Below are 57,671 nucleotides of genomic sequence, written 5' to 3' on the forward strand. Positions count from 1 at the left end.
ATCCGATAAGTGAATCTGTGCATGAGCTTACAGGAGAGGCTGTGTTACGCTTAAAATATACTCCTGATAGTGTGAATTAAAACGCTATATTAATAATCAATATTGGTCGAGTAACCATTTGCAGGAGTCCGGTAAAACTATAATGCTAGAGCCGAATTTAGTTACTCGACTCTCTGTCTCTAAAAAATCACCAATAAATATTAAATTTATCTCGCTTTTCCTTGCCGTGTAAATAAACATAGCTGTGATTAAGGTGCTACATTATAAAAAATAATCTGTTTGAATGGTGAAGGTATGAATTTAGATAAAGCAAAAAAGCGTATTGCAAAACAAACTAAGAAGGGATTTAAAGGCTACCCGACTATATCTATCGAATACTTTGGTAAAGAGGCTGGCTGTGCGACAGAAGTGGTTGTTACTTTCACCTTGGAAGAGGGCGCCGATGCTCAAGAAGAACGTTTTACCAGTAAAACAAACGCTCGGGAAAGTGAGGTAATTCAATCGGCTTTAGTTAAAATTATAGAGCGAACTCAAGCGGTTTCTGTCGATGAAGTGGCAGGCGTTAGCGTTAAATAACGACGTGTGAATTGACAAGTTGGGTGGGTCTCCCAACTTGCTATCTGTTTATTCTATTTTATTCTTTAGACTATCCACTGATTCGCTTGTTTTAGTACCTTCTTTAAACTGATTTTTATGTCCTCAAAATCCGTTGGGAGATGACCTCTATGAGTAATTAAATAAATAGGGTAGCTGAATTCAGGTGCATCAGTCACCCGAATTAAACGGCCTTCTTGTAAATACTTGTCCACAACCCGTGTTCTAAAATACCCATTGCCCCCATTCCTTAACATGACTTTTAATGCCATTGGGCCTAATGAAAAGGTCATTGCTGTGTGTCTGTTAAACGGTAAGCAACGGTCGAATTGCTGTACAAATTCTTCACCCCAGTCAATATACAAATTAGGTGAGGCATTATGAGCACAAGCGACATGAATCAGTTTTTCTTCTGCAATTTGTTCTATCACTAAATCTGGATAATAGCGGGCACTGTGTACAATGGCCGCATCTAATGTATTTCTACGAATGTTATTGTAAATCTCATCCGTTGTAGTGACTCGACTGGTTAACTGTAAATGTTCTAAGCGGGAAAGTTCAATAACCCAATCAACCATAATGGGGTTCCATAAACTGTTTTCAGCACCCAGAGACAAAGGCTGCTTGTTATCGGTTTTCGGTTCAAGACAAGCGTCTTTGGCGGCTTGCCAGATAAAGAGCATTTCTTGAGCGTATTTGGAAAACCTTTCTCCTGCTGGCGTTAAGCGAGCGCCCCCACGATTACGAATAAAGAGCTTTGTGCCCATATCTGCTTCAAGGGAGTGAATTCTTGCGGTTACCGTTGTTTGTGTGATGTGCAATCGTTCCGCCGCTTTTGCAAACGTACCTGATTGCATGATTTCGATAAAGGTTTTAGCTAACTCAATGTCCATAAAAAACTCATTTAAATGCAATAATATTGAATTAATACTTATTTAATATTCATTATACTGTGAGTTAGCAATTACGTACTATAACTCAGCTTTTTAAGTGGGCTAAATTCACTTTCTTTCTATATCACTCTCCCGGATGTTGCTATGTCATTTATGAAAACCTGCTTTCAATTCATTGGTGTGGAAACCAACCAAACGTCTCATCTTGAACGTCTTATTTCAGGTTTAGCAACGTGCTTTGCGATAAGTGTTGTTGCTTTAGTTACTAAGTGGAGTCTTTCTTCTCCCGTACACGTTTTGTTTTTTGCCTCGGCTGCAGCCAGTGCTTTTCTTGTGTTTGCGTTACCTCATGGCGCTCTATCTCAACCTTGGCCCACATTGGCTGGGCAGGCGATTGCGGCATTGGTGGGTGTTGGTTTTGCTGAGTATCTTGATAGCACTATCCTTACGGCTGCGTTAGCGGTGGGCTGTACTGTATTTTTAATGCATTATTTAGGGTGTTTGCATCCTCCGGGAGGCGCGACCGCATTTTATTTTGTTACAGAGTATCCACAAATCAATGCGTATGAATCGGTTACTGTGTTTTTAATTAATATCTGTGTGATTATCTTGCTTGCGATGGTAGTGAACAATCTTTTTTATTGGCGTCGCTATCCTCTATATTGGCTTAAAAAAACGGCGGTCAATCCTTCGTTACCTCATCATTTTGAAGTAGAGGATTTGCATCATGTGCTGCAGCAGCAAGATGTGTTTGTTGATGTGAGTTTAAGTGAATTACAGAGTATTTATGAAGCGGCAAGCCAAGTAGCCAGTGACAAACGTCGGCGTTAGTAGCACGATCATTAAGCCTGAATACATGACTTATGTGATACTGAGAAAATCCGCCAACTGATTATTAGAACATTGGCGGATCATTATTTAGACTTTGAATTTATCCATGTTTTTGCTTAATTCAGTAGAGATATTGAAAATATTTTCTGAGGCTTTTTGTGAGTTTAGTATTACTTCCAGGTTTTCTGAAGATAAGGTGTTTAATGAGCTAATGTTTTGATTTATTTCATTCACGGCACCGCTTTGTTGGTCGGTAGCCGTGGCGATTTGATAAATTATATCATTTGTCTGGTTAATCGTTGCCTCAACAGTATTTAAAGATTCTTTTACTCTTTGAGACATGTTAACGACTTCTTCTACTTGCCCTGAACCACTATTAATTGCATCTACGGCTTCACTCACTCCACTTTCTAAGTCGGCAATCATGGTTTGTATATTTTCAGTTGATTGTTGTGTTCTGCTGGCTAATGTCCTTACCTCATCGGCAACAACAGCAAACCCTCTGCCCTGTTCCCCTGCTCGAGCGGCTTCAATCGCCGCATTAAGTGCTAATAAGTTTGTTTGCTCGGCGATACCCTGAATAACACCGAGTACTTGTGCTATGTTTTCAGACTCTTTAGCGAGCTTGATGATCACTGTACTCGCGTGAGATACGGATTTTGATAGATTATTTATATTGGTTACCGATTGATCTACAATGGCGACAGTTTGATGAGAGGCTTCTTTCGCTTTATGTGTTTCTGCTTGTGCTGTTTGAGCATTGGTCGCCACTTCATTGATTGAATAATTTAGCTCATTAATGGCGGTTGCAATCTGTTCTAATCTAGAATTTTGCTCTGTTGAAATGGATTTGCTATGAGTCGATAAGCTGTTTAGTTCAGTGGTCGCTTCAAATAACGAATGAGCGTCCGACTTAATCATTTTAATTAAGCTTTGTAATTTTTCAATCAACTTATTAAATGTCTTAGCTAAGATAGACAATTCATCTTTACCATTGCTATCTAAGCGCCCCGTTAAGTTTCCATCCCCTTCACTTATTTCAGAAATCATTGATTCTAGATTATTTATTCTAGACGTAATTAGTTTAGGTAAAAGTAAAAAGCAAATGAAACTGATGATTAAAATTAAAGAGACAAAAAGTATGAATAGCGAGTTTTGGGTGTCTGAGGCATTAATAGATCGAGTGACGGTTTTATCGGATAAATTATTTATCTTCTCCCCAACAACATCGTAATAACTCCGAAGAGAGTCAAAATACTTTGCCGTATCTCCCGCATTTAGCTTCGACGCTTCATCTATTTTCCCAGAGTCTGCAAGTTTAAATACGTTTTTCGCACTTGTAAGCCAAAGTTTATAGGAAGAATCGAAGCTCGTTAAAGTACTTGCTAGCTCAGGAAAGTCTTTAATTAATATTTTTACTTGATTCATACGATCAAGAGCTTGCTGAGCATTTTCATTGAAACTGTCTAAATCTTCTTTGGTATTTGGCAAGTTTAATTGTTTTTTTATTAAGTAGCTTTGACTTGCTGAAAGAGCTTGGTATAAATCCCGGTCGGCATTGAGTGTGGTACTAATTCCATTTAAGAATACGTTTGATAGAAGGGATACATTACTTGAGGACATCTTATTATTCTGGATGCCTAAAAAACTTAAAATTAATACTAAAAGCCCAATAAAGATGAGAGGTATCGATATTTTCTTTCTCATAGATATCGAATTAAAATTGATCATATGGGGTTACTCCTTTAAAGAATCCTAAGTATAGATCAGAAAATAATTTCCGCATAAAAAAGCAGTAATAAGTCATGATACCTTTTTGATTGTAAACTAATTAATGTAGTGGCTAACAGTTAACAAGGTTTAAAAATTGTGAAAAGTGCAACACTTTAGATAAGCCTTTTTTATCGGGATGAATGTCTAACCAATAGCCATATTCGCCTTCGTACTCAAGACTGTGGAACTTCATGAGTGAACCGTCAGACAGCTCGTTGAAAATCATATTTTTATCGATAATTGCGAAACCTGCGCCATTTTTAGTGGCGGTAATGACCTGATCTAAAGTGTTAAACTCCATGCCTTGGTTCGAGTCTTCTTCAATGTTGAGGTTCAGTTCGGCTGCGTTTAACCAGTTTTTCCAAGTTGGTAATCGGCGTCCTTTATGAGTGATGTGTAATAAACTGTCGATTTCATTCTCTAGGCTTTGGGCTCTAATCAGTAAATCGGGTGCGCAGACGGCAATATGATTTTCTAATTGCAAAAGCTCACTGGAATACCTTGGTTTTGGTCCATTCCCAAAACGAATTTCAGCATCATAAAGAAATTCACTCTCCTGATGGTTGTGAATACAGAGTGTTAGCTGAGAAAATTGATTTTTAAATACGGGAAGTTTTGGCACTAACCAACGGGTGGAAAAGGTAGGAGCACTTAAAATATACAGTTTTTGTCTTTGATTTGGCGCTTTTAGCTCGGCAACAGCATCTGAAATCAGATTAAAGCCAGTGTCCAACTTTGTTAGTAATCTCTCTCCTGAACTGGTGAGTTTTAATTGTTGATGTTGACGTACAAAGAGAGCCACACCTAGAAAATCTTCGAGGTGTTTTATTTGTCGACTGACAGCCCCTTGGGTAACATTTAATTCTTTTGCTGCTAATGTAAAACTTAAAAAATTACCTGCATACTGAAACGCACGCAATGCATTTAAAGAGGGGAGAGATTTCATAATAAGGACTCTTTTAAAGCGATATAATACAAGTAAACAGAATGGGTTAAAAAGCACAGGGAGTATTGTTAGTGCTTTTTAACCATCATAATATTCTATTATAGCTACTTTATTGCTCAGGCCGTATGTGATGCAAGTACAGGTGATGCATTATTACTTTTAGGCTTATCTGCTTGAGGCTTTAACTCAACAATTTGTCCATTGATTTGTACCTGCTGAGCTAGGCGGATAAAGGCGAAAGCAGAACCGACAACAATCAACATACCTGGTACACCGGATAAATTGAATAACATCTTGACGGCATCAACACCAATAAAACTGGCGCTAATCCAGGCTACAAAAGCAATGGCGCTGCCCCAAATAGCTTTTACCCATAATGGTGATTTAAGTTGCTCTGAATTGACTCCTTTTGTACAGAGTCCACCAATAGCATCCGTATTCGAGTCCGCGGCCGTAACAAAGGTAATAAAACAAGCAAAAATAAATAAGATACTAATCAATGTACTGCCTGGAAGCTGATTGAAAAGCACGTAGATAACAGAGGCAAAGCCTTCAGCTTTATAGGCATCATACATGATACCGTTTTGGTTTATATCGAAGAAAAGTGATGACCCACTAAAAATACTAAACCATAAAAATCCAAATACGGATGGCAATAAAGTATTCACAATAATGAACTGACGAACAGTATAACCACGAGCAATCTTGCCTAAAAATAAGCAAGTTAGGGGAGCCCATGCAAACCAGCTCGCAAAGAAAGCGACAGTCCACCAACCTGGCCATTGACTGTTTCCAGATGCGCCAGTGACCAAATTACGAGCAAAAAATTCTGATAAGTAAACTCCTAAGGACTCAACTCCTAAGGATAAAATGAAAGCCGTTGGCCCAACCATAAAGATAAATAAAGCACCGGCAAAATAAAGCCACGTATTAATTCGGGCAAGAGTTTGAATGCCCCGGTGAAGACCGGATGCGGCAGAAATGATGGCTGAACCAATAATCGCGACGGCAATGATGGCGTAGACAGTGGCATTTTTTTCAACCCCTAATACAGACTGCATCCCATCGCCAATAACTAATAAGCCTGAAGTGAGCGTCGCTGACATACCTAATATGACAGAAAATAACGCTAGCCCATCGATAACTTGCCCTCCAATGCCATCAACCCATTTGCCCAATAATGGACGTAACATGGAACCAATTGAAAAACTTAACTTTAGGTTGTGAAAAGCAAGAGCGAAAGCCAACCCAGCTACTGTGTAAATACAGTAAGGAGTAATGGTCCAATGCACAAAGACAGTAGACATTGAGAAGCGCATTGCGTCTGCACTTTCAGGAATGATACCAAGATATGCCGGTGGTTGATGATAATGAAGTATGGGTTCAGCCACAGACCAAAATAATATTCCCATTGCAATGACTGTAGTTAGTGATACTGCAAACCATCGAAATGGCGTTAGTAATGGTTCTGCTCCTTCGCCACCAATTTTCACTCTACCGATTGGGGCAAAGAAGGCATAGGCCACGACGAACACAAGAAAAACAGCACTTAGATTAAACAGCCAAGAGAGATTGTCAATGATCATACTGTTTGCAGCTGAGGTAGCCGAAATGAAGTTTTTCTCATCAATGAGGGTATACATGACAGTGAGAACTAGGCAGACAAAAGCTGGCCAAAAGGTGATTGGTCGAATGTTTTTCATATATTTTCCTGTAATTATTTTTATCAGCGTAACGCCATTTTTTACGACCGGGTAAAATTGCCTGAGCTGATACAAAAAGAAAAGCTATTAAAACGCTTACGCGTATTACTTAAAGTAATGCGTATCATGAGTTCTATGTATTCTTTTAAGAATGGGAAAAGGTGAAGTGGTGTATTTAGGTACGTAGATGACCTAGAGTGACCTTTTATTAAAGGACTTTTGCTTTTCGCACTCTAGTAATAAAAACCATGCCTCGATAAGCGTGAGGCATGGTTTTTTTAACAACTAACAACTAACAACTAACAACTAACAACTAACAACTAACAACTAACAATCAAACAAGTAATTAATCAAGTTGCATCGGTGTTGTGCTTAATGTAGCCGAATTTTCATGTGTTTTCGGTTTGGTAAAGGTGCCGTTTATCACACAATAAATAAGAGAGATATTACAAGCTAATACAATAAATAGAGCGGGTAATCCGCCGAGATTAGACATCATTTTAATGCCATCAATACCGGCAAAACTGGTCATTACCCAAGCGATAAAACCTATAGTGACGCCCCAAACAACCTTAATCATGAGATTGTTATTGCCTTCTTCGTTCTCATTACCTGCAAGTACGGCTTCACTGTTATCAGCACAAAGGTTGGCAATGGCCTCTGTATTTGAGTCCGCTGCGGTGACATAGGAAAGAAAAGAGACAAATATAAATACAATCGCAGTAATACCGGCCATCGGTAAGTTATCGAACATGGTATAAATAACAGACTCAGCACCTGTTGCTTGTAATGCTTTATTTAGCATGCCGTCTCCTGTCATATCCATGTGAAGGGCCGTCCCACTAAAAATAGACATCCAAACGCAAGCAAAGGAAGCTGGTAGCACTAGGTTAAAAATCAAGAATTGACGGACAGTATAACCACGCGAAATTTTACCTAAGAAGAGGGCGGTAATTGGAGCCCAAGCTAACCAGTTAGCCCAGTAGAAAATGGTCCACCATTGAGGCCATTTATCTCCTGATGCGGCACCTGTGAACAAGCTTTTTTGGAAAAAATTACCTAAGTAGCTACCGATACCTTCCACGCCCATAGAAAGAATCCATGACGTTGGTCCAAAGATAAATACAAAGCCCGCGATTAAGAAAAATACCTTGGTATTTAAGCTTGATAAACGAGCAATACCCTTATGAAGCCCGCTTGCTGCAGAGATAATAAAGCAAGCTACTATGGCCAGAGTCACCGCACCTAAAACGATCGGCCCCGTACCTACAGAGAGCATGTTATCTAACCCCCCAGCCAGAGTGAGTACGCCTGTTCCTAAGGAGGCCGCCATGCCCGCAACTAGGGCATACAGAGCAATGGCATCAATAATCTGACCGACCTTACCTTGTACTCGCTTGCCGAAAATCGGATAAAGAGCCGACCCGAGAGAGAAAGGCATTTTTAAGTTGTAATAGGCTAATGCAAACATTAACGCTGGAATGGAATAAATAGCATAAGGAGTGAAGGACCAGTGCAAAAACATAGTCGACATCGCAAACTTGGCTGCAGCGGGTGAGTTTGCTTCTAGGCCCATCGAAGTTGGAGGCGAATGCAGATGGTACATAGGTTCTGCTGTGCCCCAAAATAGAATGCCTATGGCAACCGTCGTACATAGGGCAATAGAAAACCAACGCCATTTTGATAGCAAAGGAGTAGCCTGCTCGCCACCAATCTTAACATTACCAATCGGTGAGCAATATACCCATGCACAGGTGCCTAATAAGAATAGGGTGCCTATACTGAATAACCATGAAAATTCACTGAGTATCCAGCTGTTTATTGCCGAGGTGATGCCTAAGAAACCATCGAGGTTAACAAAGCTTAAAATGACAGCCGTCATTAAAAGCAAAAAAGGTGGCCAAAAGACCAAGGGTCTAATTTTATTTATTTTTTTCATTATTAAATCCTGAGTTATTCTATATTTTCAATCGTATGTTTAGGTTAGTTATATTCCTGTAAAACCATCTCTGCTCCTTTCTCTGCAACCATCATTACCGGTGCGTTAATATTTCCAGACGTGATATTTGGAAAAATAGACGCATCGATAACTCGTAAATTTTTGATTCCATGAACTTTTAACTGGTGATTTACCACATGTATTTGAGGATCTGGCCCCATTGCACAGGTCCCACATAAATGGTAAATAGAGCCACCGTTTTCACGGTAATATTGCAACATACTCTGATCATCTGTGGCTCTATCACCGGGTAACACTTCTTCTACGGTGACCTGTTTTAAGGATGCTGTTTTAATAAACTGTCGGATGAGTCGACTGCCTTGAATGGCTTCATTTTGATCTTTTTTTGTCGATAAATAATTTGCTTGTATCAAAGGCGCGTCGCTTGGCTCCGCTGAAGCGATTTTCACAACCCCTTTGCTTGTAGGGCGACATGAGTTGAATGCCATGAGGAAGCCTGAGTAGGGTTCAGGTTCCAATTTTGCATTTGGGTTATTGGGGATCTGATAGGACATGGGGTTGAAATAGAGCTGAATATTTGGCTTCGACTCCTGTTCCGCTCCTTTAAAAAATCCCCCCGCTTGGTTCACGCTTAAGGAGAGAGGCCCTTTACGATTTAAAGCATATTGGAGACCCGCTTTAAATTGTCCGAATATAGAACGGAATTCATCATTGAGTGTTTTGATATTAGATTTATAGTAATAGCTGACACAATGATGGTCTTGCAGGTTCTCCCCAACCGCTGGTAAATCGTGTACTAGTTTAATACCGTGTTGCTGTAATAGGTCTGGGTTCCCAATTCCGGATAATTGCAATAATTTTGGCGTGCCGACCGCTCCCCCACACAGCAAGACTTCGTTAGTGGCCTGAAATTGGCCGTGTTTGCCATGAATATCGACTTCTACAGCAATCGCTTTCTGGTTTTTGTCTATGATGACTTTATTGACTTGAGCGACGGTTTTAATGGTTAGATTATGTCTATTTCTAGCGGGTTTTAAATAGGCCGCATTGCTAGAATCCCTTACTCCATTGCGAATATTTGCATCATAGATGCCGGCGCCAGCAAATTGCTCACCATTAAAGTCTTCATTGATGGGAAAGCGTAATTCTTTGGCGGCGTCTAAGAAGTAATCGCAAATAGGATGAGCGCCATGCTTCATTTGAGTAATACCGATTGGACCCTTACTTGAATGGTGTTGAGTGTCGCCGAGTGGATGGGATTCTAATTTCTTAAAGTAGGGCAGAAGGTCGCGATAGCCCCAGCCAGGGTTGCCCACGGACTCCCAGTCATTAAAGTCATCTGGATTACCTCGAACGTAAATCATGGCATTAATGGAACCTGACCCACCTATCACCTTCCCTCTTGGTGCATACAAAGAACGGCCATTCATTTCGGCTTCTGGCTGGGTGTAATACATATAATTGTAGGTTGGGTTGTAGTAGGTTTTGGCAAAGCCGACAGGAACCTTTATCCAAGGGGATTTATCTTCCGGACCGGCTTCTAATAACAGTACGGAAAATTGCCCTGACTCGGAAAGTCTATTCGCTAAAATGCATCCAGCAGAACCGGCTCCCACAATAATAAAGTCATATGTTGTCGTCATGTTATTGCACACTCGAGTGGATGGAGTTATATGTTGTTAAGAGAGATAACTTATCAAATATCTTGTTCTGCATTAGGAGAGCCTTTTCTCGCTCCAGATGTCTGAGCTTGAGTATCATAAGGTTCAGGATCCATTAACAAATGCAAACGTTTACCGCGATAAGGCGAGTTTGCCTTGACCACTTTCATATTGAGTTCAATGCCTAAGCCCGGCTTCGATGATGGAATAATGTAGCCATCACGCCATTCTATTTTTTCTTCTAATACTTCTGCGTGGAACCCATCCCAAGTACCGATACTTTCTTGGATTAAGAAGTTTGGCGTTGCCGTTGCTAATTGGATACTTGCAGCCGCGCCAACAGGGCCGTTATAAAGATGGGGTGCAATTTGAACGTAATGGGCTTCGGCCATACCGGCAATTTTTTTCGCCTCTAAAATGCCACCCACTCTCCCTAAGTTCATTTGCAGAATGGACGCGCCATCATTCATCAATAGATCATGGAATTCGTATTTGCTAGTCAGTCGTTCTCCGGTCGCGATAGGGATACTGGTTTGGCGGGCTACTTTCCCCATGGCTTGATTGTTACCAGGAGGAATAGGCTCTTCAAACCATAAAGGATCAAAGGGCTCCAGTTGTTTAGCGAGGCGAATTGCACCAGCTGGTGTCATTTGTCCATGAGTACCGAACAAAAGGTCGCAGTTAGTCCCAACGGCTTGACGAATTTCACGACAAAAAGCGACACTTTTTTCTATATCGGTAAGTGATAACTGATGACCTGAATAGGCGGTATAAGGCCCTGCAGGATCAAATTTTAGGGCCGTAAATCCCATCTCCATATTTTTGATAGCACATTTTACGGCGAGCTCTAAGTTATCGTAATCGTAGTGGCCGTTTTCATCTTCAGGGTAGAGGTAGGTATAAGTACGAAGTTTTTCGTTAACTTTGCCGCCTATTAATTCATAGACAGGTTTGCCTGCCGCTTTACCAATGATGTCCCAGCAAGCCATTTCTAAACCGCTGATAATTCCCATCATGGTAAGGTCTGGACGCTGTGTAAAACCACTGGAATAAGCCTGACGGAAGAAGCGCTCAATGTGGTGAGGGTCATGACCGTTCAAATAAGTATTAAAAACATCTTCAATCGCCGACACCATCACATTTGGATGAAATGTTGCGGCATAAATTTCTCCAACCCCTTCGATTCCACACTGGGTACGAACTTGCACAAAAATCCAATACATTCCCCCTACATGAGGAGGAGGTGTTGCTACAACGTGAGTTTCACAGGATACAATCTTCATTTTTTTTACTCTCTGAAAAGTGATTCATCAGGAAAAAATCACACTCTCTCCTATAGCGGAATGAACCGTAGAATACAGAGAAAGGTGTTTTTAAAGCGTATTAGTAATTCAGCACCACTAGTCGAGTTTGAGTGAATTCCAACATGCCATGTTTACCATCATCACCACCCAATCCAGAGCGTTTCCATCCAGCGTGATAACCTTGATAAGGGTCGGCTGGAGTGCGATTAATGTATATTTCACCCGCTTCGATGTTGTTCGCTACTTTCATCGCCGTGCGATAGTTTTCTGTGTAGATGACAGACGCTAATCCAAATTGATGATCATTGGCGAGTTCAAGGGCTTCATCGCTGGTTTTATAAGGTAAAACAGGTAGTACTGGGCCAAAGATTTCTTCTTGGACAATCTCCATATCTTGGCGACAGTGAGTTAGCAAGGTAGGTGGATAAAAATGCCCCGTTCCATCTGGAATATAGCCACCAATTTCAAGTTTTGCACCATCATCAATGGCCCGTGCAACCATTTGGTGAATGTTGATACGGGCACTTTCATTAATTAAAGGCCCCATCATATGAGGGTTCTGAGCCCGATTACCGAACTCCTTGGCTTTAAATTCAGCTTTTAATAATGAGATAAACTCGTCATAGACGGATTCTTGAACATAAACCCGTTCTACCGCGGTACAAAGCTGTCCACAATGGGTGGTTTTGGAGGCAACAATTTCTTTTGCGGCTTTGACCAAATCGGCATCGGCTTCAACGATAGCAGGCGTTTTTCCTCCTAACTCAAGGGACGATTTAGCGATATTGACTTGAGAATACTCTAAGACTTTACGACCCGCTCCAACACTTCCTGTTAGGGTAATCATACCAACATTTGGATGGGTACAAACCATCTCAGCGGTAGCGTGAGACATGGTCAAAATATTAACTACGCCTTCTGGGAATCCCGCTAGTTGTACTGCTTTCGCAATTTCAAATGCTGAAGAAGGGGTATTATTACTCGGTCGTACGATGACACTGTTTCCAGTAATTAAGGCCGGTGCTATTTTGCGTAGTAATGTATAAACAGGAAAGTTAAAAGGGATTAAGCAGGCTACGACTCCAATGGGCTCTCTTTGCAATAACAAATTTTCAGATGGAGTATCGCTTGGGATGATTTCGCCTTCGATACGTCGAGCCCACTCAGCATGGTAACGGGTAATATCACCCGCATATATCGCTTCGTTGGTTGCATCTTCAAGGCTTTTTCCGGACTCATCCGCCAGCGCTTTACCTATCTCTGGGCTCAGAGAAGTTAATGCATCGGCTAATTTATGTAGATATTGTGCCCGCTCTACACTGGTTAATTTACGCCATTTTTTTTGCGCTGTGGTAGCGCTATTAATTGCTCGCAATACATCATCTTCTGTTGCTGCCTGGGCACTGGCTATATGTTCTTCTGTTGCTGGGTTGTAAACAGCAATTAATTCGGCTTTCTCAGAATGGAAGAACTGGTTGTTTATAAAATTAGTATCACTGCGCATGGTGTTCTCCAAGTGTATTTTTTATTGATAATAAGGATTAGGTACCAAGGGTGTCAATTTTTATTTCATATACAAAATTAATATTCTATATATGGAATTATTTTTTAAGTGTATGATTTAAAATGAATTAATTTATATTTTTCCTTTAATGGATGAAGAGATCTTAAAGGTAAGTTCTGGTTATATAGGGATTTCATTGAAATAAAAAATTTGAATTAATTTTGATTAAAAATTTACCATTAAAGTTAAAGTAGATTTACAAGAATTCTTTTGGATAATTTTTTATATATGGAATTTTTATTGCGAATTGACACGTCTGCAGACAGTAAGTGTGAGTTTTTCTAGTTAGGGTATGTAAAAAGATCGTTTGTATAAGTTTACGATTTTGCTTTCTATGCTTTATTCCATTCCCCCTTCTAAAAAGAGCTCGACATGCGGATAGAAAAAGATCTACTAGGTGAAGTACAGATCCCTTTAACGTCACCGTTTGGTGCGCAAACACAAAGAGCCATAGACTTGTACCCCATCGTAAGCGGCAAAGCCTTGAGTGCTTATCCTGATTTGGTCTTGAGTTTACTGAAAGTAAAGAAAGCGGCGCTGCTAACGAATATGGAGATAGGTGAGATAGAGAAGGAACATGGTCAGGCGATGTTGTCTACAATAGATAACTTGATCATGACGTTGCCTGACGTAATCAAAACGTATTTTCCCATCCATGCCTATCATGGCGGTGGTGGAATCTCGACGAATATGAACATGAATGAGGTTATTGCGAATCTAGCGAATCGAGATAGTTATCGTCAAAGTTTTGGTCGCTACGCACCTATCCACCCGAATAATCATGTGAACTTAAACCATTCTACCAGTGATGCGCTCAATACGGCTTGTAATCTAGCGATCCAAAAAGCTTGGGGTCGATTACAAGGGCGTATACAACAGTTGGAATTAGGATTTGAGGAACAGGCGAACCAATGGCGGCACATCAAAAAAATATCACGTACCTGTTTGCAAGATGCGGTGGCAATTAGCTTTGGTGATCTATTTGATGGTTATAACACCAGTATAAAGCGCAGTCATACTCTTCTTAGCCAGGATGTGGAAAGCTTTCATCTTGTTAATATGGGAGGCAATATTATTGGTCGACAGGGAGATTGCAGTCGTCGATTTTTTGATTCGATTATCTTTCATTTACGTCAAGTGACAGGAAATAAAGCCATCAATCGAACCGATGATTTGATTGACAGTTCGCAAAATCATGATGATATGGTGCGTTTTGCCAGTAATTTAGACCAGTTTGCCCTTGGTTTAATCAAAATAGCGAAGGATTTAAGGTTAATGGCATCAGGGCCTCAAACGGGCCTTGGGGAAATTAGCTTACCCGCGGTGCAGCAAGGTTCTTCTGCTATGCCAGGGAAAATCAATCCAACGATTCCTGAATACTTAATTCAATCCTGTATGCAGGTATCTGGTCATTGCCATACGGTGCGTATGACTCATGCGCATGGGGAGCTCGATTATACGCCATGGCAATCCGTGGTGATTACGAATGTATTGGATGCAATGGAAACCTTAGGGACGGCTATACAGGTGTTTACTCAGTATTGTGTTGTCGGAATTCAACCGAACGAAGCGCGGAATGCTCAGAACCTAGAGACGATTATTCCTACCATGGTGTCTATTATGCAATCAAAAGGTTACACCTATGCCTCCTCACTTTATAAGGAATGTCAGGGAGACCTAGATCGAATTCGCCAACATATTCAAGGGGACAATGTCTTATAGAACCTAGCTCATTGTTTAGTAAGACTCGATTGCTTTCCTTTAACACATGTCATGAGTTTTTGGTCATGACGTGTGCTTTTATCTCGATTGTCAAATGACCGCCGCATTCCTAATATCCCCATCGAACCGGTTGTACGTATCACAGTACGGCTACTATTTACCTAAGAATAAGAGAGTTTACGATGACGGAATCGATTGCTGCTCCATTAGAGTGGGCTAGAAAATGGCTTGCTACTCCTAAAAAACAATACATGAATGGCCAATGGATCGACGGTAATTCGAAAGAGCAATGGAGTGTAAAAGACCCATCTAATGGTGATCTTTTATGTCATTTTAACATGGCTGATTCAGATCAAGTTGAGCAAATGGCGCAGCAGGCCCACCAAACTCATGATGAGCAAGTATGGGCAAAATCCAACCGTGATAGTCGGGCTAAATTACTGCGTGATATCGCGACATTAATACGGTCGAATGTTGAAAAGTTAGCGGTATTGGAAAGTCTAGCAAATGGCAAGTTGTATAGTGAATCCTTGGAAGGTGACATCCCAACCTGTGCTGATATTTTTGATTATTACGCTGGTTGGGTCGATAAATTTTATGGTGAAACCTGCCCAGTTGAAGAGGGTTATTTAAATTACACCACCAAAGAGCCTGTTGGTGTGTGTGGCTTGATTGCTCCTTGGAATTTTCCTCTTTATCAAGCCAGTTTGAAAATTGCTCCGGCTTTAGCGATGGGCAATACCGTTATTATTAAACCGTCAGAATATACCCCACTTACGGCGATTTATTTGATGGAATTGATTGACCAAGAGTTATCGGTACCAAAAGGGGTAATCAACTTATTGTTGACTGGTGGTCAAGCGGCCAATCAACTGACCCTAAGCCACCATGTACATAAAATTTCTTTTACAGGCAGTACTGGGGTAGGTCAAAAAATCGTTCAAAACTCAGGTATATCAAATCTGAAATCAGCCACGTTGGAATTAGGCGGAAAATCACCTTGTATCTTTTTTGAAGATACCCCGAATTTAGACAGTGCCATTGATCGTGCCTTTGATGTGATGTTTTCCCATAAAGGTGAAAAATGCTCCGAGCCAACACGCTTTTTAATTCACGAAAGTATTTATGACTACGTATTGAATGCTTTGATTGAAAAAGCCAATGGCGTGAAGTGCGGTAATCCTTTTGCGGCCGATGCACAACAGGGTCCGCAATGTAATGAAATGCAATTTAATAAGATCATGAGCTATATCGAAATTGGCAAACAAGAAGCCGAGTTGGTGGCTGGTGGCTATGCGGATACAGAAGGTGATAACGCGAAAGGGTTTTATATTCGACCAACCATTTTTTCAAATGTGTCTCCATCTTGTCGTATTGCTCAAGAAGAGATTTTTGGTCCAATTCTTTGCTGTACCCCATTTGCTACGACAGAAGAAGCCGTGACTATGGCAAACGATACGGCTTTTGGTTTAGCGGCCGGTATCTATACCAGTAATGTGTCGCGCGCGCATAAAGTGGCGGAGCAAATTGATGCGGGGATGTTGTTTATTAATCGCTACGGTTGTTACGGGTTAAGCAGTCCATTTGGCGGTTTTAAACAAAGTGGCTGGGGTAAAGAAATGGCGATTCATTCTTTGTCTTCCTACACAAAAAGTAAGTCTGTTTGGGTTTACTACGGCGATCAATGATCGGTGTCTTTAGCTGTTACCTCTGTTAAAGCGGGTCAACACAACAATAAAAAGTGAGCGTTATCATGCAATATGTTCAATTAGGTCAATCTGGATTAAAAGTATCACGTTTGTGTCTCGGCACCATGAATATGGGCTCAAAGGAATGGAAGCCTTGGATTTTTGATGAAAAAGAGAGCGAACCCATTATTTGCCATGCATTAGACAATGGCGTTAATTTTATCGATCTTGCTGATTTTTATTCGCAAGGCGCAGGCGAACAAGTAGTGTGTAATGTACTTAATCGCGTGGCGCGTCGTGATGATTTGGTCATTACAACGAAAGTGGGCTATTCGATGGGAACTGATATTAATGCTTCTGGTCATTCTCGTAAGCATATATTTAATTCCATTGATGCGTCTTTGAAACGTATGGGTACCGATTATGTTGATATTTATATGTTGCATTATTTCGATACCCAAACGCCTATTGAAGAGACCATGATGGCCCTGAATGACATAGTGCGCTCAGGTAAAGCTCGTTATATTGGTGTATCAACCATGAACACCTGGCAATTAGCGAAAATTTTACAAGTGTGTGAACGTCATGGCTTGGTTAAACCAATCAATATGCAGTTACAATTGAATTGTGCATATCGTGAAGAAGAGCGAGAAATGATCCCTTACTGTGTTGATCAAGGTATAGGTGTATCTGTTTTTAGTCCTCTGGCTCGTGGTGTATTGACGAATGACCTCAATTCAACACGTAATAAGACGGATTTCTTTACGGCTGAAATGTATAACGATCAAGCTTCTATTGATATTGCTCATTCTGTTGCAAAAGTGGCGCAGTTTAGAGGATGTGCTCCAGCTCAAGTGGCACAAGCATGGGTTCTTAATAAACCCCAAGTGTCTTCTATGCTAGTGGGGGCAGACACAAAAGAGCAGTTTGATAGTGCTCTTAATGCATTAAATATGACCTTAAGTGACAGTGAAATTTATGAAATAGAACGCAATTACACGCCTTGTGATTTAATCAATGATTATACGGCAGGTAAACGCATCCCACGTAATGCAAGACCTGAACAAGAGTTTGGTAGGCTGGAAAGCGTAGGTTAACCTCTGTCTTGTTACTTTAGGCTTGATAAAAAATCCTTGCATGTTGCGAGGATTTTTTTGCCAGTCACTTCAAAGGGATTTGTTTTTATTACTTTAAAGGCATAATATTGGGAAATAATTCCTTATATGAAAAAAATATTTCACATAAGGAATTTGTTTTCAAAGAGAAACTCTGGTGTCTGAAATGTATTTCAATATACCAGCTGTAAAATGATTTTATACCCTTGAAAAAGTATTGAAATGAGCATTGAAAAAAATAAAACTCAAGCCCCTGCCGTAGATCATGCTATTGCGATTATCGATTTAATTGCGGCTTCCTCCTTTCCTTTAACCTTGTCTGAAATTTGCAAACAAACTCATATCCCTGCTGCAAGCGCCCATCGGGTCATTAATTCGTTACTGATGCATCAGATGATTTCAACAGACCCTCGTAGAAAGCGATCTTACAGTGTTGGCTCTCGTATTTTTGAGGTGGCTTCTACTGTTTTTAGTAAGCAAAGTTTGATTCCCTTTTTTTATCCTATTGCTGAAATTTTAAAAAATGAAATACACCAACCTATCTTTTTAAGTGTTCCTATTGGTAATCAAATGGTGGTGGTATCTAAAGTGGAACCTTCAGTCAGTAATGCTTTTGAAATCTATATTGGTCAAACGATCGGCATGCATTTTTCTGCATCGGGTAAATCACTTTTATCTATGCATTCAGAAGAGTTTAGGAAAAATTATTTTGCTCTGGATACGGTGGCTGATACCTTAAGTAATGATGGGAAAAAAGAGGTGTTAGAAGAAATAGATAGAGCGGCACGACTTGGGTATTCTGTCAGCAATGGCGATTTTGATGGCCGCATTAGTACATTGGCTGCGCCAGTTATGAATTTGCGTAATGAGCCTGTGGCGACGATCAGTATTGCCATTAAAAGTGCAGAATTTGATCCTCCAGAAGCGCGCCAATATTCGAAGAATTTAGTTCAGGCCGCGCGCCAGCTGTCCGCTCGTATTATCTAATTGATGTAGAGCCTGAACGATCGCGCCAACTTTTGTCTAATGAAGGCGCTACGAGTAATCGATAGCCTGTTCGTGCCTTATTGACATTGAGTGTAGCAACTTGGTGTTCTAGGGCAGACCGCTCCTCGAGAGCAAATGAGCCTAGCGTCGTTCTCTATACCTCTTTCAACCCAGTTTATATTGAGAATTTTAGCGACACTCATAAGATCTTTTTTTATATTTTTAGGGATAGTGGCTGAGCCACCATTGTTGACGCAGACTTGCTTTAGCTCGTTGGCAATGCTGAGAACATCTTTGCCCTGAGCTTCAATCGCTGGATTAAGATCAATTCCAGAGCACAGAACATGATGATTACCGGCTAAATCTTGTGCTGTGACGGATTCACAGGAATAAATACGAGGTTCATTGCCCACATTCAGAATGGAAATTTGGGAAGAGGTACCCGTTAAAGGGGCGTTAATCATGCGAAATACCGCCCAATGATGGCATGGGTCTTCCACCTCACGCATATTTCCCCAGGGTAAAGGGATACCATTTCCTCGATAAACGGCTTTTAATTTACCCGGCGCGTAGGCATCAAAGTAGTGCCAATGGGGGTAAGGGGAAACGGCTGTCATCCGACGCATGGCAACCGACTCTGAAACGCCAACGAGCTTACCTGTGTTAATTTCATAACCATTACGATCAAGCATCTGTCTAAAAGGTACTTTCGGGCACAGCAATGCACCCGCAAAAAAACTGCACTCAAAGTCCCGCCATGCATGCAGGATATCTTGTGCTTCCATATCTGACGTTTGGGTACGAATGCTTTGGTCTTGTAATGGTGATATTTCATTGCGTCCAGTGACTAAGATATTTTTCATTCCATCTTTGTCATGGAGGGCTGCATGACCAATATGTACGGCTAAATTATACTTTAAACGGTGCGGTTGAGATTTCATCCGTTGGTTAATATAAATGAGATTAGGTGGCTCGAAAAAGGAAGTGACAACACTTTGCGTATTTAATCCAATACCCTCTAAAGCGGCTGCAGGGGTCTTGTCAAACCACTTGATTTTCAATCCCATTTGTTTGGTTATAGCGAGGATTTCTTCCAAACTTAAAGGCAGCCTTTTTAGGCCTATCTCTTCCGCAGCACGTTCTAAATCTGGGAAATGGTTTTGATGATGTTCTTGGTGAGCGCGTATTAATAGGTGCGCGAATTGCCGTCCACTGGTACCTGTTTGAGACAACATTTCAGGAATGGCTATCTGTAATATTTCCTTAGAAAATAGAAAGTTAGGTTCTAAGGCCATACCGTTTATCCCCCCACGAGCACCTTTGGTTGGTGTGATGTCTCCAGCCTCAGGAATATCGTCTAAAAACCAGTCAACCTCTTTTTGAAAGACGTTAGCAATGACTTCTAAGACCTCTTCACTCGGTATGCGTTTGCCCCTTTCTATCATAGATAAATAGGAGACCGAGGGGGCCGATTCTGGGTCCACTTTGATACAACGAGCGGATAAATCTTCCATCGTTAGGCGGTTACGTTTTCTTAGGTTACGTATCTTAGTTCCTAAGAAATGCGTTTTACGTGTGAGGCTATTTTTATGTTTCATTTTTGTAAAATTTACACTGTGTAATTCTTATTGTGAAATTCTAGTGTAATTTCGCTTAGACTAAAAATCAAGCAATCAGTCATTGCTTAAACCTAAGTGATAACGATCAAACTGGCTAGGAAGGTAGATAAGATGAATATGACCCTACAAAAAAGCAGCTTCATTAATGAGGGGTTTTATAACTTCATCAATGAGGAAGTATTGCCCTTACATGCGTTGGACTCTTCAACATTCTGGAATGATTTTGAGACCTTGGTGGCTGATTTATCACCGATTAATCAAACCTTGTTACTCACAAGAGAGCGCATGCAGGAGCAAATCGACCAATGGCACATTAACCGTAAAGGTCAGCCGTTTGACGCTCTGGAATACGAAGCGTTTTTACAGGAAATTCAATACCTTGTTGAGGAAAAGGAAGACTTTTCTATTACTACAGAAAACGTAGATGAGGAAATTGCCGAATTGGCTGGCCCACAATTAGTGGTTCCTGTGAAGAATGCGCGTTTTGCCCTTAATGCGGCGAATGCTCGTTGGGGAAGTTTATATGATGCTCTTTATGGCAGCGACATCATTCCGGCAAAGGAGGGTTTAGAAAAAGGTGCTCAATATAACGAAGCTCGAGGTAAGCGAGTTATTGCAATGGCAAAGGATTTTCTTGACGACACTTTTCCACTGGAAATGGGTTCTCATCAAAATGCTTGTAGTTATGTTGTCTATTATAACCATTTATTGGCGTTTTTCTCCGATGGCAGTTCTTCTGGATTAAAAGATCCTAGCCAGCTAGTGGCTTTGAGTGGTCCGCGTAATGAACCCGAATCATTACTGCTTAAAAATAATGGTTTGCATGTAGAGTTGCAGTTTGATCCGAATGGTCAAAATGGTATTCATGATATTGCTAACATCAATGACATGATTTTAGAGTCGGCTTTAAGCACCATTATTGATTGTGAAGACTCCGTTGCCGCCGTAGATGCAGAAGATAAAATAGACGTTTATAGAAATTGGTTGGGGCTAATGCGAGGTACTTTGGAAGCCTGTATGGAAAAAGGGGGCGGTCTCTCATTAGACGTATGAATAGAGATAGACGCTATACCGGTATGGATAGACAAGATTACCTTTTACCTGGACGCTCATTGCTATTAATTCGCAATGTTGGTCACTTAATGCAAAGTGATTTAATGCAGGATGCTGCGGGCAATTTCGCCCCAGAAGGGATTGTTGATGCGGTTGTCACTTCACTCATAGCTGCATTGGATTTACAACAGGATAATCCTATTCACAATAGTCGAACCGGCAGTATTTATATAGTTAAACCAAAAATGCATGGACCTGAAGAAGTCGCATTTACTTGTCTTCTATTCAGTCGGGTTGAAGCCATGTTAGGGCTAGCAAAAAACACGATCAAAATGGGCATCATGGATGAAGAGCGCCGTACTTCATTGAATTTAAAAGAGTGCATTCGTGCGGCGAAAGATCGAGTTGTGTTTATTAATACAGGCTTTCTGGATAGAACGGGTGATGAAATTCATACCAGTATGCATGCGGGGGCGTTCTTACCAAAAAATCAAATCAAGGTGCAACCTTGGATTCAAGCTTATGAGAACCGTAATGTTGAAATTGGCCTAAATTGCGGGCTTCAAGGCAAGGCGCAAATAGGTAAAGGTATGTGGGCGATGCCGGATGAAATGGCCGCTATGATGAATGAAAAAATAGCACATCCTAAAGCGGGAGCCAACACGGCTTGGGTGCCATCACCTACAGCGGCGACCTTGCATGCGATGCATTATCACAAGGTGAACGTAGTTTCGATGCAGAACCAAATTAAACATAGAGTGCCATCAACACGAGCAGACTTATTGAAAATACCCACTATAGACTCAATGAGTTCTCTTTCTGTTGAGGCGATAGAAGCTGAAGTTGAGAATAATATTCAAGGGATTTTAGGATACGTCGTTCGTTGGGTTGAGTCTGGTGTTGGCTGCTCCAAGGTACCGGATATTAACAATATTGGTTTAATGGAAGACAGAGCGACCTTAAGAATATCCAGTCAACACGTTGCGAATTGGCTATTGCATGGAGTGTGTTCTAAAGAACAGATTGACCAGATTATGGTGCGTATGGCCGCTGTAGTGGATGAACAAAACAGCTTAACACCGGGTTACCAGGCTATGTCACCAAAGACAGATCAAAGTCCTGCATTTATCGCCGCTCAGGAGTTGATCTTCCAAGCGCTCGATCAACCGAACGGATATACAGAGCCACTGCTTCATAAGCACAGAGCTCAGGTAAAACAAGCTAAAAACCTTTAGTAATACCCTTTGTACTTTTATTAACGAATAAAAATAAATAGCGAGAATAGATATGACAACTTATCAAAATGAAATACAGCAAGCCGATTCCACTCTTGACCGAAAAGGCCCATCTTGGGGGGCCATTAACCCTGAGTATGTGGCCAGAATGGCATTACAAAACCGCTTTAAAACCGGTTTAGATATCGCCAAGTATACTGCAAAAATAATGCGTGAAGACATGGCCAACTACGATAAGGATGCGGCTAACTACACCCAATCTTTGGGGTGCTGGCATGGATTTATTGGCCAACAAAAAATGATTTCCATTAAAAAGCATTTTGGCACCACTCGCCGTCGTTATTTATATCTTTCTGGTTGGATGGTGGCGGCGATGCGCTCTGAATTTGGGCCTTTACCAGATCAATCTATGCATGAGAAAACTTCCGTTCCGGCGTTAATTGAAGAACTGTATACTTTTTTGAAACAAGCTGACAGCCGTGAATTACAGCATTTATTTAAAGATCTTGATACTGCACGGGAAGAAGGTAATGAGGTTAAAGCAAAATCTGTGCAAGAGAAAATTGATGCATTTGAAACCCATGTTGTTCCTATTATCGCGGACATTGATGCCGGGTTTGGTAATGAAGAGGCGACCTATCTTTTGGCGAAAAAAATGATCGAAGCCGGTGCTTGTTGTATTCAAATTGAAAATCAGGTATCTGATGCGAAGCAATGTGGTCATCAGGACGGTAAAGTTACTGTGCCACACGAAGACTTCTTGGCAAAAATTAATGCCGTTCGTTATGCCTTTATGGAACTGGGCGTAGAAGAAGGGGTTATTGTGGCACGGACCGATTCGTTGGGAGCAGGGCTTACTCAAAAGATCCCAGTTTCTCAAGAAGAAGGGGATTTAGCAGATCAATACAATGCGTATATTGATGGTGAAGAGGTGACTTCACTGGCGCAAATGAAATCGGGTGACATGTTAATAAAACAAGGTGAGCGTGTTATTAAACCGATTCGTCTAGCGAATGGATTGGTGAGGTTTAAGGAAAATACTGGTGCGGATAGAGCGGTATTAGATTGCATTACATCGTTACAAAATGGAGCGGACTTGCTCTGGATTGAAACAGAAAAGCCGCATATTGGTCAGATAGCGGCCTTGGTGAACCGTATTCGTGAAGCTGTGCCGAATGCAAAATTGGTTTACAACAATAGTCCATCTTTTAACTGGACATTAAACTTTCGTCAGCAGGTGTTTGATGCATGGTTGGAAGAAGGCCGTGACTTAAGCCAATACCAACGTAACGCCTTGATGTCGTCTGATTATGATCAAACCGACTTGTCGGTAGAAGCGGATAATAGAATTCGTCGCTTCCAACGAGACGCGGCACAACAAGCGGGTATTTTTCATCACCTGATTACGTTGCCAACCTATCATACAGCGGCATTATCAACGGATAATCTAGCGAAAGATTACTTTGGTGAGCAAGGGATGCTGGGTTATGTATTAGAAGTACAAAGAAAAGAAATTAGACAGGGGTTGGCCTGCGTTAAGCACCAAGATATGTCAGGCTCCAATATCGGTGATGACCATAAAGAATATTTCTCTGGGGCGAATGCGCTAAAAGCATCAGGAAAAGATAATACAATGAATCAATTTGTCGTATCGTCTTAAGGTTTTGTTCTTTCATCACTGACTCTTAGTTAGTGAAATCTAGAGTTGGTATGTTAAGCCCTAAGTTATACAGAAAAACTAATGATGTTATGTCATTAGTTTTTTTTGCTAGGTCGTCGTTTTTAAAACGATAATATCATATTGTTAGACGCTATTAATAATGGTAGCAATTTCAGATATAGCACCTGATAGTGAATTTTCCAATGTAGGATTTGACATGACTGCAGCAACAATTGCCGCTATGGCAACGCCAACGATGGCGTATTCAATTGCCGTTACTCCTTTATTATTCTGAATAAATAAAGACAGGCTTTTTCTCATAGTCTAAGCTCATAATTTTATTTGTATAAACAATTAAAGCACAAAATAAGGAATGGGTGTGTTGTTTTAATATTTGTTAACTTAATGATTTAAAATTTTTTTGTGTTAGCCGTGAAATGCTAAAGGTATATAACTCAATGAATATATTAAATATTGCTTGTAAAAATGATTACCTTAAATAGAACGGCCTATACCACTTTAAATTGTTACAGTAATATTACTAAAAATGCTAAGGTTATAGAATATTAAGACTTTATACTGTCTTTTACCCACTCAATTTTGATTTTTGAAATAGGTTATATGTACGAGCTTATTCAGTTAGCAGGCGCAATAGCGCTTTTACTTTGGGCCATAAGAATGGTTCGAACAGGGTTTGAACGGGCCTATAAAAGCCGCTTAGAAAATGCAATTCGTATGATGACTAAGCGTCGGTTGCAAGCTACCACGCTTGGCGCTATTGCGGCGGCGGCTTTTCAATCCGGAACGGCGGTTGTTCTTCTAGCAGCAGGATTTGTGGCGACAGGGGCTTTAGGATTAATTCCAGCGCTCGCCTTATCCGTTGGTGCTGAGATTGGTTCTAGTTTAATGGCGATGTTATTAAGCTTCGACTTGTCCTTATTATCACCTATCTTATTATTAGTCGGTTATATCACTTTTCAAAAATCACATAAAAGAAAGCATAAATATTGGGGGCGTATTTTAATGGGGTTAGGATTGCTATTATTGGCACTCTCCCTTGTTGCTAACACAACTTCAAACATGCGTTCTGGTGAAGGCATGGTTTTCCTTACTGATATACTTGCCCATGACCCCTTCTTAACCTTATTTTTACTGGCTATTTTTACTTGGCTAGTGCATTCAAGTTTAGCCGTCATTTTAATTATTACCCATTTGGTGCTTGATGGAGCGATTGCTTTTGATACCTCAATGATTATGGTGCTAGGCGCTAATATTGGTGGTGCATTACCGGCTCTTAGTTCAGGTTGGGGCGTTGGCGCTAAAGGTCGTCTTGTTATCATTGGTAATCTTATTATTCGATCAATGGCTGTGGTTATTGGTTTACTCATTTACCTTATTAATCAAACAGGTTGGTTACCTTTGGAGTCCATTGGACTGGCCTCCCCCATGATATTTCACGTCACTATCAATATTATTAATGGGGCTATTTTTCTTTGCATGCTGTCTTTTTGGGCGGAATTTTTGAAAAAGTACATTTCCCCGAATCGATCCCTAGACGAAGCGATTCATAAACCCATGTCTTCAGTCTATCTTTCGCAAGATGATATCAACCATCCAGTGAGAGCCATGGCGAATGTCACTAACGAAACATTGCGCATTGCAGATATTGCTTATCAAATGTTAGAAAACTCTCCAAAAACCTTTAGGAACAGCAAGCATATTAATCGAGTGAAAGAACTAGACGATGATATTGATAATATACATCGAGAAGTAACGTATTATTTGTCCGCCATAAAGAATATTAAAACCGCATCGGATGATCATGCCAAATGGCAAGATGCCTTTAACTTTGTTACTAACCTCGAGCATGTGGGCGATATTATCGATGCGAGTTTAATGGTATTGGCTCGTAAAAAGCATAAAGATAATATTCGGTTTTCAGAGCAGGGAGAGAGTGAATTAAGAGCGTTGTTTCTTGAGTTACTTGAAATTTTCCGTTTAGCTCAAGCTGTGTATGTTTCTAAAAATCCTGACTTAGCGACAGAGCTCATTGATGCGAAGCACATTTATCGTAATAAATTGGCCATGTGTCGTGAACAGCATACGGGTCGAATCCGAGATCAAATACCAGATACCTTGTCATCAATCCAAATCCACATGGATATATTACGAGATTTACAACGTATTTGTTCTTTGTTAGTGGCAACAGCGTATCCGATAATAAAACGTTATAAGCAAGAAACGAATAATATATAGTGTATGCGTATGAAACTTAAAAGTAGATGGCTTTTAATATAAAAGGCTTAAAAAGCCATCGTTAAAAGAAGGGAACGCTTTCCTTTGACGATGGCTTTTATTTATGGCCTAGAAACCGATGGCTTGCAGTTTCTTTTGAATGGCATTTGCTATCCCCAGTTGATCTAGTTGAACGCGTTTTAGCATGGCGTTATGGCTGGCGTGATCTTCGTATCGATCAGGTAGCCCAAGTTGAAGCAGGTGAGTATTGATATGGTTCGCTTGTAAGAACTCACTAACAGCCGAGCCTGCGCCTCCCATGATGGCATTCTCTTCAATAGTAACAAGTAATTTTCCTTGGCCGTATTTTAAGAGTGCGGCTTCATCTATAGGTTTAACAAATCGCATATCAAGTAGCGTGGCATCGAGATTTTCTGCGGCGTATTTTGCTGTATACGTGGGGCTACCAAAACCACAGATAACAATACCACTGTCACCTTCACGCAATACACGTGCCTTTCCAATGGTAAAGGTGGTTAATTCAGTATCAATATGTACTCCAGGGCCAATACCTCTAGGGTAACGTACTGCTGCAGGTCCCGGATATTGATAGCCGGTGTGTAATAGTTGTCGACATTCGTTTTCATCTGAAGGTGTGGCCACTATCATATTTGGAATGCAGCGTAAGTAACTTAGATCATACACGCCCGCGTGTGTCGGACCGTCTTCCCCAACTAATCCAGCCCTGTCGATGGCAAATAAAACATCCAAATTTTGCAAAGCAACATCGTGTATGAGTTGATCATAAGCCCTTTGTAAGAAAGTAGAATAAATCGCAACAACAGGTTTTAAACCGTCGCAGGCCATGCCAGCGGCTAGAGTAACAGCATGCTGTTCTGCTATGGCGACATCAAAATAGCGGTCTTTAAATCGTCCCGCGAATTCAATGAGATCAGAACCTTCTTTCATGGCTGGAGTAATAGCGATTAACTTATCGTCCGCTTCTGCTGTATCACAAATCCAACGACCAAAAATATTACTGTATTTTGGTTTGTTGTCTTTTTTGACAATGTCTGTAATGGGTTCTGGCTCAATTTTATTGATGGCATGATAACCGATTGGGTCGCCTTCAGCGGGTTCGAAACCTTTTCCTTTTTTGGTGATTACGTGTAAAAACTGAGGTCCACTACGGTCTTTTAAGTTCTCAATCGTAGTGAGTAAAAGTTCAATATCGTGACCATCAATAGGACCAATGTAGTTAAAACCAAGCTCTTCAAATAAAGTGCCGGGGGCGACCATGCCTTTCATGTGTTCTTCTGCTTTACGAGCAAGTTCCAGCGCCGAAGGTAAGCCTTTTAAGACTTTGCGGCCACTTTCTCTAACTGAATCATAGGTTTTGCTCGCCCAAATTCGCGCGAAGTAATTAGAAAGAGCACCAACAGGCCTTGAAATCGACATGTCATTATCGTTTAAAATAACCAACATATCGGCTTTCACATCACCAGCGTGATTTAATGCTTCAAATGCCATCCCTGCAGACATGGCGCCATCGCCTATAATAGCAACGGCTTTACGTCCAGTATCGAGCTGTTTTGCCGCCAGTGCCATCCCTAAAGCGGCTCCAATTGAGGTGCTTGAATGACCAACACCAAAAGTATCGTAAGGGCTTTCTTCTCTTTTTGGAAAGCCTGATATTCCATGCTCTTGTCTGACGTTGAGGAGCTCTTCGCGGCGTCCCGTTAATATTTTATGAGGGTATGTTTGATGACCTACATCCCAAACCAAACGGTCTTCAGGTGTATTGAATAAATAGTGCAATACAACAGTTAGTTCTGCAACGCCAAGTCCAGCACCAAAATGACCGCCTGTTTGCCCAACGCTGTATAAAAGAAACGCCCTTAATTCATTTACTAGTGTAGGTAATTGCTCTTTTGCGAGTTGTCGTAAATCACTTGGCTCATTGATATCGTCAAGTAAAGGTGTAGTAGGTCGTTCCGTTGGAATGGTTTCGAACATTGTCACGAATGAATCATCATCTAGTTTAAAAATAAGCTCGTTAGTATATCAGTGGTTGCGGTGAATAATATAGTTAGCAAGCTCAACTAATGATTTTCCTTTTTCTGCAAAAGGACGTATTTGTTCGCTTGCTTGCTGATGCAGGTCGATAACCAGTTGCTTTGATGCCTCTAAACCTAATAGTTTAGGGTAGGTCGGTTTGTTGGCATCTTCATCTGAAAACTGATTTTTGCCTAATGTTTGAGTATCACTGGTGATGTCTAAAATATCATCTTGAACTTGAAATGCTAACCCTATTGCGTGGGCATAGCCATCCAATGCGTCTAAGGCTTTTGGGTCCTGACATTGGGCACTAATTGCTCCCATTTTAATGGCGGCTTTAATCAAGGCCCCCGTTTTATGTTGATGCATTAATTCCAATGTTTGTCTGTCAATGGTTTGGTTAACGGAAGTTAGATCAATCATTTGACCTGTTACCATCCCGTGTCGACCAGAAGCCTTTGCTAAGGTCTGTACTAGTTGGATCTGTGTAGCGGCTGATTCTAATGAGGCATCACTAAGCATTTCAAATGCGAAGGTCTGTAATGCATCTCCGGCTAAGATAGCAGTCGCTTCATCAAACTTTATATGGCAAGTGGGTTGACCACGGCGTAGGTCATCATCATCCATAGCAGGCAAATCATCGTGTACAAGAGAGTAGGCATGAATTGCTTCAACGGCAGCGGCACTGGCATCAGTTAGTGGTGTGATAGGACCAAATAGTTGAGCGCTGGCATACACTAACATAGGGCGTACTCTTTTCCCTCCGTTGAAAAGGCTATAAAGCATAGCCGTATGTAATGAGTTGGCGGCTTGATATGTTGATAGAGACGTTTTCAAGTAAGAATCAACACGTTCACTGGAAAGGGTTCTAAGTTGTTGAAGGTTCACTGATTGGTTTCCGGGTCAAAAGTTTGTAAATGTTCACCATCTTGATTTTCTAATAAAATCTGTACCTTCTGTTCTGCTTGGGTTAAAACAGACTGGCAATCATTACTTAGTTTGATACCTTTTTCGAAGGCTTTAAGTGCATCTTCAAGTGATAACTGATTGGATTCTAGTTGTTTTACCAAAGAATCCAGTTCGGATAACTTATCTTCAAAGTGTTTTACGTTGGCTTTGCGTGTCATGGTCGTCTCTTTTAAAAAAAACTATACGTTTGTAACAGAAAAATACATATTCTTCGAGTAAGATCTACTGTACCGTAAAAAAAACTCTATCAAAATATGACCAAAGCCCCGCTTTAGTTTAAAATTCAATGTAGTTCGGCATTCGGAAGCTTTTATTAGGAGTATGTTGTGGATATCGCAACGCTATTAGGTTTAATTGGTGCATTTGCTATCGTTATGATGGCTATTTTGCTTGGCGGTTCGGCTGGAATGTTCTTAGATCCAGCTTCAGTCCTTATCGTTTTGGTCGGTTCTACTTTTGTTGTATTAATGCAATATCCTTTGAGCCAATTTCTTGGCGCTGGGAAAGTTGTCGCAAAAGCATTTATGTTTAAAAGTGTACCTGTTGATGCTTTGATTGATGAAATTTATGACCTAGCCGATGAAGCTCGTAAAGGCGGTTTACTTTCTTTAGAAGGAAAAGAGGTTAGTCATCCTTTTTTATCGAAAGGCATTCAAATGCTGGTAGATGGACATGATGCTAATGTCGTTAAAACTCAGCTCTCCAAAGACATGAAAATGTCGTTTACTCGTCATGATGAAGGCGCGAAAATATTCAAATCTTTAGGTGATACTGGTCCTGCTATGGGGATGATAGGTACCTTGGTTGGTTTGGTGCAAATGCTTGCAAATATGGATGACCCTAAATCGATTGGTCCAGCTATGGCGGTCGCTCTTTTAACGACGTTATATGGCGCTATGTTGGCGAATATGGTGTGTTTGCCTTTACAAGCGAAATTGGAAAACCGCGGAAATGAAGAATTAAAGGCTCAATCATTAATTCTTGACGCTTTGCTTGCTATCCAAGCGGGTCAAAATCCGCGAGTAATTGATGGTATGTTGAAAACGTATATTCCAGAGAAAAAACGACTGGAAAGAGAGTGATCGTTCGATTAATGAATATTTCAATAGAAACGTTTTAGTGGAAGTTAATGGATGAGTGACGAAGAAGAAGCGGATTGCCCCGAATGTATTGAGGGATTGCCAGCGTATATGGGTACATTTGCAGACTTAATGTCTCTGCTTATGTGCTTTTTCGTATTGCTTTTGTCGTTTGCAGAAATGGATGTTTTGAAATTTAAACAGTTAGCCGGTTCTATGCGAGCGGCGTTTGGTGTACAAAAGCAAATTGAGGCAGAGTCCATCCCTATGGGAACGTCGATTATTGCTCAAGAATTTAGTCCTGGTCGGCCGGAGCCGACACCGATAAATGAAGTTCGCCAAAAAGCGGATGATACTCCTGATAATACGTTAGAAGTTCAATGTAAACCTGAAAGCGCTACTTTAAATGAGCAAGAAGGCGTCGGGGCGGAGGGAGAAAGTACCTTAGTAGAGAAGTCCCAAGCGGATTTAAAACGCGAAGAAGAGGTAAAGCAGACAGAAGCGGATGCTCAACAAGTTGCGTCTGTATTGAGAGAGGAAATCTCGAAAGGCACGGTTGAAGTGGAGACTCAAGAGCGTACGATAACCATTCGTTTGAAAGAGAAAGGTTCTTTTAGGTCTGGTTCTGCTGAATTGAATTATGACTTCATTCCAGTTATTGATATGGTTCGAGATGTTTTAATTGGCGTTAAAGGTACCATTGCGGTCGAAGGTCATACGGATAATATTCCAATAGACAGTCGTCGTTTTAGCTCAAATTGGCAGCTGTCATCTGCTAGGGCTATTTCAGTTGCTGAAGAATTATTTTCATCCGGTTTATTAGTTGAAAGCCGCTTTGCCGTAACTGGATATGCGGATGCAAGGCCGCTAGTACCAAATGACTCTCCTCAAAATAGGGCAACGAATCGCCGTGTAGAAATCATAATCAAGCAGAATGATTTGGCTAAAGCGAATGTTGCAAATAAAGTATTTGGTCTTGATTCCGTTTCTCCACCAGGGAATGTGGACGATGACGAGGTTTTTGTTCCGCCTCCAGTCTTTGAGTTATCACCAAATGAAGTCTTTTAAGGCACGTTAATTAATCGTCTTCTGATATGCTCAGTAGGCATGATTTTTATGAATGGTAATAAGGTATGGCCTTATTCTTAAGAAGCGAAAGGTAGAATAAATGCGAGTTGCTATTATTGGTGCTTCAGGGCGCATGGGAAGAACGTTAATTACAGCGGTATCTGAATCCGAAAATTGCACATTAGGTGCGGCTATTGAAAAAGAGGGGAGTAGTTTAATCGGTGCGGATGCTGGAGAAATGGCTGGAATTGGTAAGTTAGGTGTTACGATTGTAGACTCGCTTGCGGCTTGTATTGGTGATTTTGACGTGCTGATAGATTTTACTATGCCTCAACTTACATTAAAAAATGCTGAACTTTGTGCAGCGCATCAAAAAACCATGGTTGTGGGCACAACAGGGCTTACAGATGATGAAAAAGCCGTGTTATATGGTTTTGCAAAACAAACACCTATTATGTTTTCTGCCAATATGAGTGTAGGCGTTAACTTAACCCTAAAATTGCTAGCTACGGCCGCTTCTATTTTAGGCGATGATTATGATGTTGAAGTAATAGAAGCACATCATAGACACAAAGTTGATTCTCCTTCTGGTACCGCTCTTGCTATGGGTGAAGTACTTGCTAAAGCACTCAATAGAGATTTAAAAGAGTGTGCCGTATACGGTCGTGAAGGTCAGACAGGTGCACGTACACGTAAAGAGATCGGTTTTGAAACCATCCGAGCTGGTGATGTTGTTGGTGAACACAGTGTTTGGTTTGCGACAGAAGGTGAGCGAATTGAAATTGCGCATAAAGCCAGTAGTCGTATGACTTTTGCTAAAGGGGCGTTAAGAGCCGCCTATTGGCTTGCGGATAAAGAGGCTGGTCTATATGACATGCAAGATGTGCTAGGCCTTAAATAAAAAAACGCTTGCATTGTTGTTAGTAAAAAGGGCTATCACACTCTTATTATTTAGGAGGTGATGGCCCTTTTTGTATTGTTGCTATGGTTATTGTTTAACGGTCCGTTTATTTAAAGGTACGCTGACGTACTTTTTCTAAACGTTTCAAAATATTATCTAGTCTGTCTGGTTTAACCATAAATTCTTGAAAGCCTTTCATGCCTTCTTTTGCCATATTCGGATGGGTATCTCTATCATAAAATTGAGCGGTACCATCGGCTTTTCCTAGTACTTCGACACCTTTGTTTAAGAAGTAATTGTCTACTGCAGAAGCCTCTTTATGGGTTGGTATTTGCAATAGTGCTTTATTTACTAGGGTTTGATTATCAGGTCTGGCCATAAATTTTAAAAATTTACGAGCATCTTTTTTATTCGCTGCTTTTGCAGGAATGTGAATGGTGTCAGTCGGTGCATCTTCCGCAATAGGAACGTTTGGATCTATGACAGGGAATTGAAAGAATCCCATTTTGCCATCCAATTCTTTTGGAAAGTTAGGAGCAATATAATTACCTATTAAATACATAGCTGCACTGCCGTTGTATAAGAAAGGCTGAGCTTCTTGCCAAGAATAAGAGGAGTGATTTTCAAGGAAGTAGCCAGGGTCAACCAACTCTCTCCAATGTTTGAAGACATTTTTTACTCTCTCATCGGTATAAGAAGCACGTCCTTCCATTAAGTCCATATGAAACTCAAGACCGTTTAGACGAAGGTTGATGTAGTCAAACCATGCGGCTGCAGGCCATAAATATTTTGTTCCAATAGCGATCGGAGCAATATCGTTTTTCTTTAATGTAGCGCTGGCATCTAATAGCTCTTGCCATGTTGTCGGTTCAGCTAAACCAAACTTATCAAAGAGGTCTTTGCGATAGTAAACACCCACTTGATAATAGGTATAAGGGATACCCCATTGTTTATCATTAATGGTCATCGAAGAGGTGGTGGAGGGCATAGATTCTTTAAGGTTTAAGTCACTCCATATATCGCTAACATCATCGAAAAGGTTGCGATCAACAAAGGTTTTCATCCTATTACCCGCATACCAAAATACAACATCTGGTGGTGATGTAGATAACCAGTTACGAATAGCGGTTTTATATCCTTCTTTATCATAGAGGTTATATTTGACATCAATCTCTGGGTTTTCTGATTTGAATTTAGAGATGATTTGTTCAAAAGCGGCTTTTGGTGCTGGATCTGCCTGATCTGAGTTGATTACTAGAGTGTCTGCATGCACTGTTGCTATCGATGTAGCCAGCAAAAGTGGCGCAAGTAAGGATTGGATTTTTTTCATTGATTGTATCCTCTTTTTGTTTTTATTTAATGGAACATGGATTGTTGTATTTAAAGACGAATTTTTATTAAATTGTCTCTATTTTAGAATTCGGATATTCGATGTTATGGAAAAAGAGCAAAGAGCGTTGAATGTTTTTGTTCCAATAATCCCAACTGTGTTCTCCAGGAAGTCGATCAAATTGATGGGGAATATTTAGACGCGTTAATTCAGAGCTGAACTTAATATTGTCATCAAATAATAGGTCATCTTCGCCGCAGTCGAGCCTTAGTGGTGGCAGTTGCGATGCATTTTTCTGTATCCAATATAAAATGTCGGCGTCTTCTTCTTTCTCGCATGTGTATTCCGTTAATGGGGTATCAGTAAACAGAGGCAATTGTGACAGATGGGTAATTGAGGAGTGTCCAGCAATACCGCATATATTTGTCGCATATTTTGCCCCTAAACGTAATGCACCATAGCCTCCCATTGACAATCCCGTTAAATAAACTCGACTGTTTGGGCTTGCGCCAGTAACGGTATTAATGACACCATTAAGCACATCTTCCATGATCCACTTCTCGTAATTACCATGAGAACGAGTGGGTAAGTAAGCTGAACCATCTTGAAAACCACCATCAGATGGCATTACTAAAATGAATTCACCTAGGTTATGGCTTTGTTTTAACTTCTCGTAGACCTGATGAACACCCCCAAGATGCATCCATACCCAATGGTTACCATATACTCCATGTAAAAGAATGATGATAGGAACATCACTGTCTTTTGAGTCAACGTTATAAATAGAGACATCTTGACGTCGTTTAAGATGAGAGGAATGAATGGTGATGATTTGAGTATTGCGGGCCGTATAACATGAGTTTGAGACCTCTAACCGTTTGATTGTCATATCACGATTCCATCTTTGTATTTAGTGTTCTAAGACGTGTATTAATCAAAGAGCACCACACCTTTAGCAATGCTTCCATTTAGTAAATCATCAAAGGCTTGTGTGACCGTCTCTAATGAATAGGTTTTACTAACAAGCTCATCGAGCTTGAGAGAGCCATTCTTATAAAGTGAAAGAATTCTCGGGAAATCTCTATCTGGGCTACACATACCGTATAAAGGATTGATATAGGTTTTATCCCACTCAAATAGTTCACAGTCAAAATCGATACGCTGTTCAATGCCACTAACCTGTATCGCGACACCGGCATTACGAATGAGGGCTAATGGAGCTGATCCGAGAGCCGGAATAGCGGTACACTCAAAGGCGTAGTCACTGCCTCGGCCATCTGTTAATGCCTTTACTTGTAGAGCGACATGTTTAAAATCAAGGTCTGATTTTTGCGCAATAATTCCGTGCGTGGCACCAAAATCAATTGCTTGCTGTAGTCGTTCTTCATTAATATCAATCGCAATGATTTGCGCGGCCCCTGATAATTTTGCCGCCTGGATTACGTTGAGTCCAACACCTCCGCAACCAATAACACATGCGGAGCTGCCTGCTTGAAGGTGAGCTGCATTCACAACAGAGCCCCACCCTGTCATGACACCGCAACCTATAATAGCAGCGGTCGCAAAGGGGATATCTTTCTCTATTTTGACAACGGCAGCCTCTTTAACTACTGTTAATTCGCTCATAGTGCCAAGATGAAATGATCTTTCTAATGGATTGTTTTTGAATTGGCATGCTTCAGCATGAGCGTGCCCCATAAGCCCACAACCACATACAGGTGAGTTCTGTTCGCATATATGCTGGTTGCCCTCTCTGCATTGAAAGCAGTTTCCGCAAGGGATAGCCCAGTTTAAAATTACATGGTCACCGACAGATACCTTGCTAACTTTATCTCCTATTGCGGTAACGATACCGGCGCCTTCGTGGCCGATGATGAAGTCTTTATTCCAATTTTGAATAGAGTCCCAATCCGTATGACAAATGCCACAAGCTTTAATTTGTATTTGTACTTCGTCAGTTAAAGGAAGGCCAACTTCAACTGTTGAAATTTTGAAATCCCCTTTCCCATCTGAGACGATTGCTTGTGCGCTAGTCATAAACGCTCCTTAATTAATCATGGATGACAAAGTCATTTGTTAAGTTGATTAAAGCATGTAAAGAATAGGGGGTTCTGCCAAATTGTTGTCTGGTAATAACATGAATTTGTGGTTTTTATGGTTTTCTAAGGGATGTGTTAAAAGTATGAGATTATGATATTTTGTAAATTCATTTATCCTAAAGGGCAATAATAATGATAAAAACACAAACTTACTGTGAGCCTTTTTGCATCCAAGAGGGGTTTCAGTTTGAAGTCCACAGCATTTCCTACAAAGCTCGTGAAAGCTATTCTTGCTTTATGCACTTTCATGAAGTTCATGAGTTTATTATTTTTGATGAGATAGACGGCTCTTACTTCTATTCTCAAGGGGAATCTCAATTAAAAGACAATGATATTGTCTTTACGCCAGCCTTAGAAACTCATGACTTTGAACTCAGTAATAAGAAAAAATCTTGGACTATTATTCAGTTTTTACCTGAGTTTTTAGCCGAAAACAACCTTATGAAAGAAGCGTCATTTTTACAGTTTGGGATTCATTTACGGCTTAATAAGGAACAATTGGCAAATGTTCAGACGCAGGTAAAATGGTTGAAAGATAGCTATAGCATTGATCCTCACAGTGTTATGAGTCTAACTTTATTGAAATTGTTGATTCTCTGGGTTGTAGAGCATGCCAAGCCGGTCAGTCATCTCCATGCTCAGCCGATCACAACAAGTAAAGGTTATGAGAGATTAGCGCCAGTAATCGATTTGTTTCGGCATAATACCTATGTTGAACTGTCTTTAGTGGAAGCGGCGGAGCTTTGCCATATATCAACGTCTTATTTTTCCCGTTTATTTAAGAGTATTTTTCGTTTTAATTTTTCTGAGTATACCGTGCGGCATAAGCTCTATAGTGCTGCCAGAATGTTAACTCAAACGAATAAATCGATAACTGAAATTAGTTATGAATTAGAGTTTTCAAATCCATCTCACTTTATCTCTTTATTTAAAAAGCAATTTAATATTACCCCCAAGCAATATCGAAATGAATTACTTGGACGTTCTGTAAGAGAAAGTTGATAGTGCAAATATATGATATTTTTGACAAGATGTTCAGTGTTTATCTCTCGTGATTACTCGTATTCTAATAATATGTTGATGACTTTTAGAGGAGTTGAGAATGGACTATTTTGATCAAGTTCTGAATGTGTCAGAAGAATCTATTAATTATTATCGTAAAAATGGGCATGTGCGTATTGATAATGTCTGTGAAGCGAGTGAAATTGAATTCAGTCGCCATGCGATTAACTCTGCCGTCCAAGATAGAAAAAGCCAACTTGCATTGAAACCATTGGAGGAAAGAGACACGTATGGCAAGGCGTTTTTGCAGATAATGAATTTATGGCCTGATTACCCTGATGTGGCGAAGTTTGTTATGGCAAAACGCTTTGCTAGTGTCGCGGCCAAGTTATTGGGGGTGAGTAAGGTTCGTATTTATCACGATCAAGCATTGTATAAAGAGCCTTATGGAGGATTGACTCCTTGGCATCAAGATCAATATTACTGGCCCCTAGAGACGGATCAAATTCTCACTATGTGGATGCCATTAATTGATGTAACGGAAACTATGGGGACGCTTAACTTTGCTAGTGGAACCGGTAATGTTGGTTATTTAGGCGATATTCCGATTTCAGATGAATCAGAAAAAATGCTCAGTGACATGTGCCAAAAACAAGGCTTTGAGATAGTAAATCATGGTGGTATGAACGCGGGAGATGCTACTTTTCACTCTGGCTGGTGCTTGCATGGGGCAAAAGAGAATCAATCAAACGTGATGCGGGAAGCCATGACCGTTATCTGGTATGCAGATGAAACCAAAATAATCACAGACCCAGATCCACAAGAACGTTGGAACAAGGGGCGTAGAGATGATATGACTCGTTGGTTGCCGGATAGACAACCAGGGCAAATGGCAGACGGAAAATTAAATCCTTTAATTGATCCTTTTAGCTGATTGCTAGCTCAAAGATATTCATCGGTTAATAGACGTTGTTTACACATTATCTAAAGGGTGTTTTTGGAGCTTTCTTTGGAGTGTTCTTCGGTGCATTCCTAAAGCCCTTGCCGTCGCTGAAATGTTACCATCATTTTCTGACATCACTCTTTGGATATGCTCCCACTCGACTCTGTCTACAGATAAGGGTTTTTCGGCGATTTCTACCGTCGCCACTTTGCTTCCTGTTAAGGCGGCAAAAATATCATCTCCAGAGGCGGGTTTACAAAGGTAATCTTGAGCCCCTCTTTTTATCGCCTCAACTGTACTAGGGATACTGGCGTAACCAGTGAGTACAACTACTTTTAAATTCGGTTGCACGGCAAGAATTTGCTCTAATATGGTTAATCCTGATTCTTTTTCTAATTTTAGATCAAGAGTAGCAAAATCCTGCTCTGTTTCTTGTAGCCGTTTAATGGCCTCTTTGCCATTTGTTGCGGTAGTGACACTTAATCCTCTTCTTTCCATCGCCCTTTTTAGGGTGGAAATTAACACAGCATCGTCGTCAATAATTAATAATTTTTGTGTCATATTTATATCGGTATTCTAAATAACGGGCAGAGTAATTTCGGTAATGGTGCCACCTTCTTCAACAGGATACAACGCAACGGTACCGCCACGACGAGAAACTGAGGCATTTGATAAAAAGAAGCCTATCCCCATACCGTCCTTTGTACTGGTTAATTGTTGTCCTAGTCTTTCAAGAACATCATTAGAAATTCCTGGGCCATTGTCTTGTATTGTTAATGTTACAGTACTTTTGGACCACCGGACGGATAATTTAATGTCTATTGGGTTTGCATCTGCCGCATTGTTTAATAAGTTAAGTAAGGCTTGGTTAAGTGTGGTGTCTACTTGAATTTTAGGAGATTGAGCATCCATAATATCAACAGAAAGCTCTATTTCTGGACGCAGTATCCGCCATTTTTCGATGATTTCTTCGATGTACTCTTTGGCTTCGATGTTTTCGTTATGGAGATCGGCCGTGATCGTGGCCTCTTCACTTAATTTTCGGAGAATTCTTGAGCATAACTCTATTTGGTTTTTTAATTGATAGGCGTCTTCGGAAACTTGGCTATTTTCTTCTGCATCCGCTATTAACTCTTCCACAATCAGCTTCATACTATTTAATGGGGTTCCAAGTTCATGAGCTGTGCCTGCCGCATGAGTCGCAATGGCTAATACTTGTTCATCCTGGAGTAGTTGCTCTCTATTACGTGAAAGCCAAGTCTGTTGACGTCGCATATGATTAACAATGTGGTTTAGAAAAGTAGAGATAAATAATGCGCTGAGGGCAAAGTTAAACCACATACCCCATTCTGAAAGAGTGATATTCATGTGGCTCTCATCAAATTCCGGTAATGGTTGAGAAAAATTCAATAAGACACTAAAAGCCAAAGTACAGATTATAGACAAGGAGAGTACGTATTTTAACGGTAGCACCACAGCCGCAATGCTAACAGGGACAAGAAAATAAAAGATGAAGGGGTTAGTGGCGCCACCGCTAAAGTAAAACATGAGGGAAAGTTCTACCACATCAAGTAATAACTGCAAAAAATAGGATGTATTACCAGGTAATTCTGGGTTACGTAACTGAATCCAGAGTACCCCATTGATCAATGCGTAAATAGCTATAACAGCGCTCATTACCGCTACGTTTGTATAGTCGTCGAAAAATAAAAATAGGAATAGAATCGCCGCGGCTTGCCCCACAATTGTGATAGCTCGAAGCTGTAACAATATTCTCCAATTGTGCCTAGGTTCGAGAGCCGGATTAAGCATGATTCACTCCTTATTTTAATTAACTAATTTGTATTATAGACGTTAGTCTACAGGAGTGGATTTTTATTCTAAGAATTATATATAAGAAGTGGAGGACGTAGAATGTATCAGTTTATTGAGTAGATTAGTTGAAAAAAACCACTAGTAAAACCTATGTTTACTAGTGGTTGATAAGCTATCGTAATCGCTATGAACAAGGTTACTAGATAAGCTCCCCGCGCGCAGGATAATCGTTTGCCACAACGAAGTTGATTGCACCTAACACTTCTTTGAAATGAGGGCGAGCAAATGGCATCGTGCTGATGTTGCTCCAGTATAAAGTGCCATCTGCTCTTAATAAAAACAAACCTGGTTCAGTAAATTCAGCTGGTTCTTCAATACCAATACTTGTTAATCCACGTCCTGCTGAGCGATGTAACCCCCAAGCTTGTGATTGTTCAGGTGTTAACCCATAGCCTAATGTTAAATTTGGAAGTTTCCATTCATCCATCGCTGTTTGAGCGCGTTCTTGGTTATCACTGCTCAGTGCAAGCACAGAAACGCCCGCTTCAGCAAATTCTGCACTCATTCTATTGAGTTCCGCAAGATAGGTTTTGCATAAAGGACAATGTAATCCTCTATACACCACAATCATGGTGAAGTTAGTAGGGTTTTGTTCTGCTAAAGACCAAGGGCCGCTCAAGGTTTCAATGTTCAATTCCGGTGTTTTAGTGCGAGTTTTTAAAACGGTCATGTGTGTGCTCCAAATAGTTAATTATTGTGGTATGGCTTCATAGATGGCTATCATAACCTCTTTATTTGATTTTTCTGCATCATTTAGTGTTTTATTAGTAGCAGATCGTGTAATTATTCCAATATTATTTAGCTTTATTAGGATTTTATGGATCGCCTTTCTGCAGTACTTAATCGGTTTCGACCAAAAATAAAACGGGTTCAACATGTTGACTTTTTAGAGCTCGATACTTCTATCTCCCTAGACCCACAAAATGCTTATTTAGTTCAACTATGTTCCGCGCACGTCAGAGTAGAGAATGTTAAAGTGTTAACCCCTTTAGGTGCATCAGAAAATTCTGCTGAACACGCTGTTGATGAAGAGTATTTTTCTGAAGGGAGTTTGTTGTGGATTGCATCCGGAGAGACCTTGACCTTAAAAGGGCAGAATGTATCTTTGGTGTTATGTGAGTATGAATTTGGTCATGTTGATCTAAACCCCTTTTTAGATACGGGTTCTCGTATATTGGCATTAAGAGGGGAAGATGATATTTCTAGTTCTTTGATGCCTATCTTCTCGGTTTTAATAACAGAGCTCGATCATAAACGATGTGGTTATCAGGTGGTATCGGAGCGTTTGGCTGAAGCCATGCTAGTACAATTTCTACGTTTGCTTATGCAGCAAAAGCGATTGGATTTCGGTGTACTTTCCGCATTATCGGATAACAAATTAGCTAGGGCGTTGGTTGCGATTCATGATCGTCCTGATAAACACTGGTCAGTAGATTTGCTTTCATTAACTGCAGGCATGTCTAGAAGTGCATTTAATCGTCTATTTAGAGAAAAGGTCGGACATACTCCCATGGAGTATTTAACATTATGGCGTATGAGGCTGGCTTGTCAGGAATTACAAAGAGGAGCGAAAACAGCTGATTTAAGTATACAGCTGGGCTATCAAAGCGAAACGGCTTTTCGTCGAGCTTTTAGAAAAGTTGTAGGGCAATCTCCTGGAGAGATTCAAAGAGGTGCTCTAGCAAGCTGGACAATGCCTATCATTCGAAATAAGCATGATAAATTTCCAATCTAATGAATTTAAAGTAAAAAAAATCAAATTATTACTTGGAACTTCGCTATACAATCGATATAATGCCCTCCGTTTTAGGGCCTGTAGCTCAGTTGGTTAGAGCATCCGACTCATAATCGGCAGGTCGAGTGTTCAAGTCACTCCAGGCCCACCATATTTAAAGGCGTAGCAGGTTAATACTTGCTACGCCTTTTTGTTCTCTAGATAGTCCTCGAACTTTATGTACCTCAATATCATCCTTTTTATCCAGTATTCTTAAGAAATACTCACGTGTGGACACTTTAATTTAGTTTGTCTTAATTCGAGTTTGAATTCAGACCTATTAATATACCTTCATATTAATAGGAAAAGGATAGGATGATTTCACATAAAAATTGCACACAAGCTAATATAAGTGTTAAAAAAAGCATCGAGACCAATGCTGTGTTCCATTTTTGCAGGAGTTGGCTTGTTGTTTCCTTGTTTTTCTGATTCATTTATAAACAAATGAACAGATTCTCTGATAATATCAAGGTGTTGACTGTGCATGGTTGCGTTTTCTAACGCTTACTTAAGTAAAAAAGCGTTTGACTTTTTTTCGTGATTTTTTGCTCGCATTCATCGTCATTTGACAATTTAAGCAGAAATGCCGCTATAAATGATTGATTATATGGGATAATGCTGTGATTAATGTGCTTTTAAATGTTTGTTTTTTTGTACTCGTTTTTTTAAAATATATCTGATGATTTTAAGGATTAATGTTCTATGTTTTCGTCGATAAAACGTCTCTTGGGTCTATTAGACCTTGCCTTGGGTTATATTGTTTCTGCAGGAATGCACATTGTATTATATGTGTTTTCGCTTTGCCTATTTGGCTTAAGTTTGGCTGGTTATGTCTTGGGCTCATTTGAAGGTAAGCTTAGTTATACTGAAATCGATCGTTTAGAACTTTTAGCCTTTGCTGCGTTTCTCATTGTCTCTTTGCGCTTCTTTATGCGAGGTAAATTGGCTGGGCTTTCTTTTTGGAAGCGCTTTAAGCGTTATATCTTTGTGTCAGCTTTATCAGTGACTTTCTGTTTTGCGGCCTATGCAGTGCATTTGATTATACTGATTTTAGAGCAGGGTGAGCTTGATATTGGTAAAATAGGTATGAGTGATCTCGATACTAATCGCGATTTATTGTATTTTGCCTGCAGTATGTTTTACACGTTTATGATTTACTCCTTTACTCCATTACCTAAACTTGGCTGGCTTACTGAAAAGCCTGAACCAGTTGAGCAATCGGAACTTGAAAAAGCGATTGGTACGGTCCCGAGTAAAAGCACTAATAATGAGCCTCAACAGAACCTAGATAATCCACAGCCATTAAAAAAAGAAAAACTTACATGGAAAGAAAGAAAAAGAATTGCTAAAGAAGAAAAAAACGCCAAGCCAGTAACTGCTCTTGAGTTGGCTCTTGGGGAAAGTACTGAAGAAGTCGATAAGGATATTGATAAACACACAGAACAACCGTCTTCAGATAAGTTATCGGAACAAGATATTGAATCTTTGCATGTACAAGACACTGAAAGTACTTCATCAGAGCTTGAAGAAAAACTTGAACAAGAAATTGAGCCGATTTCAGAAAGTGAAATTGAAAACGTTTTCGGCCAAGATGATGCTCTTAAAAATCATCAGGAAGATGAGCAAGAGCCAAAAAAAGAAATTGAAGTAGACCTGCAATATGAGGTCAATGACAGTAAGCAACTAGAACGAGATGATCCTTCTGATAAAAAAGTGGTAGAAAAAAGTGTGGAAAAGCTTCAGACAGAATTAAAGACCCCTCCTATAGAAGAAAGTAAGCAGGCCCCAACGCTGGCTGATTTTCTTGCGGACAGTACAGAAAATCCTAGTACTGATTCTTCAAACACTAATAATAAACAGTAAAAGGGTATTAAAATGAAAATAACTACTCGTATTTTTTGGGTTTAATGTCCTTTTTAATGTCTTTTGTTGTGAGTAATGCTGTCCTAGCTCGAAGTGACTTTTCTCGTAACGATATTCCTGTGTCAAAAGGCGCTGCTTTTTTAGTCAGTTCTTGTCGAGAAGTTGTGGACATTTATGATCAGAATGGAGAAGAAACGTTATTAGCGCCTTTACGCACATCATTAGCAGAAAGTGTCCGTGCTGGCTATTGTCTTGGTGTTGTTGTTCAATATCAATCCGCTGATAATGCTTGCTTGTATTCAAAGCGTAATACGCTTGAGATGGCTGAGGCTATAGCTCATTCAAACTTAACAGAAGCTCAGCTCGAAGAAATTGGAGTCCCAATTATTTTAGAAAGAGCCTATTGTGGGCTTTAGGTTTTATTCAATGAATAGGATTGACCTGCGGACTCTATCTTAGGTTATTCATACTGTGTTATTTTCAAAGCCTGTGTTGGTTATTTTCTATTCTAAGAAAAGCTTACATGGGCTTATTTTATTTACCTGCATGAAATGCCATGTGTCGTCGAATTACTTCTCAATTTAAGACTCTATTAGAAATGATGTTCATGTCTGGTGGATGAGAGGTCCTCTATATTTCAATTTCTTTGTATGTCAATAGTATTTTGATGTTTTATGCAGGATATGACACCAACATATCATTATTACTTACATGTATAGTAATTAATGAGAGTGGCATTTTATTGATTATCTGTAGAAGTTGAGTTGATGCGATTTCAGCTATTGATATGCGTATCCACTAAAAAAGGATAGCGTCAATATAAAGTAATCAAATTAATAATACTTCATTATTTAGTTTCTTTTTTTATTGAGCTATATTTGGATATGCATTAGTTTAAACTATGATAGTTTGATTCCTTTAATTCAATTTATAGTTAAGATGAACAAATGCTCTATTAATAACCATGATTATGAATACAGTTTTTAATGTTTATGCTGATATTTATTTTTCGATTTGAAAAATAAATATTATTCTCGAGTATTTTTTGAATATTTTTTTCGTTTTTTGGAGTATTAATGAATATTAAGACACGGTTTTTATTCGCTTTAGTGGCAAGTGTTTTGTTGCCAGTGGTCATTATCTCTTCTTTAGTTATTGTCAATGTTCGAGATAACGCTCTTGAGGCATTTGAAAATAATAGCCAAGCTGAAATTGCTCACATTGACAGTGCTTTTTCTATGTATTTGAATGGTCTCGCGGAAGATGCTCAATACCTAGCTCAAAGCTCCGTTATAAAGCAGCTCGATACAAGCGTTATGACATACATGGATAAAAAGGCGGCAACCATGACGCCTGATAAAAATAGTAAAGTTGAGCAAGCCGCTTACCAAATGATGAAAGAGTTTGGTGAAGCCCGTCCAGATTTAGCGTATGTCTATTTAGGTATGGACCATGGGGGCTACTTACAATGGCCGATAGGCAAGAATGGAGAAAATTACGACCCACGTATTCGCCCTTGGTATAAGGACAGTATTAATTCCACGACACCAGTACGTGTTCCTGTTTATGCGGATTTGCAAACAAATACCCCTTTACAGGATTTCTTGGTTCGTTTTGAAGGGAAAAACGGAGCATTTGGAACCATCGGTGTCGATGTTACGTTGGGCAAGCTCACTGATATGGTGAAGAATGTAAAATTTGGCGAAGCGGGTTATGTCATGCTGATAGAAGATACTGGCAAAGTATTGGCAGACCCTTCTAACCCTACTAATAATTTTAAAGCCCTTAGTGATGTTAGTGATGCGCATAAACGGTTATCCGATCACGACTCAGGTCTATTGAAGATTAAATTAAATGGCGAATCTTGGATTGCGAATAAGTATGAATCTCCTGCATTAGGTTGGCATTTTATTGGTCTTGTTGCTGAAGATGAAGTGTATGCTCAAGCGGATAGCTTAACTGGATATATTGTTCTTATTGCGATTATTATGGTGATTATATTTGTCATTATTGGTTTTGTTATTGTGAATATCGTTACCAAGCCAATGACGATAATAACCAATGGATTGCAAGAAATTGCCTCCGGTGAAGGTGACTTAACCCGTCGTTTAGATATTAATAGCCAAGATGAATCTGGGTTAATGGCGGGTGCATTTAATCAGTTTGTAGGATCAATTAATGTGCTGGTAGGGCGAATTAAAAATAACAGTAGCGATGTAAGAAAAAGTTCGGATCATTCAAGAAGTTTGTCTTCACAGATGCATGGGGTGGTTACTCAACAAGTGAACGCAATAGATCAAGTATCCACCGCATTTAATGAGATGGTTGCGACAGCGAACGAAGTAGCGTCTAACTGTACTCAGGCAGCGGCGGCGGCGGATAGTAGCCAGCAACAGGTGGAGCAAGGTCATCAATTAATTCAAAAAACGGTGGGCTCTGTTACTTCATTAGAGCAGGTTTTGAATGAGTCAAACGACGCCATGGCCGTATTGTCTGAAGAATCTAAAAATATTGCCGTTATTCTTGGTTCTATTCGTGGGATTGCTGAACAAACAAACTTACTTGCTTTGAATGCGGCCATTGAGGCGGCTCGAGCAGGTGAGCAAGGCCGTGGTTTTGCCGTCGTAGCGGATGAGGTTCGAACTCTAGCGGGAAGAACGGCTGTTTCAACAGAAGAAGTGGATAAATTGCTTAACAGGCTACGGGAACAAACGGAGCAGGTTGCTGAAAAATTATACAGCAGTATGTCACATGCAACGGAGACGGTTGAATCAACGCAGCAAACCAGCACCATTTTTGAGTCCATTATGGCCTCTGTGTTAACCATTAGAGACATGACGACTCAAATAGCGGCTTCAGCAGAAGAGCAGCACCTAGTAGGTGAAGAGATTAATCGTAATGTGGTGGATATTCATGATGGTGCCAGCACTTCTAAGGATCTTTCTGAAGAAGTAGAGCGTGAAGCAAATAATTTGAGCGAGTTATCTAAAAATCTAGAAGAATTGGTTTCTCGTTTTAAATCAAGTTAGTTAACTGGAGCAGAGAGAAGGTAATTATTGCCTATTTGAAAGGTTTGTTGAAACGCTTGTGATAAACTGATAGCAGGCCGTTTGTAGAAAATCCAAAACGTCTCTTATTTGGGGTACTGTTAAGTGCAACCGATCAAGAGGCGTTTTTTTATGATCTAGTATGTTTAAAAAATAAAGATGAAGATGAAAAACGAATTCGTGAGTATTGGTTTAACTAACCCTAAAAGCACTTCAAATGTCGGTTCCGTAATGCGTGCGGCTGGCTGTTATGATGTGGACCAAGTTTTATATACGGGTCGCCGATATGATAGAGCCGCAAAATTAACAACCGATACGAAAAAGGCGAGAGTTTCTATTCCCTTAATCAATATTCAGTTATTAGGGGTTGATACATTGGTTGATGCGGTAGATGAGGACACAAAAATTGTGTGTGTGGACTTAATTCAAGGAGCAACGCCTCTACCAGCGTTTGAGCATCCTGAAAAAGCGCTATATATTTTCGGTCCTGAAGACAATACGATTGGGCAGGAAGTGGTTGATAGAGCTGATTTTGTGGTATTTGTACCGACGACTGGGTGCATGAACTTAGCGGCATCGGTTAATGTACTTTTGTACGATCGATTGGCTAAATCATCCAGAGCGAACGCAGGTGATGAACTGATTCGTAAAAGCAAAGACATTAATAATAATGTGAAAGTAAAAAAACGCGCTTAACTATGGAAGGTCCTAGGTATTTATAGCGCGTTTTTCTGTGTGTTGTGTATCTGGGTCTTATACTTATAATGTGAAATAACGGCTAGAGTGGCTTAGGTAAGGCTTTCAGATAAGCCGCGATAGCGTTTCTATCCGCTTCAGGTAATTTTCCAAGGTTTTCAATTACTTCTGTCATCTCTCCACCTGCAGAGTCGAATTCGGGAGTGAAGCCGGAGCTTAGGTATTCGGCAATGTCTGCTTTTGACCATTCTGATATACCAGAGTCATGAGGGGTGATATTAGGTATTCTACCCTTACCGCTGGGATTTTCGGCTCCCATTAGCCAGTATTGAGATTCCAAGCCTCCAAATGTACTTCTTGGAGTGTGGCATTCTCCACAATGACCTGGTCCTTCAACTAGGTATTGACCACGGAGTATTTCGTCACTTGATTCATCAAATGAGACCATGTACTGATCATTGAGGTAGAGTTGTTTCCAAATTCCTAATCCTCGTCTTATGGTAAATGGAAAGGCCAATTCATGCTCGGCACTTTGCTGATTCACGGCAGGTAGGGTGTCCAAATATGCTTTTAAATCAACAAGGTCCTGTAGTGTCATTTTGGCATAAGATGTGTAAGGAAAGGCAGGATAGTAATGTTCATTCTCAGGGGATACCCCATGTTTCATTGCATTGGCGAACTCCGCTTTACTCCAAGCGCCAATTCCAGTTTTTTTATCAGGCGAAATATTTGGTGCGATAAAGGTTCCAAATTCGGTTTTAAAGCGTTTCCCCCCGCTAATTTAACGCTATCAGAGTCGTTTTCTGTCGGTTTAGATGCGTGGCATGACAAGCAACCGCCAATATTAAAAAGCTGCTCACCTCTTTGAGTATTGCCAGTGAGCTGTGATACTTGTTTATCTGAAATAGGAGCATTTGGGTCCGTGATGATCCAAAAAGCTGTGATTCCTGTAATCACAGCGGCGGCGCCAATATTAAGCCAAGTAGACATGGTAAATACCTATAAATAGTATGGCAGTAGAAAAAGCTCATGAAGTGGGTGAGGCGGTAGAGCTTCACCCTTTAGTGACGGCTAATAAGCTAAAAATTAGTCTTTTATTCTAAAGCCTTGATGACAGCTACCACAGGTACCGCCGATATCTTTCATTCCTGATCTAAGGTTGTTTAGTCCCTTGTCAGCAATGCTGGCTAGATTTTGTGCGCTCTTAGCAAAGTTGTTGTGCTTTTCAGTGAAGCCATCCGTATCTGTCCAGATTTCCATTTTGGCTCTTGTATCATCGACATCCGCATTGCTAGAGCCTTCTGGCCACATGGATTGATAGTTTATTTTTGAAAGTAATTCTAGGTTTTGTGCCGCATTACGTGCGATATCCGCATCGTATTCTGTTTTTCCTTTTGCCATATTACCTACAATACCAACATTGAATGCAATCATGCTCATGTAGGATTGACGTATTTCGATGGCTTTATCTACATCGGCCGCATTTACAGAACCTGCACCAATTAAAAGTGACGAAAGCATAATAGGTAAAGCGATTAAAGTCTTTTTCATAATAAACTCCATGTGATGTCAAAGGTAAAAAATCAACATAGCAGATATTACATTAAGGGTTAAGACCCAACTTACTTTAAATAACACGATGAGAGAATTTGTTTAATAATAGTAGACCAAAAAAGGAATAGAAAATATAAAATCAATTAAATGATATTCATTATCAACTAAAAAGGAGAGGCTATTTTTAAGTGATCTTTAATATAAGGGAGTTAGAAAGCGAACATTCTCGACACCTTACCTCCGTAACAGATAGAACTGTACAAGATTTAAAGGTGTCGAAAATATCGGCAGAGCCGTTCTATATTAGTCGTTTTTACCTAACGCAACTAATACTTGGCGTTTACTTTCACCACTGTATGGGCGACGACCGTGCATTGCCATATGGTTATCCACTAAAGCCATGTCAGCCGTTTGCCAATCAACATCAAATGTAAATTCAGAGGATAGGTTGTTGATTAGCTCAAGGTCAGACGCTTCGATCAAGCTATCATCGCCATAAGTAATAGCACTTGCTGGATTTTCTCTTACTCCTTTCCAGCCCATATAAGCGGCAATCAGTTGGTTGTAAAAAACTTTAATGCCGTTATCTAATTCAACTACGGCAGGTAGGACTGGTGTCGTTGCTTTTAAGCTACCGTCTTCTTGCCATTTCCATGAATAACCTAGTTGACGTAGTTTTTCTTCTGCATCCGCAACGTCTGCGCATCCTAAAGTACTTTTCCAACTACGACCTTGACCAGAATTTTCATCATTCTCCCCTGGCATAGTAGTGGTGTATTTTAAGCCTCTTGTTTCCATTGCATCCGCCAATGCTGGAGCCACTTCCTGCATCTTTTTAAATAGACGGTCAGAACGACATACTGGCGTTGCCCCCCTTTTTCTGCTGGAGATAAGCAGAAAAAGAAGAGTTTGTCTGGAGAAATAGGGGTTTGTGCCATTTCGTGATGTAAGAAAATCTCTACATCTTTAGGTGCTTCATTTGCGGTAAACACTCTCTCTGTGAAGTTGATTCTAACCGCGTTAGATAAGGACTCTTTATAAGTAAATCCTTCATAACCAAATGCAGCAGAGAACTTGTCAAAATCTTCCGCACTGTGAAGAGGGAAGCCTCTAAATAAAACAACACCAGATTGAGCTAGCTCTTGTTTCAATTGTTCTAAGTTAGCATTAACCCATTCACAAGCAAGATCGATGGACTCGATTTTGTCGTTATTAGCCACGATCTTTGGAAAATCCAAACCATCATATTGATGTTGTGTTTCTACTTGAGCGAAGTGGATAGTTGAAGACATACCTTACTCCTTAATCGTAAATAGGATAGAAAGTGTTGAAGGCCTCTTCACAGAAATGCCCTGGATCGTTAAAGCGACGGTTGCTATTTAATGCGGAAATAGCATTCATTTCTTCTTCACTTAATTCAAAGTCAAACAACGATAGGTTTTCTATCATACGTTCTGGCTTACTTGTTTTTGGAATAATAGAAGTGCCACGCTGTACACCCCAACGTAAAACGACTTGAGCCGGAGTACGACCCACTCGTTCTGCTGCGGCTTTAACCGCTGCTTGCTCTAATACGGATTCTTGAGCACCCGCCATATCCAGTTCAAGATAAGACAACGCACCAAGTGGAGAGAAAGCCGTTACTTCTAAGTTGTAATGTTTTGCTAAACGAATTAAGCGCTCTTGTGTCAGATAAGGGTGTGATTCAATCTGCAATACAGAAGGTTTGATTTTTGAATAGTTCATCAAGTCATGCAGTAAACCAGAGGTATAGTTACAGATACCAATTTTTTTGGTTAGTCCTTTTTCTACAGTGGCTTCCATACCCGCCCATGTTTCACTTAATGGAACCGGCGCTAATTTTACTTCTGGATTTTCTGCTTCTGGGTCAAAGAACCACGCCGCAGGGTAGCGAGTTTCAAAAGGAACAAACTCTTGAGCAATAGGGAAGTGGATTAGAAATAGGTCAACGTAATCTAGCTGTAATTCGTTTAAGGAATATTCTAATGCTGGAACCACATTTTCTTGGTTGTGATAAGTGTTCCATAATTTCGTGGTGACCCAAAGTTCTTCACGAGTACAAAGGCCGTCTTCAATTGCGCGCCTAATGCCTTCCCCTGTCTCTTTTTCATTACCGTAGTCACTGGCGCTGTCAATATGACGGTAGCCAGTTTTAATGGCTTGATAAACGGTTTCAGCACAAACATCGTTTGGTACTTTCCAAAGTCCGAAACCAACGGCAGGAATATTAGATGGCATTTTATGTTCCTTCTGGAAATGAATTTCACATGAATTGATTAGGTCTTATATAAGACTTATGTAGTGATATGGATAATGAATGCTTATAGAGGCGTTGTCAATGGATTCTATTACTGTTTTTGAATCTGACTCTATGAGAGAATCCATCCCCCCTACGGATTTGTGTAGGCCGTATTTTTTGCGACTGACTTTTACTTTAAGGTGATATGGATGATCTCAAGCCCTCGTTCTGGTGTGTTTCTTGCTCTTTCTGCTTACTTATTGTGGGGACTCACTCCGGTCTATTTTAAATGGGTTGCGAATGAGAACCCGTTGGACATTGTTGCTAATAGAGTCTTATGGTCGGTCATTTTATTAACCGTTATCATTACTTTGATGAGGAAATGGTCAAAGGTTAAGGACGTTTTTTCTAATAGAACGGTATTGCTAACATTATTGGGAACCACCTTTTTAATAGGAATAAATTGGTCGGTTTTTATTTATGCGGTTAGTGTTAATCGTATGTTAGACGCTAGTTTAGGCTATTATATTAACCCTTTGATGACCGTCGCTTTAGGGATTGTTTTTCTAAATGAGCGGCCTCGGTTGCTGCAATATATTGCAATGGCTTCTGCATTAATTGGCGTTTGTATACAAATTTTTGTGCTTGGTTATTTGCCATGGATTTCTATCGTACTGGCCTTATCTTTTAGTATCTACGGGTATTTGCATAAGAAAACACCAACGGACAGCTTTACGTCATTATTTTTAGAAACCTCAATGCTCTTGCCTTTCGCTCTTTTGTTAATGGGATATTTACTTCAAGGTAGTATGGCGGATGGTGCGGTGAGTGATGGCAGTGGACCGCTCAACAGGGAAGGATCTGTGTGGCTCTTGTTGATGTTATCAGGCCCAATTACAACCTTGCCGCTGTTGCTCTTCTCTGCCGCGGCAAAACGAGTGTCATTAAGTACATTAGGCTTTTTACAATATGTCTCTCCTAGTATGTTATTTGGATTGGCTATTTTTGTTTATGGTGAGCCTTTTCATTTTGAAACAGGACTGACTTTTGCTTTTATATGGATGGGATTAGTGCTTTTTTCTATTGATTCATTTAGAAAGAAATAACCTTGCTGAGTTATGCTTGGATAACCATGAGATAGAAAGTGGTGCAGATGCTTTCTATCTTCTTTTAATGTGTTGCCATTACCTTGAGCGCAACGGCCGCGGCCGCGGTACGGTTTTCTACTCCTAATTTAGGGAATATTTGCTCCAGATGCTTATTCACGGTTCGAGGGCTCATTTCTAGAATAAGAGCTATATCTCTGTTGCTTTTACCGTTTGCAATCCAATTAAGTACCTCAGATTCTCTTTCTGTCAATTCAAGTTGCTCTTTTAGAAGGCTGGCGCCTGTTGGTTTAAGACCATCTTCTAACCTAAGTAAAAGGTCACCATTAGTTTGGCGGCTCACCCAGGTTACTTTTAATGGGTACTCTATATTTAATAGACTTAATTGATGTCCCGCACCTGGTGAGTGTGCTAGCCACTGTTGAACCTGTGGGGAAAATTCAGTTTGTTGCCAAATTTTTGATGCTTTTGCTTTTGCAAACAGAGCGTATGTTTGTGGAGTTGCCCATTGGATGTGGCCGTTTTCTGAAACCGTAATGAGATGTTGTCCTGTACTGTCGAGAGCCGATTGGGCGCTGTTCGTCAGTCTAGCATTGGTTAAATGTACTTTCATTCTTGCTAAAAGTTCATTCGGGGTAATAGGCTTAGTGAGATAATCTACCCCTCCAGATTCGAGTCCTTTCACAATACTGTCGGTGTCTGTTAAGCCTGTCATGAAGATGACTGGAATGGAGGCTAGATCGGAATCATTTTTGAGCGCTTGGCAGGTTTCAAAGCCATCCATATTGGGCATAATGGCGTCTAATAGAATGATATCTGGTCTAATTCTTTTGGCAATAGTAAGGGCTTGTTTGCCTTCTAAAGCGACGAGTACATCCATATTTACCTCTTCAAGAGTATCGTTTATTAAGCTGAGTGCATCAGCGGAATCATCAACAACTAATACAATGTCACGCCGCGTAATAGGGTTCATTTGGTTTTTGTTTCCTCTGTTTGGTCGGGCTGAATATGTTGCTCAATGAAGTTAACTAATGCCTCAAACTGGAAGCTTTCATCAAACAAGTGAATTTGTTTTAGTGTTGATGAATGTAGCAATGCATTTGATTCAATCGTATTCAGTGCATTTTTTACCCCTCTCCTATAACCCATCTCTGCATAGGCTTTTAATTCAAGAATGAGCGGGTCATCAGGAATGAAGTAATTGCAGTCTTCGCTTTCCCGATTAACAATATTCTCTCTAGGACCGCTGTTACCTTTGGACAAACGTTGAGCCTTTGCTTGTAAAGGTGTGGGTTGTGCTAAATGAGAAAGATCATTAGTGTGGGATTTACCTTCCTGATACACCCAGTCTATTTCAAGATATTCTGATACTTTCTCTAATAATTTAGTATTACTGATCGGCTTTACTAGATAGTCATCATAACTTTTTTGATTCTGTTTTAAGGGATGATTTTCTTGAGCGTCTGCTGATAGCATAATAATGGGCTTTGCAATCTTCTGCTGACGCAATATATCGGCTAACTCAAGGCCTGACATGCCTGGCATGGAGATATCTAAAAGAAATAAGTCTGGCTGAGTATCTGCCGCAATGGATAAGCAAGCATCGGCGCTGTGAGCTTCTAGTACTGTAAAACCTAATGGGACAAAGACGTCGGCCAATAAGCCTCTTAGAATAGGATCATCATCAACAATGCAAAGAGTGCGTTGATAGCCTTCATAAGCGACAATGCGCTTTTGCTTATTAGTGGGTATGGTTTCAACGGCTACCCAAGGCAACATGAGATTCACCTTAAATTGACTGCCTGCGTTTGGTTGGCTATTTACATTTAGGTCTCCTCCCATGATTTCCGTGAGTAATTTCACTATAGTGAGACCTAACCCCGTACCAGGTAGGTTTGCTGTGTTGGTGTCTCTGACCCGTTCAAATGGATCGAATATTCTATCTAAAAGGTGTTGGTGTATACCTGGACCTGTGTCTTCAATACTGAATTCAGCCACTTGATTTCGATAGCTGACATTAAAGTGTACTTGGCCCTCTTTTGTGTATTTAACCGCATTAGACAGAAGGTTAATCAGAATTTGGCGTAACCGTTTTTCATCGATAATAACAAACTGAGGCAGAGGTGAGAGAACCTGATAATGGAATTGTATGCCTTTGCTCGTTGCTTGAATGGAAAACATATTAGCCAATTGTTCAATGAGCTCTGGTAAATTAACCTGATTTCGATAGAGCTCAAGCCGACCGGCTTCTATTTTTGATATATCTAATAACCCTTCAATTAAATCCGTTAAATACTCTCCGCTACGCTGAATAGTGGCTAGTCCATGTTGATGTTGTTTTGGTGTTTCTGTTTTTTGAGAAAGTAATTGGGCATAGCCAATAATGGATTGCAGCGGTGTACGTAGTTCGTGGCTTATTCCTGTTAAATAACGACTTTTTGCCGCGTTAGCGCTTTCCGCTGTTTCTTTGGCTCTCTGCAGTTCTTTATCCGTTTTCTCATGGGCTTCAATTTCTTTCATGAGCTTGCGCGTTTGTCTATTGGATTCTTTCTGCGCGACTACTCGGCTCTCGTGAGCTAATAAAAACAGCCAAGATAAGACACCAGAAACAATTAACAAGGTGAAAAACAGGGTCCACATGGTTTCTTGTAGTAGTATTTCTTCAGAGGGAGAAGCCGGTTTCATATGATGATAAATCAAAGACATTAGTGCGGCGTTAATCAAGTTCACAGTGGATAATAAACTTAAAAAGCGTCCCAGCCGGGAATTGATTAATTTGACCACTTTATGGGGAAGAAACAGGTGCATAAAGTGAATAGCTTGCTCAGATACTCTGGCTTGGGGCTTACAATGATCAAGACAGCGAACATCTAAAGAGCAGCAAAGTGAGCAAATAGGTTGCATGTACGCGGAGCAAAAACTCATATCCTCTTGCTCAAATTGATTTTCACAGACTCCGCAAGTGACAATTTTGTATTGACTGCCTTTGCTTTCAATTTCTATAAAAGGAAGCAGCTCAGGGGACTGGCGAGCAAGGTAATATTTACCTTTTGTTAACCATGCGATCAAAGGGACACAAATAAAGCAGGCGATAAGACTGACGAAATGGCAAAGGCTTTTAGCCACTTCTCCAAAGACGCCCAGATAGCAAATCAAACCTAAGCTGGTAGCGATTAGCATAGAGCCAGTACCAACCGGATTGATATCGTATAAATGAGCGCGTTTAAACTCAACGTAAGATGGGCTTAGCTTTAATGGTTTGTTAATTAATAAGTCGGCTGATAACGAGGCTAACCAACTGATAGCTCCAATAGCAAAGACCCCAAGAACCGCTTCTAGGGCTTGATATATCCCTAACTCCATCAGCAGCAAGGCTATGGTGACATTAAAAATGAGCCAAACAACTCGTCCTGGGTGGCTATGGGTTAAGCGTGAAAAGAAGTTTGACCAAGCGATGGAACCCGCATAAGCATTGGTGACATTAATCTTCATTTGAGAAATGAAAACCATGGTCGCCGCCATAATTAATGAAAGTTGAGGTGAATTAGTGAGGAATTGAAAGACCCTTTGATACATATGTGTTGGATCAGACGCCTGTGCCATAGTCATACCTTGTTGTATGGCTAGATAGGCTAAGAATGACCCTAATAGCATTTTTATAGCGCCCACTATGACCCAACCTGGACCCGCTAGAATAAGCCAAAACCACCATCTTCTTTTGTTCTCTTGGGTTTTTACAGGCATAAATCGTAGGTAGTCGACCTGTTCTCCTATTTGAGCAACTAATGCAAATAAGACCGATGCGGCCGCACCAAAAAGGAGTACATCAAAATGCTGGCTGTTCTCTAGGCCTGTAATGGAGTAGTTACTCCAATCTTCTATCTTGTCGTATTCAAAATACAAAACCACAAACAAAGCTGAGCATTGTAAAATCAACCATAAGCTCTGGGTACCAATTTGAAACCGACTAATGGCTTTAATGCCATGGGTTACAATCGGTATCACAAATATGGCGCATAACAGATAGCCTAGGGCTAAGGGAATTCCGAATAGGACGTGCAAGGCTGATGCAAGAATAGCGGCTTCAATGGCAAAAAAATGAAAGTAAAGGTCGCATAGATTAATGAGGTAATGGTCGACCCTAAATAGCCAAACCCTGCTCCACGAGTTAATAAATCAATGTCTAACCCATGTTTGGCGGAATAGTAAGCAATGGGGAAGCCTGTGATAAAGAAAACCAGTAATACCGTAAGAATCGCGGCGGTGGCATTGATGAAACCGTAGCTAAGAGTAACCGCAGCGGCGAGACCTTCTAATGCCAAGAAGGCGGTTGCACCAAGAGCGGTTTTGGCTACTCTGTCTATGCTCATTTTTCGACCGCTTTGAGCTGTATAGCGTAATGAATAATCCTCTAGTGTTTGGTCGGCTACCCATCGATTGTAATAGCGCCTAACTTTGAAAATTTTTTGTGAAGCAGCCATGTGTTTCCATTTTATTTTGATCATTTAAAAAGGCTAGCAAGAAACAAATTGGGGCATTTTGTATTGGTGCGCACCATTAAAAAGCAAAAAAATAAAGTGATTTTAAGGTGAATGGCTTTTTTTACTTTTTTAGAGTCTCGCCTGTACTCGAGCATATAATGTGCCATCTCCAGAGGAAGAAAGTGAACGCCGGTTTTTGTGATGTGAAAAAAGAGGGGGAGGGTAGATATAAAAGAGACAACATGAGTGTTTAGCTAAATGGCAGCGGTCTTCCAAAAGCTAAGCCATTTAGCTAAAAGCGTGAGGGGCTATTTTAACGAGGGTTGCTGAGTGACAGAGACAACAACATGATGGTGTTTATTGTCAGGTAACCGTTTAAATAGTTGAGAAATGACTATCATCAGAGCAAAAGAAAAAATCACTCTAAACACTAAAATACTGGTTAAATCGGCGCCAATTAAAAACATGAGAATAGTGTCTTCTATCAAACTATGACACAAGCAAAGTAATGATAGGCTAAGGAAAATATCTTTCTTTTTAATGACGCCTTTCTTGGCTTCATTAATGAGTAGACCCCCTCCAAATGCCAACCCTAATGTCATACCGACTAACGTAAAGCTGGTGGCGTCTTTATGAATTCCTGTTATTTTTAAGAATGGGCTGAGTAGGGATTTTAGTAAAGCTTCGACTCCGATAAGCTTAAGTATTTTGAGTCCGGTTACCAAGCCCGCAATCATTACGAAAATATAGAATAATGATTCTAACTGTTGCATTATCCAGCCAACTAAACTGTCATCTGTTTCAGAGGGAGTCCAGATTAACTGGTTAGAACTTTGTAACATGCCCGTTTTTGTATAGAGAAGGTGTAATATCCAGCCAATTAAAAAGCCAGCCCCGATTCTTAGGGTTACGGCGTAAAGGACTTTTACACCGGCCTTGCGAGCAATGGCGCATTCTGTCGGCATGTTGTGTGCCATTAACATCATAGAGGCTAATACGGTGGTCTGAGCCACAGTAATTGGT

The 57,671-nt window shown here is 40.4% G+C and carries 49 protein-coding genes, 1 tRNA gene and 1 pseudogene (2 of these 51 running past the window's edge); 23 read left to right on the forward strand and 28 right to left on the reverse strand.

Annotation, left to right across the window (positions count from 1 at the left end):
* Window positions 1-80: the 3' end of a GNAT family N-acetyltransferase gene (locus O1D97_RS08075; RefSeq protein WP_269124525.1), read on the forward strand. The gene continues 367 nt to the left of window position 1, outside the view; the window shows 80 of its 447 coding nt (coding positions 368-447); its start codon lies beyond the left edge, outside the window; it ends in the stop codon at window positions 78-80.
* A gap of 214 nt (window positions 81-294) precedes the next feature.
* Entirely contained in the window at window positions 295-576 is a 282-nt protein-coding gene (locus tag O1D97_RS08080) for a hypothetical protein (RefSeq protein WP_269124527.1), read from the forward strand.
* 65 nt (window positions 577-641) lie between these two features.
* On the opposite strand, the gene O1D97_RS08085 is transcribed toward O1D97_RS08080, so the two are convergent.
* On the reverse strand, window positions 642-1,487 hold the full coding sequence (locus O1D97_RS08085; RefSeq protein ID WP_269124529.1) for a LysR family transcriptional regulator: 846 nt from the start codon (window positions 1,485-1,487) through the stop codon (window positions 642-644).
* 144 nt (window positions 1,488-1,631) lie between these two features.
* Between O1D97_RS08085 and O1D97_RS08090 the strand changes: the two genes are divergently transcribed.
* Window positions 1,632-2,318, forward strand: coding sequence for an HPP family protein (locus O1D97_RS08090; RefSeq protein ID WP_269124531.1), 687 nt, complete (start codon window positions 1,632-1,634; stop codon window positions 2,316-2,318).
* 87 nt (window positions 2,319-2,405) lie between these two features.
* Here the strand turns inward: O1D97_RS08090 and O1D97_RS08095 are convergent, their stop codons facing one another.
* The 7 genes from O1D97_RS08095 to aldA all read right to left on the reverse strand — a co-directional run bounded on the left by O1D97_RS08095 (window position 2,406) and on the right by aldA (window position 13,169).
* Complete coding sequence (locus O1D97_RS08095; RefSeq protein ID WP_269124533.1) at window positions 2,406-4,049, reverse strand: methyl-accepting chemotaxis protein; 1,644 nt, start codon at window positions 4,047-4,049, stop codon at window positions 2,406-2,408.
* Between the two features lie 112 nt (window positions 4,050-4,161).
* Window positions 4,162-5,037 carry a LysR family transcriptional regulator gene (locus tag O1D97_RS08100; protein ID WP_269124535.1) on the reverse strand — a complete coding sequence of 292 codons (876 nt, stop codon included), beginning with the start codon at window positions 5,035-5,037 and terminating at the stop codon, window positions 4,162-4,164.
* Between the two features lie 116 nt (window positions 5,038-5,153).
* Window positions 5,154-6,740, reverse strand: a complete 1,587-nt coding sequence (locus O1D97_RS08105; protein WP_269124537.1) for a BCCT family transporter — start codon at window positions 6,738-6,740, stop codon at window positions 5,154-5,156.
* Window positions 6,741-7,086: 346 nt separating this feature from the next.
* Entirely contained in the window at window positions 7,087-8,679 is a 1,593-nt protein-coding gene (locus tag O1D97_RS08110; protein ID WP_269124539.1) for a BCCT family transporter, read from the reverse strand.
* A 44-nt stretch (window positions 8,680-8,723) separates the two neighbouring features.
* Window positions 8,724-10,343, reverse strand: a complete 1,620-nt coding sequence (locus tag O1D97_RS08115) for a GMC family oxidoreductase (RefSeq protein ID WP_269124541.1) — start codon at window positions 10,341-10,343, stop codon at window positions 8,724-8,726.
* A gap of 53 nt (window positions 10,344-10,396) precedes the next feature.
* Window positions 10,397-11,644 (reverse strand): mandelate racemase/muconate lactonizing enzyme family protein, encoded by a 1,248-nt coding sequence (locus O1D97_RS08120; protein ID WP_269124542.1) that lies wholly within the window; start codon window positions 11,642-11,644, stop codon window positions 10,397-10,399.
* A gap of 100 nt (window positions 11,645-11,744) precedes the next feature.
* Window positions 11,745-13,169 carry an aldehyde dehydrogenase gene (gene aldA, locus O1D97_RS08125; RefSeq protein ID WP_269124543.1) on the reverse strand — a complete coding sequence of 475 codons (1,425 nt, stop codon included), beginning with the start codon at window positions 13,167-13,169 and terminating at the stop codon, window positions 11,745-11,747.
* A gap of 432 nt (window positions 13,170-13,601) precedes the next feature.
* Between aldA and O1D97_RS08130 the strand changes: the two genes are divergently transcribed.
* From O1D97_RS08130 to O1D97_RS08145, 4 genes are all read left to right on the forward strand, one after another.
* The gene (locus tag O1D97_RS08130; protein ID WP_269124544.1) at window positions 13,602-14,951 is read left to right on the forward strand and encodes a lyase family protein; all 1,350 of its coding nucleotides are present in this window, start codon (window positions 13,602-13,604) and stop codon (window positions 14,949-14,951) included.
* A 182-nt stretch (window positions 14,952-15,133) separates the two neighbouring features.
* Window positions 15,134-16,639 (forward strand): aldehyde dehydrogenase family protein, encoded by a 1,506-nt coding sequence (locus O1D97_RS08135; protein ID WP_269124545.1) that lies wholly within the window; start codon window positions 15,134-15,136, stop codon window positions 16,637-16,639.
* A 65-nt stretch (window positions 16,640-16,704) separates the two neighbouring features.
* Window positions 16,705-17,736: an aldo/keto reductase gene (locus O1D97_RS08140; RefSeq protein ID WP_269124547.1), complete on the forward strand. Its 1,032-nt coding sequence runs from the start codon at window positions 16,705-16,707 to the stop codon at window positions 17,734-17,736.
* 240 nt (window positions 17,737-17,976) lie between these two features.
* Window positions 17,977-18,741 (forward strand): IclR family transcriptional regulator, encoded by a 765-nt coding sequence (locus O1D97_RS08145; protein ID WP_269124548.1) that lies wholly within the window; start codon window positions 17,977-17,979, stop codon window positions 18,739-18,741.
* A gap of 77 nt (window positions 18,742-18,818) precedes the next feature.
* Here O1D97_RS08145 and O1D97_RS08150 read toward each other — a convergent pair whose 3' ends face one another.
* Complete coding sequence (locus O1D97_RS08150; RefSeq protein ID WP_269124550.1) at window positions 18,819-20,339, reverse strand: DUF3612 domain-containing protein; 1,521 nt, start codon at window positions 20,337-20,339, stop codon at window positions 18,819-18,821.
* Between the two features lie 132 nt (window positions 20,340-20,471).
* On the opposite strand from O1D97_RS08150, the gene O1D97_RS19875 reads away from it, so the two are divergent.
* The 3 genes from O1D97_RS19875 to O1D97_RS08160 are packed head-to-tail and all read left to right on the forward strand — an operon-like array spanning window position 20,472 to window position 24,308.
* Window positions 20,472-21,413: an aldolase/citrate lyase/malate synthase family protein gene (locus O1D97_RS19875; protein ID WP_428981107.1), complete on the forward strand. Its 942-nt coding sequence runs from the start codon at window positions 20,472-20,474 to the stop codon at window positions 21,411-21,413.
* A complete protein-coding gene (locus O1D97_RS19880) occupies window positions 21,410-22,648 on the forward strand; it encodes a malate synthase G (protein WP_428981108.1) in 1,239 nt (412 codons plus the stop codon). The genes O1D97_RS19875 and O1D97_RS19880 overlap by 4 nt, the downstream gene beginning before the upstream one ends.
* A gap of 52 nt (window positions 22,649-22,700) precedes the next feature.
* The gene (locus tag O1D97_RS08160) at window positions 22,701-24,308 is read left to right on the forward strand and encodes an isocitrate lyase (protein ID WP_269124551.1); all 1,608 of its coding nucleotides are present in this window, start codon (window positions 22,701-22,703) and stop codon (window positions 24,306-24,308) included.
* A 144-nt stretch (window positions 24,309-24,452) separates the two neighbouring features.
* Here the strand turns inward: O1D97_RS08160 and O1D97_RS08165 are convergent, their stop codons facing one another.
* Window positions 24,453-24,629 carry a Flp family type IVb pilin gene (locus O1D97_RS08165; protein ID WP_269124552.1) on the reverse strand — a complete coding sequence of 59 codons (177 nt, stop codon included), beginning with the start codon at window positions 24,627-24,629 and terminating at the stop codon, window positions 24,453-24,455.
* A gap of 300 nt (window positions 24,630-24,929) precedes the next feature.
* On the opposite strand from O1D97_RS08165, the gene O1D97_RS08170 reads away from it, so the two are divergent.
* On the forward strand, window positions 24,930-26,564 hold the full coding sequence (locus tag O1D97_RS08170; RefSeq protein WP_269124554.1) for a Na/Pi cotransporter family protein: 1,635 nt from the start codon (window positions 24,930-24,932) through the stop codon (window positions 26,562-26,564).
* 108 nt (window positions 26,565-26,672) lie between these two features.
* Here O1D97_RS08170 and dxs read toward each other — a convergent pair whose 3' ends face one another.
* The 3 genes from dxs to O1D97_RS08185 are packed head-to-tail and all read right to left on the reverse strand — an operon-like array spanning window position 26,673 to window position 29,728.
* Window positions 26,673-28,559 carry a 1-deoxy-D-xylulose-5-phosphate synthase gene (gene dxs / locus O1D97_RS08175; RefSeq protein WP_269124822.1) on the reverse strand — a complete coding sequence of 629 codons (1,887 nt, stop codon included), beginning with the start codon at window positions 28,557-28,559 and terminating at the stop codon, window positions 26,673-26,675.
* A gap of 48 nt (window positions 28,560-28,607) precedes the next feature.
* Window positions 28,608-29,489 (reverse strand): (2E,6E)-farnesyl diphosphate synthase, encoded by an 882-nt coding sequence (ispA, locus tag O1D97_RS08180; RefSeq protein WP_269124556.1) that lies wholly within the window; start codon window positions 29,487-29,489, stop codon window positions 28,608-28,610.
* Complete coding sequence (locus O1D97_RS08185; RefSeq protein WP_269124558.1) at window positions 29,486-29,728, reverse strand: exodeoxyribonuclease VII small subunit; 243 nt, start codon at window positions 29,726-29,728, stop codon at window positions 29,486-29,488. Before O1D97_RS08185 ends, ispA begins: the two co-directional genes overlap by 4 nt.
* A gap of 168 nt (window positions 29,729-29,896) precedes the next feature.
* Between O1D97_RS08185 and pomA the strand changes: the two genes are divergently transcribed.
* From pomA to dapB, 3 genes are all read left to right on the forward strand, one after another.
* Complete coding sequence (gene pomA / locus O1D97_RS08190; RefSeq protein ID WP_269124560.1) at window positions 29,897-30,652, forward strand: flagellar motor protein PomA; 756 nt, start codon at window positions 29,897-29,899, stop codon at window positions 30,650-30,652.
* Window positions 30,653-30,703: 51 nt separating this feature from the next.
* Window positions 30,704-31,717 carry a flagellar motor protein MotB gene (locus O1D97_RS08195; protein WP_269124562.1) on the forward strand — a complete coding sequence of 338 codons (1,014 nt, stop codon included), beginning with the start codon at window positions 30,704-30,706 and terminating at the stop codon, window positions 31,715-31,717.
* A gap of 100 nt (window positions 31,718-31,817) precedes the next feature.
* On the forward strand, window positions 31,818-32,618 hold the full coding sequence (dapB, locus tag O1D97_RS08200; protein ID WP_269124564.1) for a 4-hydroxy-tetrahydrodipicolinate reductase: 801 nt from the start codon (window positions 31,818-31,820) through the stop codon (window positions 32,616-32,618).
* A gap of 106 nt (window positions 32,619-32,724) precedes the next feature.
* On the opposite strand, the gene O1D97_RS08205 is transcribed toward dapB, so the two are convergent.
* The 3 genes from O1D97_RS08205 to O1D97_RS08215 form a co-directional block, all read right to left on the reverse strand.
* Window positions 32,725-33,948 (reverse strand): ABC transporter substrate-binding protein, encoded by a 1,224-nt coding sequence (locus tag O1D97_RS08205; protein WP_269124566.1) that lies wholly within the window; start codon window positions 33,946-33,948, stop codon window positions 32,725-32,727.
* Window positions 33,949-34,015: 67 nt separating this feature from the next.
* A complete protein-coding gene (locus tag O1D97_RS08210; RefSeq protein WP_269124568.1) occupies window positions 34,016-34,837 on the reverse strand; it encodes an alpha/beta hydrolase in 822 nt (273 codons plus the stop codon).
* A 41-nt stretch (window positions 34,838-34,878) separates the two neighbouring features.
* A complete protein-coding gene (locus O1D97_RS08215) occupies window positions 34,879-35,985 on the reverse strand; it encodes a Zn-dependent alcohol dehydrogenase (RefSeq protein WP_269124570.1) in 1,107 nt (368 codons plus the stop codon).
* A 194-nt stretch (window positions 35,986-36,179) separates the two neighbouring features.
* Between O1D97_RS08215 and O1D97_RS08220 the strand changes: the two genes are divergently transcribed.
* Both O1D97_RS08220 and O1D97_RS08225 read left to right on the forward strand, forming a co-directional pair.
* Window positions 36,180-37,049: a helix-turn-helix transcriptional regulator gene (locus O1D97_RS08220; RefSeq protein ID WP_269124572.1), complete on the forward strand. Its 870-nt coding sequence runs from the start codon at window positions 36,180-36,182 to the stop codon at window positions 37,047-37,049.
* Window positions 37,050-37,149: 100 nt separating this feature from the next.
* Entirely contained in the window at window positions 37,150-37,983 is an 834-nt protein-coding gene (locus O1D97_RS08225; RefSeq protein WP_269124574.1) for a phytanoyl-CoA dioxygenase family protein, read from the forward strand.
* A gap of 39 nt (window positions 37,984-38,022) precedes the next feature.
* Here the strand turns inward: O1D97_RS08225 and O1D97_RS08230 are convergent, their stop codons facing one another.
* From O1D97_RS08230 to O1D97_RS08240, 3 genes are all read right to left on the reverse strand, one after another.
* Window positions 38,023-38,553, reverse strand: coding sequence for a response regulator transcription factor (locus O1D97_RS08230; RefSeq protein ID WP_269124576.1), 531 nt, complete (start codon window positions 38,551-38,553; stop codon window positions 38,023-38,025).
* Window positions 38,554-38,568: 15 nt separating this feature from the next.
* Window positions 38,569-39,804: an ATP-binding protein gene (locus tag O1D97_RS08235; RefSeq protein ID WP_269124577.1), complete on the reverse strand. Its 1,236-nt coding sequence runs from the start codon at window positions 39,802-39,804 to the stop codon at window positions 38,569-38,571.
* A 202-nt stretch (window positions 39,805-40,006) separates the two neighbouring features.
* Complete coding sequence (locus O1D97_RS08240) at window positions 40,007-40,537, reverse strand: peroxiredoxin-like family protein (RefSeq protein WP_269124579.1); 531 nt, start codon at window positions 40,535-40,537, stop codon at window positions 40,007-40,009.
* 147 nt (window positions 40,538-40,684) lie between these two features.
* Between O1D97_RS08240 and O1D97_RS08245 the strand changes: the two genes are divergently transcribed.
* From O1D97_RS08245 to O1D97_RS08270, 6 genes are all read left to right on the forward strand, one after another.
* Window positions 40,685-41,602, forward strand: a complete 918-nt coding sequence (locus O1D97_RS08245) for a helix-turn-helix transcriptional regulator (RefSeq protein WP_269124581.1) — start codon at window positions 40,685-40,687, stop codon at window positions 41,600-41,602.
* A gap of 74 nt (window positions 41,603-41,676) precedes the next feature.
* Window positions 41,677-41,753 (forward strand) — tRNA-Ile (locus O1D97_RS08250).
* Window positions 41,754-42,343: 590 nt separating this feature from the next.
* Entirely contained in the window at window positions 42,344-43,504 is a 1,161-nt protein-coding gene (locus O1D97_RS08255) for a hypothetical protein (RefSeq protein ID WP_269124584.1), read from the forward strand.
* 56 nt (window positions 43,505-43,560) lie between these two features.
* Complete coding sequence (locus tag O1D97_RS08260) at window positions 43,561-43,920, forward strand: hypothetical protein (RefSeq protein WP_269124586.1); 360 nt, start codon at window positions 43,561-43,563, stop codon at window positions 43,918-43,920.
* A 660-nt stretch (window positions 43,921-44,580) separates the two neighbouring features.
* On the forward strand, window positions 44,581-46,533 hold the full coding sequence (locus tag O1D97_RS08265) for a methyl-accepting chemotaxis protein (RefSeq protein ID WP_269124588.1): 1,953 nt from the start codon (window positions 44,581-44,583) through the stop codon (window positions 46,531-46,533).
* A gap of 183 nt (window positions 46,534-46,716) precedes the next feature.
* Window positions 46,717-47,247 (forward strand): RNA methyltransferase, encoded by a 531-nt coding sequence (locus tag O1D97_RS08270; RefSeq protein ID WP_269124589.1) that lies wholly within the window; start codon window positions 46,717-46,719, stop codon window positions 47,245-47,247.
* A gap of 82 nt (window positions 47,248-47,329) precedes the next feature.
* Here O1D97_RS08270 and O1D97_RS08275 read toward each other — a convergent pair whose 3' ends face one another.
* From O1D97_RS08275 to O1D97_RS08300, 5 genes and pseudogenes are all read right to left on the reverse strand, one after another.
* The gene (locus O1D97_RS08275; RefSeq protein WP_269124591.1) at window positions 47,330-47,914 is read right to left on the reverse strand and encodes a c-type cytochrome; all 585 of its coding nucleotides are present in this window, start codon (window positions 47,912-47,914) and stop codon (window positions 47,330-47,332) included.
* Complete coding sequence (locus O1D97_RS08280; RefSeq protein ID WP_269124594.1) at window positions 47,911-48,237, reverse strand: hypothetical protein; 327 nt, start codon at window positions 48,235-48,237, stop codon at window positions 47,911-47,913. The genes O1D97_RS08275 and O1D97_RS08280 overlap by 4 nt, the downstream gene beginning before the upstream one ends.
* A 96-nt stretch (window positions 48,238-48,333) precedes the next feature.
* Entirely contained in the window at window positions 48,334-48,798 is a 465-nt protein-coding gene (locus O1D97_RS08285; protein WP_269124596.1) for a c-type cytochrome, read from the reverse strand.
* A gap of 306 nt (window positions 48,799-49,104) precedes the next feature.
* Window positions 49,105-50,093, reverse strand: a pseudogene (locus tag O1D97_RS20005) (TauD/TfdA family dioxygenase).
* A gap of 10 nt (window positions 50,094-50,103) precedes the next feature.
* Entirely contained in the window at window positions 50,104-51,060 is a 957-nt protein-coding gene (locus O1D97_RS08300) for an aldo/keto reductase (protein ID WP_269124599.1), read from the reverse strand.
* Between the two features lie 210 nt (window positions 51,061-51,270).
* Here O1D97_RS08300 and rarD point away from each other — a divergent pair, with 210 nt between their 5' ends.
* Window positions 51,271-52,167, forward strand: a complete 897-nt coding sequence (gene rarD / locus O1D97_RS08305; protein WP_269124601.1) for an EamA family transporter RarD — start codon at window positions 51,271-51,273, stop codon at window positions 52,165-52,167.
* Window positions 52,168-52,231: 64 nt separating this feature from the next.
* Here the strand turns inward: rarD and O1D97_RS08310 are convergent, their stop codons facing one another.
* The 4 genes from O1D97_RS08310 to O1D97_RS08325 form a co-directional block, all read right to left on the reverse strand.
* A complete protein-coding gene (locus tag O1D97_RS08310) occupies window positions 52,232-53,140 on the reverse strand; it encodes a response regulator transcription factor (RefSeq protein ID WP_269124603.1) in 909 nt (302 codons plus the stop codon).
* A complete protein-coding gene (locus tag O1D97_RS08315) occupies window positions 53,137-56,172 on the reverse strand; it encodes a hybrid sensor histidine kinase/response regulator (RefSeq protein ID WP_269124605.1) in 3,036 nt (1,011 codons plus the stop codon). The genes O1D97_RS08310 and O1D97_RS08315 overlap by 4 nt, the downstream gene beginning before the upstream one ends.
* A gap of 29 nt (window positions 56,173-56,201) precedes the next feature.
* A complete protein-coding gene (locus O1D97_RS08320; protein WP_269124607.1) occupies window positions 56,202-56,648 on the reverse strand; it encodes a purine-cytosine permease family protein in 447 nt (148 codons plus the stop codon).
* Window positions 56,649-56,956: 308 nt separating this feature from the next.
* Window positions 56,957-57,671 carry the 3' portion of a nucleoside recognition domain-containing protein gene (locus O1D97_RS08325; RefSeq protein WP_269124609.1) on the reverse strand. Its footprint extends 263 nt past the window's final position, so the window shows 715 of its 978 coding nt (coding positions 264-978); its start codon lies beyond the right edge, outside the window; it ends in the stop codon at window positions 56,957-56,959.

Source organism: Marinomonas phaeophyticola (assembly GCF_026966905.1).
In the GTDB taxonomy this organism is placed as follows: Bacteria; Pseudomonadota; Gammaproteobacteria; order Pseudomonadales; family Marinomonadaceae; genus Marinomonas; species Marinomonas phaeophyticola.

What these genes read in the sequence shown, in the direction of transcription:
- O1D97_RS08080 (WP_269124527.1), top strand. Translation starts at nt 295, where the DNA reads ATGAATTTAGATAAAGCAAAAAAGCGTATTGCAAAACAAACTAAGAAG.
- O1D97_RS08085 (WP_269124529.1), bottom strand. Translation starts at nt 1,487, where the DNA reads ATGGACATTGAGTTAGCTAAAACCTTTATCGAAATCATGCAATCAGGT.
- O1D97_RS08090 (WP_269124531.1), top strand. Translation starts at nt 1,632, where the DNA reads ATGTCATTTATGAAAACCTGCTTTCAATTCATTGGTGTGGAAACCAAC.
- O1D97_RS08095 (WP_269124533.1), bottom strand. Translation starts at nt 4,049, where the DNA reads ATGATCAATTTTAATTCGATATCTATGAGAAAGAAAATATCGATACCT.
- O1D97_RS08100 (WP_269124535.1), bottom strand. Translation starts at nt 5,037, where the DNA reads ATGAAATCTCTCCCCTCTTTAAATGCATTGCGTGCGTTTCAGTATGCA.
- O1D97_RS08105 (WP_269124537.1), bottom strand. Translation starts at nt 6,740, where the DNA reads ATGAAAAACATTCGACCAATCACCTTTTGGCCAGCTTTTGTCTGCCTA.
- O1D97_RS08110 (WP_269124539.1), bottom strand. Translation starts at nt 8,679, where the DNA reads ATGAAAAAAATAAATAAAATTAGACCCTTGGTCTTTTGGCCACCTTTT.
- O1D97_RS08115 (WP_269124541.1), bottom strand. Translation starts at nt 10,343, where the DNA reads ATGACGACAACATATGACTTTATTATTGTGGGAGCCGGTTCTGCTGGA.
- O1D97_RS08120 (WP_269124542.1), bottom strand. Translation starts at nt 11,644, where the DNA reads ATGAAGATTGTATCCTGTGAAACTCACGTTGTAGCAACACCTCCTCCT.
- aldA (WP_269124543.1), bottom strand. Translation starts at nt 13,169, where the DNA reads ATGCGCAGTGATACTAATTTTATAAACAACCAGTTCTTCCATTCTGAG.
- O1D97_RS08130 (WP_269124544.1), top strand. Translation starts at nt 13,602, where the DNA reads ATGCGGATAGAAAAAGATCTACTAGGTGAAGTACAGATCCCTTTAACG.
- O1D97_RS08135 (WP_269124545.1), top strand. Translation starts at nt 15,134, where the DNA reads ATGACGGAATCGATTGCTGCTCCATTAGAGTGGGCTAGAAAATGGCTT.
- O1D97_RS08140 (WP_269124547.1), top strand. Translation starts at nt 16,705, where the DNA reads ATGCAATATGTTCAATTAGGTCAATCTGGATTAAAAGTATCACGTTTG.
- O1D97_RS08145 (WP_269124548.1), top strand. Translation starts at nt 17,977, where the DNA reads ATGAGCATTGAAAAAAATAAAACTCAAGCCCCTGCCGTAGATCATGCT.
- O1D97_RS08150 (WP_269124550.1), bottom strand. Translation starts at nt 20,339, where the DNA reads ATGAAACATAAAAATAGCCTCACACGTAAAACGCATTTCTTAGGAACT.
- O1D97_RS19875 (WP_428981107.1), top strand. Translation starts at nt 20,472, where the DNA reads ATGAATATGACCCTACAAAAAAGCAGCTTCATTAATGAGGGGTTTTAT.
- O1D97_RS19880 (WP_428981108.1), top strand. Translation starts at nt 21,410, where the DNA reads ATGAATAGAGATAGACGCTATACCGGTATGGATAGACAAGATTACCTT.
- O1D97_RS08160 (WP_269124551.1), top strand. Translation starts at nt 22,701, where the DNA reads ATGACAACTTATCAAAATGAAATACAGCAAGCCGATTCCACTCTTGAC.
- O1D97_RS08165 (WP_269124552.1), bottom strand. Translation starts at nt 24,629, where the DNA reads ATGAGAAAAAGCCTGTCTTTATTTATTCAGAATAATAAAGGAGTAACG.
- O1D97_RS08170 (WP_269124554.1), top strand. Translation starts at nt 24,930, where the DNA reads ATGTACGAGCTTATTCAGTTAGCAGGCGCAATAGCGCTTTTACTTTGG.
- dxs (WP_269124822.1), bottom strand. Translation starts at nt 28,559, where the DNA reads ATGTTCGAAACCATTCCAACGGAACGACCTACTACACCTTTACTTGAC.
- O1D97_RS08185 (WP_269124558.1), bottom strand. Translation starts at nt 29,728, where the DNA reads ATGACACGCAAAGCCAACGTAAAACACTTTGAAGATAAGTTATCCGAA.
- O1D97_RS08195 (WP_269124562.1), top strand. Translation starts at nt 30,704, where the DNA reads ATGAGTGACGAAGAAGAAGCGGATTGCCCCGAATGTATTGAGGGATTG.
- dapB (WP_269124564.1), top strand. Translation starts at nt 31,818, where the DNA reads ATGCGAGTTGCTATTATTGGTGCTTCAGGGCGCATGGGAAGAACGTTA.
- O1D97_RS08205 (WP_269124566.1), bottom strand. Translation starts at nt 33,948, where the DNA reads ATGAAAAAAATCCAATCCTTACTTGCGCCACTTTTGCTGGCTACATCG.
- O1D97_RS08210 (WP_269124568.1), bottom strand. Translation starts at nt 34,837, where the DNA reads ATGACAATCAAACGGTTAGAGGTCTCAAACTCATGTTATACGGCCCGC.
- O1D97_RS08215 (WP_269124570.1), bottom strand. Translation starts at nt 35,985, where the DNA reads ATGACTAGCGCACAAGCAATCGTCTCAGATGGGAAAGGGGATTTCAAA.
- O1D97_RS08220 (WP_269124572.1), top strand. Translation starts at nt 36,180, where the DNA reads ATGATAAAAACACAAACTTACTGTGAGCCTTTTTGCATCCAAGAGGGG.
- O1D97_RS08225 (WP_269124574.1), top strand. Translation starts at nt 37,150, where the DNA reads ATGGACTATTTTGATCAAGTTCTGAATGTGTCAGAAGAATCTATTAAT.
- O1D97_RS08230 (WP_269124576.1), bottom strand. Translation starts at nt 38,553, where the DNA reads ATGACACAAAAATTATTAATTATTGACGACGATGCTGTGTTAATTTCC.
- O1D97_RS08235 (WP_269124577.1), bottom strand. Translation starts at nt 39,804, where the DNA reads ATGCTTAATCCGGCTCTCGAACCTAGGCACAATTGGAGAATATTGTTA.
- O1D97_RS08240 (WP_269124579.1), bottom strand. Translation starts at nt 40,537, where the DNA reads ATGACCGTTTTAAAAACTCGCACTAAAACACCGGAATTGAACATTGAA.
- O1D97_RS08245 (WP_269124581.1), top strand. Translation starts at nt 40,685, where the DNA reads ATGGATCGCCTTTCTGCAGTACTTAATCGGTTTCGACCAAAAATAAAA.
- O1D97_RS08255 (WP_269124584.1), top strand. Translation starts at nt 42,344, where the DNA reads ATGTTTTCGTCGATAAAACGTCTCTTGGGTCTATTAGACCTTGCCTTG.
- O1D97_RS08260 (WP_269124586.1), top strand. Translation starts at nt 43,561, where the DNA reads ATGTCTTTTGTTGTGAGTAATGCTGTCCTAGCTCGAAGTGACTTTTCT.
- O1D97_RS08265 (WP_269124588.1), top strand. Translation starts at nt 44,581, where the DNA reads ATGAATATTAAGACACGGTTTTTATTCGCTTTAGTGGCAAGTGTTTTG.
- O1D97_RS08270 (WP_269124589.1), top strand. Translation starts at nt 46,717, where the DNA reads ATGAAAAACGAATTCGTGAGTATTGGTTTAACTAACCCTAAAAGCACT.
- O1D97_RS08275 (WP_269124591.1), bottom strand. Translation starts at nt 47,914, where the DNA reads ATGAAACATGGGGTATCCCCTGAGAATGAACATTACTATCCTGCCTTT.
- O1D97_RS08280 (WP_269124594.1), bottom strand. Translation starts at nt 48,237, where the DNA reads ATGTCTACTTGGCTTAATATTGGCGCCGCCGCTGTGATTACAGGAATC.
- O1D97_RS08285 (WP_269124596.1), bottom strand. Translation starts at nt 48,798, where the DNA reads ATGAAAAAGACTTTAATCGCTTTACCTATTATGCTTTCGTCACTTTTA.
- O1D97_RS08300 (WP_269124599.1), bottom strand. Translation starts at nt 51,060, where the DNA reads ATGCCATCTAATATTCCTGCCGTTGGTTTCGGACTTTGGAAAGTACCA.
- rarD (WP_269124601.1), top strand. Translation starts at nt 51,271, where the DNA reads ATGATCTCAAGCCCTCGTTCTGGTGTGTTTCTTGCTCTTTCTGCTTAC.
- O1D97_RS08310 (WP_269124603.1), bottom strand. Translation starts at nt 53,140, where the DNA reads ATGAACCCTATTACGCGGCGTGACATTGTATTAGTTGTTGATGATTCC.
- O1D97_RS08320 (WP_269124607.1), bottom strand. Translation starts at nt 56,648, where the DNA reads ATGGCTGCTTCACAAAAAATTTTCAAAGTTAGGCGCTATTACAATCGA.